Source organism: Mycobacterium sp. IDUB_39 (assembly GCF_055419205.1).
Genome location: NZ_JBVAXF010000006.1, coordinates 57,672 through 115,069, shown reverse-complemented (window position 1 = coordinate 115,069; position 57,398 = coordinate 57,672). Strand labels below are relative to the sequence as shown.

Annotated in this window: 55 protein-coding genes and 1 pseudogene (2 of these 56 cut by a window edge); 25 read left to right on the top strand and 31 right to left on the bottom strand. The window is 65.6% G+C overall.

Annotation, left to right across the window (positions count from 1 at the left end; genetic code table 11):
* The 3 genes and pseudogenes from ACZY0X_RS22425 to ACZY0X_RS22415 all read right to left on the bottom strand — a co-directional run.
* Positions 1-183, bottom strand: a pseudogene (locus tag ACZY0X_RS22425) (TetR/AcrR family transcriptional regulator); its annotated part reaches 125 nt to the left of the window's first position; the annotation flags it as partial.
* Between the two features lie 192 nt (positions 184-375).
* Positions 376-1,017 (bottom strand): 3-oxoacid CoA-transferase subunit B, encoded by a 642-nt coding sequence (locus tag ACZY0X_RS22420; protein WP_463773550.1) that lies wholly within the window; start codon positions 1,015-1,017, stop codon positions 376-378.
* On the bottom strand, positions 1,014-1,790 hold the full coding sequence (locus ACZY0X_RS22415) for a CoA transferase subunit A (protein ID WP_463773548.1): 777 nt from the start codon (positions 1,788-1,790) through the stop codon (positions 1,014-1,016). Before ACZY0X_RS22415 ends, ACZY0X_RS22420 begins: the two co-directional genes overlap by 4 nt.
* A gap of 111 nt (positions 1,791-1,901) precedes the next feature.
* Between ACZY0X_RS22415 and ACZY0X_RS22410 the strand changes: the two genes are divergently transcribed.
* From ACZY0X_RS22410 to ACZY0X_RS22350, 13 genes are all read left to right on the top strand, one after another.
* Positions 1,902-2,804: a LysR substrate-binding domain-containing protein gene (locus ACZY0X_RS22410; protein ID WP_463773547.1), complete on the top strand. Its 903-nt coding sequence runs from the start codon at positions 1,902-1,904 to the stop codon at positions 2,802-2,804.
* A 271-nt stretch (positions 2,805-3,075) separates the two neighbouring features.
* Positions 3,076-3,846, top strand: a complete 771-nt coding sequence (locus tag ACZY0X_RS22405; protein ID WP_463773545.1) for an MlaE family ABC transporter permease — start codon at positions 3,076-3,078, stop codon at positions 3,844-3,846.
* The gene (locus ACZY0X_RS22400) at positions 3,843-4,688 is read left to right on the top strand and encodes an ABC transporter permease (RefSeq protein ID WP_463773544.1); all 846 of its coding nucleotides are present in this window, start codon (positions 3,843-3,845) and stop codon (positions 4,686-4,688) included. The genes ACZY0X_RS22405 and ACZY0X_RS22400 overlap by 4 nt, the downstream gene beginning before the upstream one ends.
* 30 nt (positions 4,689-4,718) lie before the next feature.
* The gene (locus ACZY0X_RS22395) at positions 4,719-6,104 is read left to right on the top strand and encodes an MCE family protein (RefSeq protein WP_463773542.1); all 1,386 of its coding nucleotides are present in this window, start codon (positions 4,719-4,721) and stop codon (positions 6,102-6,104) included.
* A 28-nt stretch (positions 6,105-6,132) separates the two neighbouring features.
* Positions 6,133-7,161 carry an MCE family protein gene (locus tag ACZY0X_RS22390; RefSeq protein WP_463773541.1) on the top strand — a complete coding sequence of 343 codons (1,029 nt, stop codon included), beginning with the start codon at positions 6,133-6,135 and terminating at the stop codon, positions 7,159-7,161.
* Positions 7,158-8,462: an MCE family protein gene (locus tag ACZY0X_RS22385; RefSeq protein WP_463773539.1), complete on the top strand. Its 1,305-nt coding sequence runs from the start codon at positions 7,158-7,160 to the stop codon at positions 8,460-8,462. Before ACZY0X_RS22390 ends, ACZY0X_RS22385 begins: the two co-directional genes overlap by 4 nt.
* Complete coding sequence (locus ACZY0X_RS22380) at positions 8,459-9,787, top strand: MCE family protein (protein WP_463773538.1); 1,329 nt, start codon at positions 8,459-8,461, stop codon at positions 9,785-9,787. The genes ACZY0X_RS22385 and ACZY0X_RS22380 overlap by 4 nt, the downstream gene beginning before the upstream one ends.
* Positions 9,788-9,813: 26 nt before the next feature.
* Complete coding sequence (locus tag ACZY0X_RS22375; protein WP_463773537.1) at positions 9,814-10,914, top strand: MCE family protein; 1,101 nt, start codon at positions 9,814-9,816, stop codon at positions 10,912-10,914.
* Positions 10,915-12,360, top strand: a complete 1,446-nt coding sequence (locus ACZY0X_RS22370) for an MCE family protein (RefSeq protein WP_463773535.1) — start codon at positions 10,915-10,917, stop codon at positions 12,358-12,360.
* Positions 12,327-13,013, top strand: a complete 687-nt coding sequence (locus tag ACZY0X_RS22365) for a hypothetical protein (RefSeq protein WP_463773533.1) — start codon at positions 12,327-12,329, stop codon at positions 13,011-13,013. Before ACZY0X_RS22370 ends, ACZY0X_RS22365 begins: the two co-directional genes overlap by 34 nt.
* On the top strand, positions 13,010-13,600 hold the full coding sequence (locus ACZY0X_RS22360) for a hypothetical protein (RefSeq protein WP_463773532.1): 591 nt from the start codon (positions 13,010-13,012) through the stop codon (positions 13,598-13,600). The genes ACZY0X_RS22365 and ACZY0X_RS22360 overlap by 4 nt, the downstream gene beginning before the upstream one ends.
* A 597-nt stretch (positions 13,601-14,197) precedes the next feature.
* The gene (locus ACZY0X_RS22355) at positions 14,198-15,490 is read left to right on the top strand and encodes a cryptochrome/photolyase family protein (protein ID WP_463773530.1); all 1,293 of its coding nucleotides are present in this window, start codon (positions 14,198-14,200) and stop codon (positions 15,488-15,490) included.
* 85 nt (positions 15,491-15,575) lie between these two features.
* Positions 15,576-15,830, top strand: a complete 255-nt coding sequence (locus tag ACZY0X_RS22350; RefSeq protein ID WP_463773528.1) for a DUF2631 domain-containing protein — start codon at positions 15,576-15,578, stop codon at positions 15,828-15,830.
* Positions 15,831-15,842: 12 nt separating this feature from the next.
* Here ACZY0X_RS22350 and ACZY0X_RS22345 read toward each other — a convergent pair whose 3' ends face one another.
* The 3 genes from ACZY0X_RS22345 to ACZY0X_RS22335 form a co-directional block, all read right to left on the bottom strand.
* Complete coding sequence (locus ACZY0X_RS22345; protein WP_463773527.1) at positions 15,843-16,763, bottom strand: LLM class F420-dependent oxidoreductase; 921 nt, start codon at positions 16,761-16,763, stop codon at positions 15,843-15,845.
* Positions 16,764-16,818: 55 nt separating this feature from the next.
* The gene (locus ACZY0X_RS22340) at positions 16,819-18,015 is read right to left on the bottom strand and encodes an acyl-CoA dehydrogenase family protein (protein ID WP_463773525.1); all 1,197 of its coding nucleotides are present in this window, start codon (positions 18,013-18,015) and stop codon (positions 16,819-16,821) included.
* A 156-nt stretch (positions 18,016-18,171) separates the two neighbouring features.
* Positions 18,172-19,299, bottom strand: coding sequence for a phosphotransferase family protein (locus ACZY0X_RS22335; protein WP_463773524.1), 1,128 nt, complete (start codon positions 19,297-19,299; stop codon positions 18,172-18,174).
* Positions 19,300-19,400: 101 nt separating this feature from the next.
* On the opposite strand from ACZY0X_RS22335, the gene ACZY0X_RS22330 reads away from it, so the two are divergent.
* Positions 19,401-19,883 (top strand): SRPBCC family protein, encoded by a 483-nt coding sequence (locus ACZY0X_RS22330; protein ID WP_463773522.1) that lies wholly within the window; start codon positions 19,401-19,403, stop codon positions 19,881-19,883.
* Here ACZY0X_RS22330 and ACZY0X_RS22325 read toward each other — a convergent pair.
* From ACZY0X_RS22325 to ACZY0X_RS22295, 7 genes are read right to left on the bottom strand one after another with little or no spacing between them, the layout of a single operon-like run.
* Positions 19,880-20,836 carry an alpha/beta hydrolase gene (locus ACZY0X_RS22325; protein WP_463773521.1) on the bottom strand — a complete coding sequence of 319 codons (957 nt, stop codon included), beginning with the start codon at positions 20,834-20,836 and terminating at the stop codon, positions 19,880-19,882. The genes ACZY0X_RS22330 and ACZY0X_RS22325 overlap by 4 nt on opposite strands.
* Positions 20,833-22,350 (bottom strand): flavin-containing monooxygenase, encoded by a 1,518-nt coding sequence (locus ACZY0X_RS22320; protein WP_463773520.1) that lies wholly within the window; start codon positions 22,348-22,350, stop codon positions 20,833-20,835. The genes ACZY0X_RS22325 and ACZY0X_RS22320 overlap by 4 nt, the downstream gene beginning before the upstream one ends.
* A 5-nt stretch (positions 22,351-22,355) precedes the next feature.
* Positions 22,356-23,066: an SDR family NAD(P)-dependent oxidoreductase gene (locus ACZY0X_RS22315; protein WP_463773519.1), complete on the bottom strand. Its 711-nt coding sequence runs from the start codon at positions 23,064-23,066 to the stop codon at positions 22,356-22,358.
* Positions 23,067-23,110: 44 nt separating this feature from the next.
* A complete protein-coding gene (locus ACZY0X_RS22310; protein ID WP_463773517.1) occupies positions 23,111-23,899 on the bottom strand; it encodes an HpcH/HpaI aldolase family protein in 789 nt (262 codons plus the stop codon).
* Positions 23,896-24,864, bottom strand: coding sequence for a zinc-binding dehydrogenase (locus ACZY0X_RS22305; RefSeq protein ID WP_463773516.1), 969 nt, complete (start codon positions 24,862-24,864; stop codon positions 23,896-23,898). Before ACZY0X_RS22305 ends, ACZY0X_RS22310 begins: the two co-directional genes overlap by 4 nt.
* A 3-nt stretch (positions 24,865-24,867) precedes the next feature.
* Positions 24,868-26,112, bottom strand: coding sequence for a cytochrome P450 (locus ACZY0X_RS22300; RefSeq protein WP_463773514.1), 1,245 nt, complete (start codon positions 26,110-26,112; stop codon positions 24,868-24,870).
* Positions 26,113-26,120: 8 nt separating this feature from the next.
* Complete coding sequence (locus tag ACZY0X_RS22295; RefSeq protein WP_463773513.1) at positions 26,121-26,825, bottom strand: NIPSNAP family protein; 705 nt, start codon at positions 26,823-26,825, stop codon at positions 26,121-26,123.
* A gap of 128 nt (positions 26,826-26,953) precedes the next feature.
* Between ACZY0X_RS22295 and ACZY0X_RS22290 the strand changes: the two genes are divergently transcribed.
* The 3 genes from ACZY0X_RS22290 (at position 26,954) to ACZY0X_RS22280 (ending at position 29,140) form a co-directional block, all read left to right on the top strand.
* Positions 26,954-27,778: an SMP-30/gluconolactonase/LRE family protein gene (locus ACZY0X_RS22290; RefSeq protein ID WP_463773511.1), complete on the top strand. Its 825-nt coding sequence runs from the start codon at positions 26,954-26,956 to the stop codon at positions 27,776-27,778.
* A 12-nt stretch (positions 27,779-27,790) separates the two neighbouring features.
* The gene (locus ACZY0X_RS22285; protein WP_463773509.1) at positions 27,791-28,603 is read left to right on the top strand and encodes a thioesterase family protein; all 813 of its coding nucleotides are present in this window, start codon (positions 27,791-27,793) and stop codon (positions 28,601-28,603) included.
* Between the two features lie 303 nt (positions 28,604-28,906).
* Positions 28,907-29,140 carry a hypothetical protein gene (locus ACZY0X_RS22280; protein WP_463773507.1) on the top strand — a complete coding sequence of 78 codons (234 nt, stop codon included), beginning with the start codon at positions 28,907-28,909 and terminating at the stop codon, positions 29,138-29,140.
* Between the two features lie 499 nt (positions 29,141-29,639).
* Here ACZY0X_RS22280 and ACZY0X_RS22275 read toward each other — a convergent pair whose 3' ends face one another.
* The 6 genes from ACZY0X_RS22275 to ACZY0X_RS22250 all read right to left on the bottom strand — a co-directional run bounded on the left by ACZY0X_RS22275 (position 29,640) and on the right by ACZY0X_RS22250 (position 34,140).
* Positions 29,640-30,287, bottom strand: a complete 648-nt coding sequence (locus ACZY0X_RS22275; protein WP_463773505.1) for an anti-sigma factor family protein — start codon at positions 30,285-30,287, stop codon at positions 29,640-29,642.
* Positions 30,284-30,757 (bottom strand): sigma-70 family RNA polymerase sigma factor, encoded by a 474-nt coding sequence (locus ACZY0X_RS22270; RefSeq protein WP_463773504.1) that lies wholly within the window; start codon positions 30,755-30,757, stop codon positions 30,284-30,286. The genes ACZY0X_RS22275 and ACZY0X_RS22270 overlap by 4 nt, the downstream gene beginning before the upstream one ends.
* Positions 30,758-30,887: 130 nt before the next feature.
* Entirely contained in the window at positions 30,888-31,451 is a 564-nt protein-coding gene (locus tag ACZY0X_RS22265) for a cytochrome b (protein WP_463773503.1), read from the bottom strand.
* Positions 31,448-32,551, bottom strand: coding sequence for a catalase family peroxidase (locus tag ACZY0X_RS22260; protein ID WP_463773501.1), 1,104 nt, complete (start codon positions 32,549-32,551; stop codon positions 31,448-31,450). Before ACZY0X_RS22260 ends, ACZY0X_RS22265 begins: the two co-directional genes overlap by 4 nt.
* 118 nt (positions 32,552-32,669) lie before the next feature.
* The gene (locus ACZY0X_RS22255; RefSeq protein ID WP_463773500.1) at positions 32,670-32,861 is read right to left on the bottom strand and encodes a ferredoxin; all 192 of its coding nucleotides are present in this window, start codon (positions 32,859-32,861) and stop codon (positions 32,670-32,672) included.
* Positions 32,862-32,874: 13 nt separating this feature from the next.
* Complete coding sequence (locus tag ACZY0X_RS22250; protein ID WP_463773498.1) at positions 32,875-34,140, bottom strand: cytochrome P450; 1,266 nt, start codon at positions 34,138-34,140, stop codon at positions 32,875-32,877.
* Between the two features lie 88 nt (positions 34,141-34,228).
* Between ACZY0X_RS22250 and ACZY0X_RS22245 the strand changes: the two genes are divergently transcribed.
* Positions 34,229-34,786, top strand: coding sequence for a TetR/AcrR family transcriptional regulator (locus ACZY0X_RS22245; protein ID WP_463773496.1), 558 nt, complete (start codon positions 34,229-34,231; stop codon positions 34,784-34,786).
* A gap of 31 nt (positions 34,787-34,817) precedes the next feature.
* On the opposite strand, the gene ACZY0X_RS22240 is transcribed toward ACZY0X_RS22245, so the two are convergent.
* Positions 34,818-35,990 (bottom strand): CaiB/BaiF CoA transferase family protein, encoded by a 1,173-nt coding sequence (locus tag ACZY0X_RS22240; RefSeq protein ID WP_463773495.1) that lies wholly within the window; start codon positions 35,988-35,990, stop codon positions 34,818-34,820.
* A gap of 116 nt (positions 35,991-36,106) precedes the next feature.
* Here ACZY0X_RS22240 and ACZY0X_RS22235 point away from each other — a divergent pair, with 116 nt between their 5' ends.
* Genes ACZY0X_RS22235 through ACZY0X_RS22225 form a run of 3 tightly spaced genes read left to right on the top strand, consistent with a single transcriptional unit; the run spans position 36,107 to position 38,665 of the window.
* Positions 36,107-36,670, top strand: a complete 564-nt coding sequence (locus tag ACZY0X_RS22235; RefSeq protein WP_463773493.1) for a TetR/AcrR family transcriptional regulator — start codon at positions 36,107-36,109, stop codon at positions 36,668-36,670.
* Between the two features lie 52 nt (positions 36,671-36,722).
* Positions 36,723-38,219: an aldehyde dehydrogenase family protein gene (locus ACZY0X_RS22230; RefSeq protein ID WP_463773492.1), complete on the top strand. Its 1,497-nt coding sequence runs from the start codon at positions 36,723-36,725 to the stop codon at positions 38,217-38,219.
* A complete protein-coding gene (locus tag ACZY0X_RS22225) occupies positions 38,216-38,665 on the top strand; it encodes a nuclear transport factor 2 family protein (protein WP_463773490.1) in 450 nt (149 codons plus the stop codon). The genes ACZY0X_RS22230 and ACZY0X_RS22225 overlap by 4 nt, the downstream gene beginning before the upstream one ends.
* 55 nt (positions 38,666-38,720) lie before the next feature.
* Here the strand turns inward: ACZY0X_RS22225 and rlmN are convergent, their stop codons facing one another.
* The 5 genes from rlmN to ACZY0X_RS22200 form a co-directional block, all read right to left on the bottom strand.
* Positions 38,721-39,812 (bottom strand): dual-specificity RNA methyltransferase RlmN, encoded by a 1,092-nt coding sequence (gene rlmN, locus ACZY0X_RS22220; protein WP_463773488.1) that lies wholly within the window; start codon positions 39,810-39,812, stop codon positions 38,721-38,723.
* A 117-nt stretch (positions 39,813-39,929) separates the two neighbouring features.
* The gene (locus tag ACZY0X_RS22215; protein WP_463773486.1) at positions 39,930-40,790 is read right to left on the bottom strand and encodes a phosphatidate cytidylyltransferase; all 861 of its coding nucleotides are present in this window, start codon (positions 40,788-40,790) and stop codon (positions 39,930-39,932) included.
* Between the two features lie 33 nt (positions 40,791-40,823).
* On the bottom strand, positions 40,824-41,381 hold the full coding sequence (gene frr, locus ACZY0X_RS22210; protein ID WP_241399726.1) for a ribosome recycling factor: 558 nt from the start codon (positions 41,379-41,381) through the stop codon (positions 40,824-40,826).
* Positions 41,382-41,423: 42 nt separating this feature from the next.
* The gene (gene pyrH / locus ACZY0X_RS22205; protein WP_463773484.1) at positions 41,424-42,152 is read right to left on the bottom strand and encodes a UMP kinase; all 729 of its coding nucleotides are present in this window, start codon (positions 42,150-42,152) and stop codon (positions 41,424-41,426) included.
* A gap of 104 nt (positions 42,153-42,256) precedes the next feature.
* Positions 42,257-42,943, bottom strand: coding sequence for a class I SAM-dependent methyltransferase (locus ACZY0X_RS22200; protein WP_463773482.1), 687 nt, complete (start codon positions 42,941-42,943; stop codon positions 42,257-42,259).
* Positions 42,944-42,988: 45 nt separating this feature from the next.
* Here ACZY0X_RS22200 and ACZY0X_RS22195 point away from each other — a divergent pair, with 45 nt between their 5' ends.
* Together ACZY0X_RS22195 and ACZY0X_RS22190 are read left to right on the top strand one after the other, a co-directional pair.
* On the top strand, positions 42,989-43,405 hold the full coding sequence (locus tag ACZY0X_RS22195; protein ID WP_463773481.1) for a MarR family winged helix-turn-helix transcriptional regulator: 417 nt from the start codon (positions 42,989-42,991) through the stop codon (positions 43,403-43,405).
* Between the two features lie 200 nt (positions 43,406-43,605).
* The gene (locus ACZY0X_RS22190) at positions 43,606-44,046 is read left to right on the top strand and encodes a carboxymuconolactone decarboxylase family protein (protein WP_463773480.1); all 441 of its coding nucleotides are present in this window, start codon (positions 43,606-43,608) and stop codon (positions 44,044-44,046) included.
* A gap of 10 nt (positions 44,047-44,056) precedes the next feature.
* On the opposite strand, the gene ACZY0X_RS22185 is transcribed toward ACZY0X_RS22190, so the two are convergent.
* The 5 genes from ACZY0X_RS22185 to ACZY0X_RS22165 are packed head-to-tail and all read right to left on the bottom strand — an operon-like array spanning position 44,057 to position 50,102.
* Complete coding sequence (locus ACZY0X_RS22185; protein ID WP_463773478.1) at positions 44,057-46,030, bottom strand: primary-amine oxidase; 1,974 nt, start codon at positions 46,028-46,030, stop codon at positions 44,057-44,059.
* A gap of 4 nt (positions 46,031-46,034) precedes the next feature.
* Complete coding sequence (locus tag ACZY0X_RS22180) at positions 46,035-47,552, bottom strand: APC family permease (protein WP_463773476.1); 1,518 nt, start codon at positions 47,550-47,552, stop codon at positions 46,035-46,037.
* A gap of 29 nt (positions 47,553-47,581) precedes the next feature.
* The gene (locus ACZY0X_RS22175) at positions 47,582-48,304 is read right to left on the bottom strand and encodes an ABC transporter ATP-binding protein (RefSeq protein ID WP_463773475.1); all 723 of its coding nucleotides are present in this window, start codon (positions 48,302-48,304) and stop codon (positions 47,582-47,584) included.
* 1 nt (position 48,305) lies between these two features.
* Positions 48,306-48,872, bottom strand: coding sequence for an ABC transporter permease (locus ACZY0X_RS22170; RefSeq protein WP_463773473.1), 567 nt, complete (start codon positions 48,870-48,872; stop codon positions 48,306-48,308).
* Between the two features lie 60 nt (positions 48,873-48,932).
* Positions 48,933-50,102 carry an FtsX-like permease family protein gene (locus ACZY0X_RS22165; RefSeq protein ID WP_463773471.1) on the bottom strand — a complete coding sequence of 390 codons (1,170 nt, stop codon included), beginning with the start codon at positions 50,100-50,102 and terminating at the stop codon, positions 48,933-48,935.
* Between the two features lie 248 nt (positions 50,103-50,350).
* On the opposite strand from ACZY0X_RS22165, the gene ACZY0X_RS22160 reads away from it, so the two are divergent.
* Entirely contained in the window at positions 50,351-51,892 is a 1,542-nt protein-coding gene (locus ACZY0X_RS22160; RefSeq protein ID WP_463773469.1) for an alpha/beta fold hydrolase, read from the top strand.
* On the opposite strand, the gene ACZY0X_RS22155 is transcribed toward ACZY0X_RS22160, so the two are convergent.
* Positions 51,889-53,307: an amidase gene (locus tag ACZY0X_RS22155; RefSeq protein ID WP_463773468.1), complete on the bottom strand. Its 1,419-nt coding sequence runs from the start codon at positions 53,305-53,307 to the stop codon at positions 51,889-51,891. The genes ACZY0X_RS22160 and ACZY0X_RS22155 overlap by 4 nt on opposite strands.
* Positions 53,308-53,463: 156 nt before the next feature.
* Between ACZY0X_RS22155 and ACZY0X_RS22150 the strand changes: the two genes are divergently transcribed.
* A protein-coding gene (locus ACZY0X_RS22150) for an amino acid adenylation domain-containing protein (RefSeq protein ID WP_463773467.1) crosses the window boundary here: on the top strand, positions 53,464-57,398 show its 5' portion. 3,289 nt of this gene lie beyond the right edge of the window; only the first 3,935 of its 7,224 coding nucleotides appear in the window; the start codon lies at positions 53,464-53,466; the stop codon falls past the right edge of the window.

The following is a 57,398-nucleotide window of genomic DNA, read 5'->3' as shown; positions in this document are numbered from 1 at the left end:
ACCATCAGCGGCAGAGACCTCACGAATGAGTGTCTCCCTGTCGCCGAAGTGCGCGTAGGGGCGCTCCTTGCTGGCGTGGGCAACCCGGGCTATGCGGTCGATCCGCGCACCCGCCAATCCGTACTGCGCGAATTCGAGTGCGGCTTTCAGGATTTCGCCGCGAAGCTCAGATGAGCTTCTCACATCACTAGCATGTGTAGGCGAACTAGTTCCTGTTATACAGTCTCCGCAACGTCCTGGTGCGCTGGCAGGGCCGCGCCGGATTCGCCCGCGTATCGGTGGAGAGCGACTACCCGATTGTGCCCGTGGCACTGGCCGGCGGCGGCGACGACGACGACGCCAACATGTATCGGAGGCCGATCACCCGCGAGCAGATCAGTTCAACGCGGAATCGGATACCGGCGCGGCCGTCCTGGCGACCACGTCGCCATAGTCCACGCCGGGCGCCAATTCCACGATCTGGAATGCTGCGCCATCAGCGTCGAACACGCCCAGCTCGGTGATCACGCGACTGACCACACCGCGGCCGGTCAGCGGCAAGTCACACGTGGTGACCAGCTTTGCCGCACCGGACTTGGTGGTGTGGTCTGTCAGCACAATCACCCGGTTGGCGCCGTTGACCAAATCCATGGCCCCGCCCATGCCTTTGACCAAAGCTCCGGGGACCATCCAGTTGGCCAAGTCACCACTCACAGCGACCTGCATCGCGCCCAGCACCGCGACGTCGACATGGCCGCCGCGGATCATGGCGAAGCTGGTGGCCGAGTCGAAATAGGAGGCGCCGGGATTCACCGAGACCGTCTGCTTCCCAGCATTGATCAGATCGGGGTCGACGTCCTCCTCGTCCGGGAACGGTCCCACCCCGAGGATGCCGTTTTCGGCGTGCAGAACGACATCGGAGCCCTCGGGCACGTAGTCGGGGATCAAGGTGGGCAGACCGATGCCGAGATTGACATAGTCGCCGGCGTTGAGCTCTCGGGCGGCCCGTGCAGCCATCTCACCACGTGTCCAGCTCATTGCGCGCCCTCTCGCTGTCGCGTGATGCGCCGCTCGATGCGCTTGCGCGCGGCTTGTTCTGGGGTCAGTTCGACGATGCGCTGAACGAATATCCCCGGAAGGTGAACCTCGTCGGGATGCAACGCGCCGACTTCCACCACACGCTCGGCCTCAACGATGGTGACCCGTCCGGACATCGCAGCGAGCGGATTGAAATTGCGTGCCGCGGCATGGAATCGACAGTTGCCGGCCTTGTCCGCAACGGCGGCGCGAATGAGCGCATAGTCGGTGACGATCGCTTCTTCGAGCACCATTTCCTTGCCGCCGAAGCTGCGAACTTCCTTCGCAGGCGAGGCCGTCGCCACCTCACCGCCGGGCAGGTAGCGCCACGGCAGTCCGCCCTCCGCGACAAGGGTGCCCACGCCGGTTGGCGTGAAGAAGGCCCCAATCCCACTGCCGCCGGCGCGCATCCGCTCTGCGAGGGTCCCCTGTGGAGTGAGCTCCACGGTCAACTCGCCGGCGAGGTACTGCCGCGCGAACTCCTTGTTGTCGCCCAGGTAGGAGGCGATGACTCGGGTGATCCGGTGCGCTTCGAGCAGCAGGCCCAGTCCGGCGCCGTCGACGCCGCAGTTGTTGGACACGACAGTGAGGTCTGCGGCGCCTTGCTCGAGCAACGCCTCGATAAGGAACCATGGGATTCCCGCGAGGCCGAACCCACCGACGGCGAGGCTGGCGCCATCGGGCATGTCAGCGACTGCCGCGGCAGCCGACGCCACCACCTTGTTCAGGGTCACGACTTCTCCCGGTATCCGATCGCTATGTGGTCCGCAGACCAACGTAAGCCGATTGACTGATATCGGGAAGTATCCATTTGATAGCGACTGAGACTCTGCAAGTATGAATCCATGGAGCTCCGTCATCTTCGCTACTTTCGGGCGGTCGCTGAGGAACTGCACTTCGGACACGCCGCCGACCGATTGCACATCGCGCAACCTCCGCTGTCGCACCAGATTCGCCAGCTCGAGCGCGAACTCGGAGTGAAGCTTCTTGTCCGCAGCACCCGGCGGGTCGAGCTGACCTCCGCCGGCCGCGCATATCTGAGCCGGGTGATCTCTATCCTCGACGCCGTGGATGACGCGGCCGCGCAGGCGCAGCGCATCGCCGGCGGCACGGAAGGCCGCATAGCGATCGGTTGTGTCGGGTCGGCGACGTATTCGCTTCTCCCAAAGCTGGTGCGCGCGCTGCGCGAAGGCCTGCCAGCGGTCGACGTGCGCATTCGCGGTGAGATGCTCGCACCGGCCCAGGTGGAAGCCGTGCTCGCCGGCGAGATCGATCTCGCCCTGCTGCGGCCGCCTGTCGAACAGCCCGGCCTCGTCGTGGAGAAGGTCCGCCGAGATCGATTCTTGGTAGCACTGCCCGAAGGCCACCCGGTGGCGGCGAACTCCGAACTGCGCGTGACGGATTTGAGGCATGAGCTGTTCGTAGCGCACGCCGGCCATGGCCGTTCTGCGATGAGTGGGGTGTTGAGTTCATTGTGTACCGATGCGGGCTTCGTGCCGCGAGTGCGTGACGAGGTCGAGGAGACCTCAACACTCGTCACGCTTGTCGCTGCGGGACTCGGGGTTGCGATCGTCCCGGCGCCGACGGCTGCGCTAGACGTCGCCGGGGTCTGCTATCGACCACTCGTTCCAGACCGGCTCGGGATCGATCTGGTGGCCGCCTATGCACCGCGGGCAAAGTCCCCGCTCATAGCCCACGTGCTCGCCATTCTGCGAGACGTAGCCCGAGACGATTCCACAGCCGGGTAACAGCTTCGCCGTCAGACCGATCGGCGAACTCGTCGGGTCAGGCCGGCAAAGGCGTTGACACTCGCTGAAAAGAGCCGTGCCACTGTGCGGCACAGGTGCGCGACAAAGCATGGCGCAAAGGAGTTCCCTCTGTTGGTGATCGCGTTCACCGCACCCCCGCCCGGTGGTCGCGATCACAACAGTCGATCGCAGTCAACCGCAGAGCGGGTTACCCAAGGAGAGCGATGAGCCGCCGAGCCAGACAGCGGGCGATCGGAACAGCGAGGTTCCCATGGCAGCGCTGACCCCGATCCTGGCTCGGCCGTTGCGAGGAGTAGGCGGGTTCTTCGCAATGTCGATCGACACACTGATGCTACTACCCCACAGGCCGTTTGCCTGGCAGGAGTTCCTGCGGCAGTCGTGGTTTGTCGCGCGGGTGTCGTTGCTGCCGACATTGCTTCTCGCCATACCCTTTTCGGTGCTTCTGGTGTTCACGTTCAATATCCTGCTCACCGAGTTCGGCGCTGCGGACTTCTCCGGCACAGGTGCGGCATACGGTGCGGTCACCCAGATCGGCCCAACGGTGACCGTACTCGTGGTCGCCGGTGCCGGCGCGACGGCAATGTGTGCGGATCTCGGAGCGCGGACGATACGCGACGAGATCGACGCGATGCGGGTGATGGGAATCAACCCGTTGCAAGCACTGGTCCTTCCGCGGGTGCTAGCTGCGTCCTTTGTCGCGGTGATGCTGTCGTCGGCGGTGATCCTGGTCAGCTTGGTCGGCAGTTTCATCTTCGGTGTTTTCATCCAGAATGTGACTCCGGGCGCCTTCACCGCGGGCATGACCCTGTTGACCGGCGTTGGCGATGTCGCCGTTGCCTTGATCAAGGCCGCGTTGTTCGGCCTGTGCGCCGGTCTCATCGCCTGTTACAAGGGTCTGTCGGTGGGTGGCGGCCCCGCCGGAGTGGGGCTGGCGGTCAACGAAACGGTCGTCTTCACGTTCATGGCCCTGTTCGGCATCAACATCATCGCTTCTGCTGTCGGGATCGAGGTACTGAGTTGAGGACGGCGACTCCCCCGTTCCGCCTGCAGCGCCGCCTATCCCGATGGGCGGCAGGTCTGGACCGTCTGGGTTTGCAGACGCTGTTTTACGGAAACACGCTGCGTTCAACGGGCATCGCCGTACTGCACTACCCCACAGAGATCTTGCGGCTCATCGCCCAGATGGGATTCGGGATCGGGGCACTCGCCGTGATCGGCGGGACGGTGGTCATCGTCAGCTTTCTCACCGTCTCAGTGGGCGCCCTTGTCGCGGTGATCGGATACAACCAGCTGTCCCAAGTGGGGGTCGAGGCACTGACGGGGTTCATCTCGGCCTTCTTCAACGTGCGTTTGATCGGGCCGCTGATCGCCGGGATAGCCCTGGCCGCCACTATCGGTGCCGGCGCGACCGCCCAACTCGGCGCGATGCGAATCAATGAAGAGATTGATGCCTTGGAGGTGATGGGCGTGCGTTCGGTTTCCTATTTGGCCTCCACGCGGCTGATTGCGGGGGTCATCGTGGTGGTCCCGCTGTACTGCATCGCGCTGATGAGTGCGTTCGTCGCGGCCAAGGTGGGCACAACGGTGTTCTATGGCCAATCTGTCGGCGTCTACGACCACTACTTTTATACGTTTCTCAATCCCAACAGCGTGATCTGGTCGTTTCTGTTGGCCGTCACCATGGCAATCGTCATCATGCTCGTGCACACCTACTACGGGTTCAACGCTGCCGGCGGCCCGGCCGGTGTCGGTGAAGCGGTGGGTCGGTCGGTGCGCGCTTCGCTGATCGCGGCGACCGTGATGACAATGTTCGTTTCACTGGCGATCTACGGCCAGTCCGGCGACTTCAACTTCTCGGGCTAGCCGGTGAATCAGTCGCAGAGTCGGCGCCAAGTGCGCCCAGCGTGGTGGTCAATCGCTTTGTGCGCGGTGCTCGCGCTGATCGTGTTCGTCTGTTGGTCCTTCTTCGCAGGCACATTCCGCAAGTTCGTGCCGGTGGCCCTGACCTCCGAGCGGTCCGGTTTGGTCATGGAGCCGGGCGCCAAGGTCAAGTTGCGCGGCGTAGAGGTGGGCCGCGTCGCCGACATCAAGGGCGACGGACAGCCAGTTAGCCTCCAGCTCCAGCTTTTCCCGGATCAGATCGGCCACATCCCGGCCAACGTCGAAGCACAGATCCGCTCCACCACGGTCTTCGGCGCAAAATACGTCGACTTGGTCTACCCCGACAATCCCAGCAGCAAGCGATTGGCCGCCGGCGCGGTGCTGATCTCACGCAACGTCAGCACCGAAGTCAACACCGTGTTCGACAACCTGGTCGACCTGCTCGATCACATCGACCCGGCGAAACTGAACGCAGTGCTCACCGCATGGTCCGAGGCATTTCGAGGTCGCGGTGAACGCATCGGCGAAGCCATCACGGCATCCAATGAGGTGCTGCAGGCGGTCAACCCGCTCATGCCGGCCGCACAGCGGGATTGGCAGTCGCTGAAGGCTTTCGCTGACACCTATGCCGAAGCAGCACCGAATATCCTGGCGGCGCTCGAGGCGTCAAGCATCACAAGCACGACGGTCGCCGACCACGCTGATGGCCTGGACAGTCTGCTGCTCAGCACGATGGGCTTCGCGCACGCCGGCATCGACGTGCTAGGCGCCACCCGGGAGAGCTTCCCGGACGCGGTCAACATCCTCGAACCCACCACCGCTCTGCTCTTGAAGTACAGCCCGGAGTACACCTGCCTGTTGCAGGGCGCCAAGGTGGCGCTGGACCGCGGCATGTACGACGCGGCGGGCGGCAATGGCAAGTCGATAGTGCTCGACATCGGTATGACATGGGCCGCCGATCCGTACCGCTATCCGAACCACTTGCCGAAGGTAGCGGCTACCGGCGGCGGCGGCGGCAAGCCCAGCTGTGGGTCATTGCCCGACGTCTCGAAGAACTGGCCGGTGCGCCATCTCGTCACGGACATCGGCTACGGCACTGGTTTGGATATCCGCCCCAATCCTGGCATTGCGCACCCATGGTGGGTGAACTTCTTGCCGGTCACCCGCGCCGTGCCCGAACCGCCGAGTATCCGCGGTATGGGGCCGCCTGCGATCGGTCCGGTGCCCTATCCAGGCGCCCCGCCTTACGGCGGCCCGCTATTCGGACCCGACGGAGCCCCGTTGTGGGCGCCGCCTCCACCGGGGATACCACCGCCGCCGGTGCCCGGAGTGCCGAATCCGCCACCACCCTACGGAACTGGCACCCCCGGGCCAGCCATGCCACCACCCCACCCGTGATCGACACCGCAACGCAAAGGACCTGACGATGAGAAGTGACCTGCCGGGCGTGGCAGCGCGCCTAGGGCTGTTCACTGCCGCGTGCGCGGCGGGAACGTTCGCCCTCGTCATGGTGTTCGCCCAGCTGAGATTCACGTCCTCGAACACCTACGAGGCTGAGTTCGTGAACGTGAGTGGACTGAAAGCGGGTGAGTTCGTCCGGGTTGCCGGTGTCGAAGTGGGCAAGGTGGACCGCATCTCGGTCACCGACGGCGGCACCGCGACCGTCGCGTTCACAGCCGACGATTCGGTGCTGATAACCGACGGCACAAGGGCTCTCATCCGCTACGACAACCTGATCGGCGACCGGTATCTGGAACTGCAAGAGGGCCCAGGCGGTCTACGCCCGCTCGGCCCGGGGGGGACCATCCCGCTGCAGCGCACCCAGCCCGCGCTCGACCTCGATGCGCTCATCGGCGGGTTCAGGCCATTGTTCAAGGCGTTGAATCCCGATCAGGTAAACGCATTGAGCAGTCAGCTGGTTCAGGTCTTCCAGGATCAGGGCGCCACGATCAACTCCTTCCTGGCGCAGACCGGGCAGCTGACGTCTTCACTGGCCGACCGCGATCAGCTTGTCGGAGAGGTCATTACGAACCTGAACACGGTGCTCGGATCGCTGGCCGGTCAGAGTGAACACTTCGACGAGGCAGTTACTTCGCTGTCACAACTCGTGGATGGCTTGGCCATCCGCAAGACCGATATCAGCAACTCCGTTGCCCACTCCAATGCCGCAGCCGCATCGGTCACCGAACTCCTGCAACGAATCCGCCAGCCGTTCGTGAATACGGTCGCACAGTCCGACCGGGCGAACAGCATCGTGTTGGCAGACCATGAGTACGTCGACAACCTGTTGGCCACCTTGCCAGACGCGTACCGGGTCCTTGGGCGTCAGGGGCTCTACGGTGACTTCTTCGCCTTCTACCTCTGCGAGCTCGTCCTCAAGGTCAACGGCAAAGGCGGCCAGCCGGTCTATGTGAAACTGGCCGGTCAAGATTCGGGACGGTGCACACCTCAATGAAACCTCTCCTCGAACGCAACCTGGTCGTCATCGGCGCGGTCGGCATCGGCGTCACCGCTGGAGTTGCACTGGCGGCGTTGCAATACGACAAATTGCCGTCCTTCTCAGGCGGAGAACAGTACTCGGCCTATTTCACCGACGCCGGCGGTCTGCAGGACGGCGCCGACGTACAGGTGGCCGGCTCGACTGTGGGAAAAGTAACTGGTATCGACCTCGACGGCGACCGGGTGCTGGTCACCTTCGATCTCGGCGAGAATCTCAATCTCGGTGACCGGACAGAAGCGGCGGTCAAGACCAACAGTCTGCTTGGGCTGAAGGTCCTCGAGGTGAGCCCGCTGGGCGAAAAGCCGCTCACCATGACGATCCCCGTCGAACGGACCAGGCCCGCGTACCAGCTGCCGGACGCACTGGGTGACCTGTCGACGACCATCACCAACCTCAACACCAATGAGTTGAACGCGTCACTGTCAACGTTGGCCAACGAGTTCGCCAACACCCCACCCGACTTGCAGGCAGCAGTAGACGGCGTGGCACGCTTCTCGAAGACGCTCGGCGACCGCGACCAACAATTGCGAGACCTACTCGCCAACGCCCGGACCGCCACCCACGTGTTGGCCAACCGCACCGATCATGTCGTCAGTCTCATTGAGGACTCCAGCGCGCTGCTGGCCGAGCTACACAGCGAGAGTGCGGCATTGGACGCCATCTCGGGGACTGTGTCTGCAGTGGCTGAACAACTGACCGGCTTCATCACCGACAACCGCGCTACGCTGAAGCCGTCACTGGACAGACTCAACGCCGTCCTGACGCTGCTGGACAACCGCAAGGACAAGCTGCAGGAGTCCATCAAGATACTCAACCCCTTCATGCTGTCGCTCGGTGAAAGTGTCTCTGCGGGACCATTCTTCAAGCCGTACATCGCCAACCTCCTGCCGGGACAGTTCACCCAGCCGTTCGTCGACGCGGCGTTCTCCGATTTGGGCCTGGACCCCAACGTGTTGCTGCCCTCGCAACTGCACGATCCTCAAACCGGCCAAGCCGCCACACCGGCGCTCCCGGTGCCCTACCCGCGCACCGGTCAAGGTGGTGAACCCCACCTGAACCTGCCCGACGCGATCACCGGCAACCCAGGGGACCCCCGGTACCCATACCGCGAACCACTTCCGGCGCCGCCCCCGGGCGGTCCACCGCCGGGTCCACCGGCCAACGTCGAACCACCTCCCGGACCGACTCCGGTGTTCGTGCCTGCCCCCGGTGAAGCACCGCCGGTCAGCCCGGCACCGACAGGAGGAGCGCAGTGAGGCGGTCTCGTAAGCTCACCATCGCAATGGCGGTTGTGCTGACAGTCGTACTCGCAGCCGGCATCGGGGTAGCGTCCCGATCACTGTGGAGGTCAACGCTCCGTACCCAAGTGGTGGCGTACTTCGACAGCACCACAGGGATCTATCCCGGGGACGACGTGTTGATCCTCGGCGTGACGGTCGGCAAGGTCGAAACGATCGAGCCGCAACCGCAGCACGCACGGGTCACCTTCACCGTGGACCGAAAGTACAACATCCCCGCCGATGTTCACGCCGTGATCATCTCCCCCCAGCTGGTGACGTCGCGATCTATTCAACTCACGCCGGCGTACACCGGCGGTCCGACGCTCGGCGACAACGCCGTCATCCCTCGCGAGCGCACCGCTGTTCCGGTCGAGTACGACGATCTACGCGAGCAACTGCAGAAGCTCAGTGACAGCCTCGAACCGACCGAACCGGGCCAGACCAGCCCGCTGGGCGCATTCATCAACACTGCGGCGGACAATCTGCGCGGACAGGGCGATCAGATCCGCACGGCAATCATCGAACTGTCGCAAGCGGTTTCCGCGTTCGGTGACCACAGCGATGACATCTTCACCACGGTGAAGGATCTCTCGGTGCTGGTCTCCGCACTGCAATCGAGCACTGTCCTGATGCGAGAACTCAATACGAATTTCGCAGCCGTGACACGGGTGCTGGCCAACGACCCCGGCGAAGTCGGGCAGGCCATTGCCGATATCGACGCGGTCGCCGCCGATATCCAAGACTTCGTCGCCGAACACAAAGAGCCGATCGGCATTGCGACCGACAAGTTCAGTTCGATCTCCACCGCCCTGGTCGAGAGCCTCGACGACATCAAGCAGACCCTGCACCTGGCACCCAATGTGTTGGGCAACCTCAACAGCATTTACTACCCGGCGCTGGGCGGGACGGCCGCAGTTCTGGCAGTCAACAACTTCGCCAACCCGATCAACTTCATCTGCGGTGGTGTGCAGGCGGCATCCCGACTCGGCGCCGAACAGGCGGCAAAGCTGTGCGTGCAATACCTGGCGCCCATCCTCAAGAACCGCCAGTACAACTTTCCGCCGATCGGTACCACCATCGGCCTCACTGCACCTATCCCAGTCACCGGCGCGAAGGCCCGGCCCAACGAGATCACCTACAGCGAGGACTGGATGCGGCCCGACTACCAGCCTGAAGCGCTGCCGCCGGCGCCGGCCGACCAGCCCTCGGCCGGTGCCCCGCTGGCCGCAGAAGCTGCGGTGAGCACCGACCCGGCCGCGGGCCTACCCGGTCTTATGGTTCCGCCGGGTGGTGGACAGTGAGAGGCTTTCGGCGGCTGACCGCTACCGTGACAGCGGTCGTGCTGGCCGCCGGCATGTCCGGCTGCGAGTGGCGTGGCCTGAATTCTCTGCCCCTGCCCGGTACCGCAGGCGGCGGTCCCGGGGCGTACACCGTGACCGCCCAGTTGCCGGACGTGTCCAATATCCAGCCCAACTCGCGGGTCCGCGTCGGTGACGTGACCGTCGGCAACGTCGTCAAAATCGAGCGGCAAGGTTGGCATGCCTTGGTGACTATCAGGCTCGACGGCGATGTGACGCTGCCTGCCAACACCACTGCCACGGTCGGTCAAACAAGCCTGTTCGGCACACTGCACATCGAACTCGCCCCGCCAACCACGACCGCGCCGGCGGGCAGGCTGCACGAGGGCTCACTGATCCCGCTGTCCAACACCCGCGCCTACCCCACAACCGAGCAGACGCTGGCCTCCATGTCGCTTCTGTTCAACGGTGGCGGGATCGGCCAGATCCAGGACATCACCGCCACGTTCAGCACGGCGCTGCGCGGCCGCGAACAGGACCTGCGCGGGTTCAACGAGCAGATCGACCTGTTCACCAACCAGCTCAATGTGCAACGTGACGACATCATCGACGCCAGCGACAGCATGAACCGCCTCGCCAGCCAGTTCGCCGAGCAGAAGCCCACTTTCGACGAGGCCCTGCGCACCATCCCGCGCGCACTGACAGTGCTCAAGGACCAGCGCGCGAACATGGCGAATGCCCTCGACGAGTTCGGTCAGCTCAGCGCCCTCACCACCGACACTCTCAACAAGAGCAAGGACAATCTGGTCAAGGAGTTCAACGACCTCGGCCCGGTGTTCGAAGCTTTGGCCAATGCGGGTCCCTCACTCACCCGTTCGGCGAGTTTGTTCAGCACCATCTGGCCGAAGGAGAACCTCGCCAAGTGGTTCCGCGGTGACTACGGAAATCTGACGATGGTGATCGACCTGACGTTGAGCCGCCTCGATTCCGGACTGCTCACCGGCACTCGGTGGGAAGGCGATCTGACCGAGCTGGAGCTCCAGTGGGGTCGGACCATCGGACAATTGCCAAGCCCGTACACCGCCGCCAATCCGCTGCTCGCTCCCTACCAGCACAATCAAGGTCCCTAAATGCATCTGACGACGCGGATCCGGATCCAGCTGGCACTCTTCGCCGTTGTGGCGCTCGGGGCCTTCGGAATCTTGGGCTTCGGATATCTGAACGCTCCTGCAACGTGGTTCGGCGTTGGCCGCTACACCGTGATTGTCGAGCTGCCGGAAGCTGCGGGGCTGTACAAGAGCGGAAACGTCTTGTACCGCGGCACCGAAATCGGTCGGGTAACCGACCTGCGACTCAACGGTGCGGGCGTCGAGGCGGTCCTGTCGCTGCGCTCGGACATTGAAGTCCCCGCCGACCTCGACGCCGCCGTGCACAGCGTCACCGCCATCGGCGAGCAGTACGTGGCCCTGACACCACGCAGTGATTCACCGCCTCTTCGCGACGGAGACGTCATACCCCGGGACCGCACATCGGTACCTCCCGACGTAAACACTCTGCTGGACAGCACAAATCGCGGACTTGAGGCTATTCCGCATCAGAACCTCTCCACCGTCGTGGACGAAAGTTACCGCGCCTTCGGCGGTATGGGGCCGGAGATGTCCCGAATCGTCGATGGGTCCACTCGCCTGGCCATCGACTCCCGCAAGAACCTCGAATCACTGGTCACCCTCATCAACGGGTCGGCTCCGGTCCTGGACACCCAGGTCGACACGTCCGATGACATCCAGGCCTGGTCGGCACATGTGGCCGACATCGCCGATCAGTTCCGGGACCGCGACGCCGAGCTGGCCGGTGTGCTGCAGAAGGCCGGCCCCGCCGCCGAGGAGGGGCGGGCGCTGTTCGACCGGATTCGGCCGACTCTACCCGTGCTACTGGCCAACCTCGTCTCGGTGGGACAAGTTGCCGTCACATATCAACCGTCCCTTGAGCAATTGCTTGTTCTGCTGCCGCCCTTCGTCGAGGGGTCGCAGGGAGCGATGATGGCCGACGCAGACATCAAGAGCGGCTATCGCGGCCTATATCAGAGTCTGGCGCTGAACCTTAACCTACCGCCGACGTGCGGCACCGGGTTCCTGCCCCCTCAACAGCGGCGCACCCCGGTTTCGGTCGACTACCCGGACCGGCCAGAGGGCGACCTGTATTGCAGGACACCGCAAGACTCGCCGTTCAACATCCGAGGCGCGAAAAACTACCCCTGTGTCGCGGTGCCGGGCAAGCGCGCTCCCACCGTCAAGATGTGCGAAAGCGACGAACAGTACGTACCACTCAACGACGGCTACAACTGGAAGGGCGACCCCAACGCCACGCTCTCCGGACAGGCCGTGCCCCAACTCCCGCCCGAGCAGAATGCACCACCACCCCCACCACCGGTGCCGGCGCTGGCCACCGCCGAGTACGACCCTGCCACCGGCACCTACGTCGCCCCGGACGGGCAGATGTACACCCAATCAGACCTGGCGCAGGACCCTCTGGAGGAGAAGACGTGGCAGTCCATGCTGATACCACCGGGAAGCTGACCGGTTGGATTCGCCGTCGCCGCCAAGGCCGAGCCGCCGCGAGCGAGTCAGCGTCGGTCGACGAGTTGAGCGAGACGGTCGACTACCCCCCACCGCAGGAAGTACCCACCCAGACCCCGGCAAGCGACAACATCGAAGCATCAGATGATGAAGTGACCGCTGCCCCGCACGGGTCCGGGGTACGGCTCGCGACCGTCCTCGGCCTAAGCACGGTGGCGGTATTGGGCGCGTTGAGCGGCTGGCTGGGATATCAGGCGTACCAAGGCCATCACGATGAGCGGTTGCGCTCCATATTCCTGGAAGTGGCGCGTCAGGGTGCGGTGAACCTGACCACGATCCACCACGCCGAGGCGGATGCGGACGTACAACGCATCCTCGACTCCACGACGGGGACATTTCACGAGGACTTCAAACAGCGTGCGACGGCCTTCGTCGAGGTCGTTCGCCAGGCCCAGGCCGTTTCTCAGGGCACCATCACCGAGGCTGGCGTGGAATCCGACGACGGTGGTCGGGCCCAGGTGCTCGTCGGTGTCGCCGTGAAAACGTCCACCGCCGGCTCCCCAGACCAGCAGCCGCGTCAATGGCGGATGCGGATCACCGTGCAAAAGGTCAGTGACGGCGCAAAGATCTCCAACGTCGGATTTGTACCATGACGGCATTACACGACATCGCAGCAGAGGCCGACGATCCCTGCGCGGAAGCCGATCGCGAAACACACGGTGATCCGAAGACCCAGGGTAGCCAACTGCGGCTGCGCCGATTCGTCTCGGGTCGATGGGTTACCTATTGCGTTCCGGCCCTGGCACTACTGCTGGCAATCGGTGCCAGCTACTTGAAGTGGATCGATTCGTCGGCGCACGAATTGGCCGTCGCCCGTGACGAATCCGTCCAAGCGGCCACGGAAGGAACGATCGCGGTATTGTCCTATCAACCCGACACCGCCGAGAGGGACCTCAACGCCGCACGCGACCGGTTGACCGGCGACTTCAGGGACTCATATACCTCGCTCACCCGCGATGTGGTGATACCTGGGGCAAAGCAGAAGCAGATCTCGGCAATGGCCAACGTATCTGCGGCGGCTTCAGTGTCGGTCAATGACAATCATGCGGTCGTTCTGGCGTTCGTAAACCAGACGATCACCATCGGTGATGATCCGCCCACCAACACCGCGTCAAGCGTCAGGATCAATCTTGACCGGATCTACGGTCGGTGGCTGATCTCCGCGTTCGATCCGATCTAGTGCACGGATGACAGGGGAGCTGTGCGGATGCCTATCCGGTCAGAGTCACTGTTCGGCCGGGCAATGCCAACGCCAACACCGCGCTGGCCCGCGGCCGCGGAATCCGCGACTCGGTCACGCAGGGACGCACCTATGCGCAAGCCACCGACGACCTTCTTGTCCCGTTTCCCAAGGCGATGCCGGCGTCACCGATCAGATTCGTGTCGAGCTGTGAAACGAGTCGGGTGAGCACAGCGTCGGGGAAAGTCGGGCGTGCGGCAAGGACGCACCTAGCGCAGAGATCAGGTCGTTCTTGTTGAAGTCGAGAAGGTCAAACACCAAGTTAACGTCATAGCCGTGTGAGTTCAGCGCAGCCCCCGGCAGCGGCAGCCGGACCACAGCCGGGATGGACGAGAGGAGGTGCAGTCCGGCAGATTCTTCACGGCTTGTACTGATTCCCGCTTGCCCGCCCAGTGCAGGCGCCACCACACCCTTCGACCGACACCAGCCAGGTCCAGCTCCGGTGGTGGCACTCGTCGTCCCCGACCAGAATTGCATTCCCTCACCCTGCCTCACCCCCCGGGTTTTCAGACGGCAAATTCGGGGCAAGATCAATCCATGCCCACGCTGATGTGGTTTCGGCGGGACCTTCGCCTTCACGATCTGCCGCCGCTCCTGGACGCGGCCGCAGCCGATGAACCGGTGCTGGCCTGCTACGTGCTCGACCCGCGGTTGCAGGCGTCGTCGGGCGGACGGCGGCTGGCCTACCTCTACGACGCGCTACGCGAACTGCGCGACGGCCTGAACGGTCGGCTGCTGGTGACCCGTGGCCGCCCCGAGACCCGAATACCAGCCCTGGCCAAGCAGATCGGCGCGCGCTCGGTGCACGTGACGGGTGACTACTCGCCGTTCGGCATACGTCGCGACGCGGCGGTGCGTGCCGCCCTCGGTGACGTGCCGCTGGAGGTGTCTGGCTCGCCGTACCTGGTGACACCGGGGCGCGTCACCAAGGGTGACGGCACGCCCTACAAGGTGTTCACGCCGTTCTACGCCGCCTGGCGCGACCATGGCTGGCGCGCCCCGGCGGTGACCGGCCCTTCGTCGGCGGAGTGGATCGACCCGGCCGATGTGGACGGCGGAGTCGACATCCCCACCGGCGACATCGAACTCGACCTACCGGCCGGCGAGAGCGCGGCACGCGCCCAGTGGCGCCACTTCATCTCGGACGGCCTCGCGAGATACGCCGACGACCGCAACCGGCCCGACGCCGACGGCATCAGCCGAATGTCGGCGCACCTCAAGTTCGGCACGATTCATCCGCGCACGATGGCCGCGGACCTGGGTAGCGGCGCGGGCGCTCAGGCGTACCTGCGGGAACTAGCGTTCCGCGACTTCTATGCGGGCGTGCTCCACGAATGGCCGGAAAGCGCCTGGCAGAACTGGAACAGGTCCTTCGACGGTATCGAGACCGATGACGACGATGACGCCCAAGCCCGGTTCGAGACGTGGAAGGCGGGCCGAACCGGCTTCCCGATCGTCGACGCGGGTATGCGCCAACTCGCCGAAACCGGGTTCATGCACAATCGCGTGCGGATGATCGTGGCGTCATTCCTGGTCAAGGACCTGCACCTGCCGTGGCAGTGGGGCGCGCGCTGGTTCCTCGAGCAGCTCACCGACGGCGATATGGCCAGTAACCAGCACGGCTGGCAGTGGGCTGCGGGGTGTGGCACGGACGCGGCGCCCTACTTCCGGGTGTTCAACCCGAGCACCCAGGGCGACAAGTTCGACCCCGACGAGGTCTATGTGCGGCGCTGGGTCCCGGAGTACGGCAGCGAGCACTACCCCGAGCCGATGGTCGACCACAAGGCCGAGCGTTCCGAGGCGCTGCGTCGCTACGGGGAGATCCGCTGAGACGCGCGCCGGCGGTGACACCGACCGAATACGACGCCGCGTCGTATGCCAGAATGGCGCAGGACCCAGACCGTAAGGAGCAACCGTGGCGAACACCGAGGTGGAACGACACACCGGCGTCGACGTCGAGGAAGTGCCCTCGGCGAACTGGGGTTGGTCCAAGGAGAACCCCCGGCTGATCCGCATCGGCGGCATCCTGTCCGCGCTCTTCATGCTCGCGATGATGCACGGCAACCACGTTGGCCACGTGGAGGACGTCTTCCTCGTCTTCTTCGCCGTGGTGATCCTCGGTATCGTCGCCCGCGACTGGTGGATGCGTCGCCGCGGCTTTACCCGCTAACCCCGATCGAATTCAGGCCGCGTCGATGACGAGGCGGCCGAACCTCTCGATCGACTCCAGCGTGTGCGCGAGGCTATCGCCCGGCACCGCCACCTGTATCCATGTGACGCCCAGCGCGGCGAGCTTCGCGACGCCCTCGAGGTAGACCTCCGGGTTGAAGTCGTCATCACCGGGATTGCCGCCCACGCTGTTGGAGTACATGATGTCCAGCACCGACGGGTCACGGCCCAGCGTCACGCACTTGGTGTGAAGGTCATCGATGCCGGCCTTGAGATCATCGAGTGAGTCCATCGCCGCGGTGCGGGCGGTCTGAGCCAGGATCGCCGGCGCCGGGAACGGGCACCAGCCCTCGCCGAACTCTGCGGCGCGGCGGCGGGCTGCACCGGTGTTACCGCCGATCCAGATCGGTGGGTGCGGGTGGGTGACCGGCCGGGGGTGCGCGGTGATCCCGTTGGCGCTGAAATGACGACCCTCATACGACATGTCGTCGGTGGTCCAGACGGCGCGGATCACTTCCAGCGCCTCCTCGACGAGTTGGCCGCGCTCGTCGAAGTCGACACCGAGAGCGGCGAACTCACGCTTGAGGTAGCCGACGCCGATGGCGAGGGTGAACCGGCCGCCGGACAACACGTCGAGCGTCGCACCGGCCTTCGCCACGACGAACGGGTTGCGATACGGCAGCACCACCACATGCGGGATCAACCGCAGCGTCGTGGTGTGTGCGGCAGCGAATCCCATCGCCACGAACGGATCCAGCGTGTCGTGGCCCCCGTGCTCAAGCCACTTCTGGGTCGGCGCGGGATGATCGGTGAACCCGAAACCGCTGAATCCGGCCGTCTCGGCCGCGACCGCCACCGCGGCCACTCCCCTGCCGTCCACGAGTTCCGGGTTGTACGGATGGCTGTGCATCGGGTGGGTGAAGGTGTACCGCATCTTCGCAGGCTTGGTTCTTGCAGGCTTTGTTGTCGCAGGCACTGACACAGTCCTCTCAGGACGCCAGGGTGGGCGTGTAGTTGGGTCGCCCCAGGCCGAGTTCGTGTTGGGCGATCATGTTGCGGAACACCTCGAGGGTGCCGCCGTAGATGCCCATCGGGGATGCCAGCCGGAACAGGTACTCGATACCGCCATCGTCGGCCGCGTCGGCGGCCCCGTCGGTACCCACGGGCAGCACGGCCGCCGCGCCGAGGATGTCCATGAGGTCAGGTGCCAACTCTCGCAGCGCCTGCGCGATCGCCACGCGGCCGAACTTCTCCGGTGTGCTGCGCGCGGCCTCGGTACGCGCGGCGGCCCGGCCCAGCCGGTAGGCGACCGACTCGTCATCGACGGGCCGTCTGCCGGTCGAGTCGGGTCGACCGACGATACCGGCGACGCGGTCGAGACCGTCGGCGAGCAGGAGCAGGTGCTCGGTCATGGTCGCGATCTTCTGCAGGCCCTCGCCATCGCGTTCGACGGTGCCGTGCTCGGCGTTGAGCGCCTCGCGCAGGACCGACCAACCCCCGTTGACGTCGCCAACCCGATAGTGGTCGGGAATGCGCACGTCGCTGTAAAAGGTGATGTTGGTCCGGTCGCCGTCGACGGTGCGGATCGCCTGGATCTCCACGCCGGGGCTGGCCAGCGGCACCAGAAACATGGTCAGGCTCTTGTGCTTGGGCGCTGCCGGATCGGTGTTCGTGATGAGGAAGACGTACTGCGCGTTGTGGGCGTTCGAGGTGAACATCTTGGAGCCGTTGATGATCCAGCCGTCACCGTCACGCACGGCGCGGGTCTTGCAGGTCGCCACGTCCGATCCGCCGTCGGGCTCGGTGTAGCCCAGGCAGAGCCGTAGACGGCCGGCCAGCACACCCGGCATGACCTCCGCGACGAGGTCGCGCGACCCGAACTGCTCCACGGACTTCGCGACCATTGCCGTCGTACCCCAGTGGAACCACGGCGTGTGTGCGCGCCCGATCTCCAGTTCCCAGATCCGTCTGCGCACCGCGGTGAAACCGCCGTCCTCCGCGGGGCGGTAGTCCCGCTCCAGATAGCCACGTTCGGCCAGCGCGAGATGCACTCCCTCGTCGAAGTTCTCACCCGTCGCGCGATCACGCGCGATCACCTCGTCGGTGACGATCGACGCCAAGAACTCCCGAAGTTCGGTCTGGAACGCGCTGTCCTCGTCGGACAGCTCGACATGTGCGAAGTCCATCGTCGACCCCTGTCTGGAAAGTGCGGGCGCGTGCGCCTATACCTAACACTTACCATGAAGTTTGTAACGCAATCCGGCGGGCCACCCCGGCCACTGTGGCGATTTCGGCGCGTTAACCGTCGGTGAGCGAACGAAAGCGCGCCCGAATCGCAGGGGTTAGGCGGCCTGCCGCAGCGCCGCGACGGTTTCCAGGTCCTCGACGGCGGCCACCGCACGGGCCAGCCCCTCCAACGCGATGCCCTCGGTCTGCATACCGCCGAGGCCCGCGGTGGTCAGCGGCGACACGTATGCGTACGTCACCGCCTGCCGGTAGCGGGTCCACAACTCGTCGCGGCCTAACTCGGGGCCACCGGCCGCTGCCAGCGCGCCTCGGTAGACGTCGAGCAGATCCCGCTCGGCGGCGCGACGTTGGTCCACCGGAAGGCCTAGCACCAGCGTGTACGTGAGATCGCGCGATGGGTGTCCACGCCGCACCACCTGCCAGTCCAGCAGGCCCGCGCGGCCGTCGCGGAAGTAGGTGTTGCCGGGATGGGAGTCGCCGTGCAACACAGTGTGTGTGCCCGCGTCGACGATCTCGGTGGCGCGCTGGTAGTTCTCCCACAGATACCGGCCTGCCTCGATCGGCACGTCCGTCCGGTCCGCGAGCTTGCGGGCCGACATCTTCATCAACGCCGGGGTGAGCAGGTTGGCGGGATCCTGCGACGGTGCCGCAAGCCAGCCGAATGCGCCACCGCCACCGGGCTTCTCGGGCAATCGTCCCCAGAAACTGCCGTGCAGACCGGCCAGTACCTCCATCAGGCTGGCCATCTGGTCGGCGTCGAGCGGATTGAGCGTGTCGGGAAACTGACACGGCGCCGTGGTCATGTCCTCAAGGACCACCACGTAGCGTCCGGTGAGCGGGTCGAACGCCGCCCCGTGCGAGCGTGGGATGCCCGCGCCGAGTTGCGGTGCCAGCGCCGCGTAGAACCGGGCCTCGGTCTCACCGAGACGGGCGAGTTCGCCCAGCATCCGGGTGGCAGCGGTCGCGGCCGAGAGCTTGACGAACACCGACTCGGGAACGTCGCGACCCGACAGCGCCAGCCGAGCCCGCGACGAGGTCCCCGCCTCCCCCTCCAGAACGGTCACCGACTCGACGGTGCATCCCATCACCTTCGACAACACCTCGGTCCCGAGGTCGGCGACGCGGCGCGGAAAGGACCGCGCCCGCCCGAGCGCGGCGTCCATGGCCAGTCGCCCGACCCCGTGCCCCATGTGTGCGCCCAGCCGTACCGCTCGGATCACCATCGTTCGCCGCCTCCTGCTCGTTTCGCACCAAGCGTGACAATTCGGCGACGATTTGTAAAGCTACTCCGTGACCGTCATCGACCATCGAGAGGCCAGCGCACGTGGGAATCGTCACGACCACTTCGGAGACCGCATTCACCCAGTCACCGGAGACGATCTACGACTTCGTCACCAACCCGGTGAACTGGACCAAGACCTACCCGGGCAGTTCCCACGTCGGCAGCGTCACCAACGACCTGCCGCTGAAGGTCGGTGACACCTGGACCGAGGCGGGACCGGACGGCGACCGCATCTTCACCTGGCATCTCGCGATCGCCATGCGCCCGAAGATGTGGGTGTTCAACTCGGTCGGGCGGCTCGGCCACGACCGCGAGGGCAACGGCGGGATGCCGGGCCGGATCACCGTGCAGTATCAGTTCACCCAGCCGGGGCCGGGCGTAACGCTGTTCGCACGGACCATGACCATCGAGGGGTACCGGGACGCTCCTCTGCCGGACGGCTTCTTCAAGATCGTCAACCCCGCCAACATCGACAAGTATCACGCCGCCATCGCGCGCGAACTCGACTCGGCCGCAACCGCTTAGGGACCGGGGTGCAGGGCCCGACGCAGCGCCTCACCCTGCATCGCGAAAAGCGCCTGGCTGACGTCCCACTCGGGTAGCAGCGAGTCGAACCCGTGGCACGTGCCGGCAAAGACGTGCAGTTCGGTGCCGACTCCGGCCCACATCAGCCGCAGCGCGTAGTCGACGGCCTCGTCGCGCAGCGGGTCGAGTTCGGAACACGTGATGAGTGCGTCCGCGACCCCGGTGAGCTCGTCACGGCGCGCGGGCACGGCGGACGGGGGCACGGCCTCGCCGGCCGCGACGTGGTCCCACATCTGCGATGTGGCTGGCCCGTCGAAACCCGGCGTGGTGACGAACTCGAACTTCGACGGCGTCGGCCGGTCGTCGAGGACCGGCTGGTGCAACAGTTGGAACACCACGTGTGGTGCGTCACCGTCCGCCGCCAACTGAGCCAATAGTGCGGCGAGTGCGCCGCCGGCACTGCTGCCCGCGATGGCGAGTCGGCGCGGATCGATGTCGAGATCAACCGATTCGGCCACAATCCATTTCAGGACCGCCAACACGTCATCCAACCCCGCCGGATGCGGATGCTCGGGAGCCAGCCGGTAGTCCACCGACACCACCGTGACGGCTGCCCGCCGGGCCAGCTCGACGCATTGACGGTGGTCGATGTCGAGGTTGCCGAGCACGAAGGCACCGGAGTGGCAGAACAGCACCGCGGGGGCTCGCGTCGTCGCACCCCGATAGATGCGGACCCCGATTCCTCGCCCGTGCTCATCGCGAGCGATGGCGTCGGTGACATCCACACCCGACGTGTCCAGGGCCGCTGCGCTCGCTTGCCGTCGTTCGTTGATCGAATCCCGCACGGCGGGCAGCAGGTCCGCGGCCAGATCCACCCGCGCGGCGGCCAGATGGCGCAGCGCGGACGCCAGCCGGTGCGTCGTGTCGGCGTCCGCCCCGGCGCCCGCCGTCACAGTGCGTCACCGCCCGCCACTGCATGGGCATCGACGTGGATGTCGGGCCTCTCGGTCGGTGGTTCGAAGATGTAGTCGCCAGCCCGGAATCGACGCGTCATCGCCCAGAAGTCACGCGCACTGCGCGGCCACTGGGTGACGACACGGCCGTTGGCGGCCCGAAAGTAACTGCTGCACCGCGTCGTCCACACAGTGCCGTCCATCCACTCGTCGATCCGAGCGATGAAGTCGGCCATGGTCTGCGCCCGCACCGCGACGTAGGATCTCCTGCGCCGCCGCATGTGCTGCAGGGCCTTGACGACGTAGCGCGCCTGCGCCTCGAGCATGAAGATGACGCTGTTGGAACCGACGTTGGTGTTCGGCCCATACAGCATGAACAGGTTCGGGAAACCTGGGACCGCCATGCCCAGATAGGCGTACGCGCCGTCGCGCCAGGCCTCGTGCAGCGTCTGGCCGTGCTCCCCCGTCACCTCGATCTGGCCCAGGTAGTCCGCTGCGGCATACCCGGTCGCACACACCACGACGTCGACGTCGAGTTCGCGACCGTCCTCGGTAACCAGCGAGCGGGCGCGCAGTGCCCGCGCCGGGCTGGACACCACCTCGACATGCGACTGCGTGAGCGCGGGCACGAAATCCGACGAGAACACCAATCGCTTGCAGCCGATGGGAGTCTCGGGCGTGAGGCGCTTGCGCAGGTCGGTGTCGACGACGGTTCGCTCGAGCATGGCCGCAGCCGCCGACCGGAACTCATGGGTCTTGTCGCTGCCATGCTCGATCACCGAGATGTTGGACTCACTGCGCAGCCACAACCGGGTGCGGTAGAGACGCTTGGCGAACGGCACGTGGGCGAACAGCCACTTCTCGCGGTCGGTGTACTCGCGGTCGGGTTTGGGCAGGACCCACGTCGGCGACCGCTGTATGGAGTACACACTCCTGGCCACCTTGACGACCTCGGGTACCAGTTGTGCTGCGGTGGAGCCCGTTCCGAGCACAGCGACGTCCTTGCCTGTCAGGTCGACATCGTGGTCCCAGCGGGCAGTGTGCATCACGGTGCCGGTGAACGGCTCCTCCTCGTGCAGTGTCGGCATCGTCGGCTGGGTGAACAGTCCGATCGCGGACACCACGACGTCGAACACGTGCTCCTCGCCGGTCGCGGTCATCAACCGCCAGGTCCTTGACGACTCCTGCCAGCGTGCCGAGGTCACCTCGGTGTTCAGCGTCAGGTGGGGCCCCAACCGGTGCCGCCGCGCACAACGTTCGAAGTACTCCAGAATCTCGGCCTGTCCCGACCACAGCCTCGACCAGCCCGCGTTCAGGTCGAAGGAGAACGAGTACAGGTGTGACTTCACATCGCAGGCCAGACCCGGATAGGTGTTGATGCGCCATGTCCCGCCGACGCCATCCTCACGGTCGAAGATGGTGAAGGTCTCGAAGCCCGCCCTCTTGAGGAAAATGCCCAACGCCAACCCGCCGGGTCCTGCACCGATGATGCCCACCGAGGGCCCCTTGGCCATACCCGTCATCCGATCCGCAGCGATTGGCCACCGTCGACCACGAGTTCGGAGCCGGTGATGAACGATGCGGCATCCGACACCAGGAATGCCACGGCGTCGGCCACCTCGAAGGGCTTTCCGAGCCGCCCACCAGTCGACATCTCGCTGAGCCGCCGCTGGGTGTTCTCGTCGAGCATCGGGGTCTCGATCGGGCCGGGAAGCACGGCGTTGACTCGGATTCCGGACGATGCCAGCTCGGCCGCGGTGATCTGGGTGAGCCCGCGCAGCGCCCATTTCGACGAACCGTAGGCGGCGTGGTTGGGGAACGGTCGGACCGCCCCGGTGCTGCAGGTGTTGACGATCGCGGCACCATGGGCCTGCCTCAGGTGCGCCAGCGTCGCACGGATACCGAGGAAGGGGCCGAGGCAGTTGACCCGCCAGCTGCCCTCGAAACCGGCAGGGGTCTCCTCGGACAGTGATGCGCGGTGTAGGACGCCAGCGTTGTTCACCAGTGTGCTCAGGCCACCGAAGCGAGCCACCACAGTGCGCACGGCCACATCCCACTGCTCCTCGGAGGTGACGTCGAGCGGCACGGCGATGACATCGTCGCCGGACCCGGTGGTCTCGCGCAGTTCGTCGGCGTTGCGGTCGCACGCGGCCACCCGGAATCCATCGGCGCGCAGCCTGGCCACGATCGCCGCACCCTGCCCGCGGGCCGCGCCGGTGACCAGAGCCACCCGCGCGTCGGTGGTGGTCTCGCTGGTGTTCTTCCTGCTTGTGGTCAGGAGTATCCCCCATCGTTGGAAGGCGATTCGTCGGTCTGTTCGTTGGCGGTCGCGAGATGTCGTGCGGCGCCCAGGCGCAGGGACTGCGACTCCGAGGCCAGGGTTATGACGCGGAAGCCCATGGCCGCAGCGGTGCGGCCGATCGCACCGTCGCCTGCGTGCACGCCGGCGATCAAGCCTGCGGCGGTGACGCGGGAGACGATGTGCCCCATCGCGTCGAGTACCGCAGGGTGCCGCCAAGCGTCGGCCAGGGTGTGGCCCATCGAGATGGCCAGGTCGGCCGGTCCGACATAGACGCCGCTAAGCCCTGGGACCGCGCAGATCTCGTCGACTGCGGCCACACCGCGGGCGGTCTCGATCATCACGTGCACGCTCACCCGATCCTGCAGAAGGGCGATGTCGTGGCCGAGGCTGGCCCGCAGCGGTCCGAAGCTGCGCACGCCGGCCGGAGCGAAACGCGTCGCGGCGACCGCCTCCGCGGCCTGCTCCGGCGTCTCGATCATCGCGATGATGATCGCGTCGGCGCCCGCATCGAGCACCCGGCCTATCGGCGCGGGGGCGGTGGACGGGAGCCGCACTGCGGTGGCGATCGGCAGGTGTTCGGTGCCCTTGAGTAACAGCGCGACGTCGGCGTCATCGAGATAGCCGTGCTGGCAGTCGAATCCGACGTAGTCATAGCCCGTCTGTGCGAAGGCCTCGGGTCCCGTCATGGTGGGGCCCACCACCCAACCGCCCCACACCTGGGCGCGCTGAGCGAGCGAGTCGATGAGCCTTCCGCCGGTCATCGCACGATCGCGATCTTCACGCGGCCGGGTGTGGGCCGGCATGCGGTCTCGAACGCCGCCTGTACGTCGTCGACCCTGAACGTGTGGGTGAGGTATTCCGCCAACAGGTCGGGGTGCGCGGCGGCGAAGGCCGACGCCGCGGTGAGCATGCGCCGACGCTCCAGTGTCACACCCGATTTCAGGGTCAGGTTATTGCGCAGCATGGTGCGCATGCTGATCGGATAGGTGTCATCGTCGGTCACGCCGAAGTAGAACACGGTGCCGCCGAACGCGGCCGCCTCAACGGCGTGGCCAAGTGTGGCGACCTGGTGCCCCACGGCCTCGATGACCACGTCAGGGCGATCGGCCGGATCGAGGTGGCGGATCCAGCGGTCACTTGTCGCGCGCACAACGCGGTCGACGCCGAAACGCGGCCCGAGGGTCTCCCGGTCGACGGGGTCCACACCGGTGACCAGAGCAGCACCCGCAGCTTTCGCCACGTACGAGAACAGCAGCCCGATCGAGCCCTGTCCGATGACGGCGACGTGCCTGCCCGCGAGATCGCCCAGCTGCTCGACCGCGTAGAGCACGCAGGCCAGCGGCTGTAGACCGATCGCGAGTTCCGGTGTGAGCGAGGGCTCGTAGCGGACCAATCCCTCGCCGTCGGCGACGACCTGGTCCATCAGGCCGTCGAAACCCGATGCCCAGCCCACGACGCGGTCGCCGCGGGTGTGCTCGGGATGTCGGCTGGCGAGGACCTCGCCAGCGATCTCGTGGATCGGGAATCCGTGCATCCCGGCGGCACACGCGCCGGTGTCACCCGGCAGTCGGCCCTGTGTGCCGCGAAATCCCGGCAGGTCGCTACCGCACACGCCAGCGGCCAGGAACTGCAGCAGCACCTGCCCGTCGGCCAACGACTCCGGTGAGGGCACGGGCTGCTCGGTGCGTTCGAATGTGTACGGCGCGATGAGTCGGTACGACCACACGGCTCAGTGACCTCCGGTCTGGACCGTCACGGGGATGTTGTTCCAGCCCCACTGGAAACTCGACGGCGGACGCCACGCGGCCTCGGTGTCGACGCTGAACTCGGGCACCCGCTTGAGCCACTCGGTGACGAGGATGCCGATCTCGAGGCGCGCCAGATGCACACCAAGGCAGAAGTGCTGACCCCGTCCGAACGCCAGGAGTCGCTCGATGGGCCGGTTCCAGATGAACTCGTCGGGATCGGCGTATTCGCGCTCATCGCGCGAGGCCGAGGCGAGCAGCGTGATGATGCGTTGGCCCGGTTCGATCGTGGTGCCATGCAATGTGAATGGGGTGCGCACGGTGCGTGCGAACCACTGGGCGGGCGCGCAGAAGCGAATCATCTCCTCGCGCGCGACAGCCACGTTGGACTCCAGATCGGCACGCACGGCGGCGAGTTGGTCTGGACGCTGCGACAGCTCCCACAGACCGTGCGCGACGATCTTGGGCACGGTCTCGGTGCCACCGATGAACACGCCGAGCATCTGCGTGGCGACCTCGGTGTCGGAGAACGCCGACCCGTCCGGCAGCCGGTAGTTGATCAGGCCGTCGACGATCGGCTGGCTACCGTCGGCGCCCTCGGCGCGTCGGCGAACGACGATCGGGGTCAGGTACTCGAGATAGCCGGGCCGGGCATTCGCGGTGTTGACACCGTCACCCGGTTTGGCGAGGCTGCCCGCGTTCACCGTGGCCAGCACATCGGGCGCCAGCTCGTCAGACAGACCGACCAGGTGACACACCATTGAGGCCGCTACGACGCCGCCATAGTCCTGGGTCAGGTCGAAGTTCCCCTGCGGCAGCAGGATATCCAGGCGCTCGTTGGCCATTTCACGGATGCGGTCAGCCAGTCCCGCGACGTTGCGCGGCCGCAGCGGCCTTGAGTGCGCGCCCCGGACACCACCGTAGATCGGGTTGTCGAAGTTGGCGTGAAACGGCATCGGATGCACCGGCGGATCGGGCACCGGCCCGTCGTTGTGGTGCGCCAGAACCGTCGCGGCGGGTAGCGTGCCCTCCGATGCCACGAAGGTTCCGTCGTTGATCTCCAACACATCCCACACGTCGGCGAAACGCGACACCGCGTAGGTGTCCCATTTCTCGACGTAATACAGCGGGTGGTGGTCGCGCAGCACCCGGTAGTGCGGAAACGGGTCGGCCATCACCGCCGGATCGAATGGGTCGTACGAGAAGTCCTGCATCGCCTCTGTTCTCATCTGGGCGTTCACTGCAGCGGCGACGGTGGGAGGGCCTGGAGAATGGAGTCCTCCCAACCGTCGCGTAGAGCGGGCGCGAGCCGCATCCACGTGACGATCTCGGCGGGCGGCTGGTCCTTCCACGACGGGTAGTGATTCTCGAAGCACTCCCAGTCCCCGTCGAGCGCCCAGTAGTGGATCACCTCGTTGAACCGGAACGTGGTGGTGAAGGACCCCAACCATCGCTTGCCCGTGCTCTCCGACCACGGCACGTACAACCGTTCGAGTTCCTTGATGTAGTCGTCCTGGCGCCCGGGTTTGGTCTGCATGATCTCCTGGATCACCAGGCCCGCCTTGAAACTGGCCGCCTTGAGTTCGGCGAGGTTCTTGTTCTGCGGGGCGGCGTACATGATCCGCCCCTCTCCCGTAGCACCGGTGTCGGCGAGATAGGTCGCCCACGTGGTGGCGGCCTCGGCGTGACTTCCGCCGCGTGCCTGGGCCTTACCGATGCGCGCGTAGTCAGCGAACGCGTCGATCTCCCAGATGATGGTGACCTGTGGCCAGTGCCCGTTGTAGGGCGTGGACTCCCAGATCGTGAAGAGTCGCGCGCCGAGATCGGACATCATCGGGTGATAGATCTCGTCGAACGCCTTGGTGAACTGATCGCTGCGTCCGGAACCCAGGGCGATGGTCTCGTGCAGGTACAGAAGCGTGTGGCTGTGATACTTCCGCATGGCCGGTTCAACAACCTCCGTTTAGCGTCATGCGCACACTGCCGATAGTTGACAGTGGCACCCAGCGAGCGTGACACTTGGGGCGTGTTTTGTAAAGCATCGCGGTCGATCAGCCGGTTCGACGTCGGATGAACCCGACGCCATTGGCCAATGGATTCTGTTTTGGTGAGGGACCGCGGTGGTTCGAGGGCCTGCTCTGGTTCTCAGACATGCTCGGCGAGGCCGTGCACACCGTGGACCTCAACGGTGCGACCAGCACCCTGCACCTACCCGGTAGAGCGCCGTCCGGGCTGGGTTTCCGGCCCGACGGAACGCTGCTGATCGTCTCCACCGAGGATCGCCAGGTGCTCCGCTACGACGGTGACCACGTGACCGTGCTGGCCGACCTGGGCGACCTGGCACCCGCCAATCTCGGCGATATGGTGATCGACACCCATGGCGCCGCCTTCGTGGGATCGCAGGCCCGTGAGGGGGGTGTCATCGTCCGCATCGACCCTGATGACACCGCCTCCATCGTGGCAGGTGACCTCGACTTCCCCAACGGCATGGTCATCACCCCGGACGGCGACATGCTTGTCGTTGCCGAGTCGACGGGACGCCGACTCACCGCGTTCACCGTCACCGCCGACGGTGCGCTGGTCGATCGACGGGTGTTCGCCGACGGCCTCGACGGGCCGCCCGACGGCCTGGCGATCGACCGCGAGGGCGGGGTGTGGACGGCAATGACGCTGGCCCACCAGTTCGTGCGAATCACCGACGGCGGCGAGGTGACCGATCGCATCGACATGGCGGGCCGTACCGCGATCGCCTGCGCCCTGGGCGGTCCCGACGGACGCACGTTGTTCCTGCTGTCCAGCACCGACGCGTATCCCGAACGTCTGATCGGCACCAAGGCGTCACGGGTCGACGCGCTGATGGTCGACGTGGCCGCCCCGGGTCGATTCGACCACTGACGGAAGTTGAAGATGTCTGACTCCTATTACGAACTGGTCGACACCGATGACGCCGGCGAGCGTTTCCGCGCGACCGATCTGGTGCGCGGTACGTGGAATGCCTCGATCCAGCACGGTGCGCCCGTGTCGGCGCTGCTGGTCCGTGCGCTGGAACGCTGCGCGCCGCGCGATGACACCAGGCTCAGCCGCGTGATGGTGGACCTGATCGGCGGCGTGCCCGCGGAGGGCGACCTGTGGCTGCGCGCCCAGGTCGACCGGCCGGGCAGGCAGATCGAACTGGTCAGTGCGGAATTACTGGCCCCTGACCGCGACGGTGCACCGCGGACCGTCGCGAAAGCCAGCGGCTGGCGGCTGTCAACACTCGACACCACAGCGGTCGTACATGCGGCCGCGCCCGCACTCGCGCCGCTGGCGCAGGCGAAGAGCCGCGATATGGCCAAGAACTGGGATCGCAACTACGTGCACAGCATCGACTGGCGCTGGCTCACCACGCCGATGGCCGACGGGCCCGGGGAATCCTGGCTGCGGCCGACCGTGGACCTCGTGAAGGGCGAGACGATGACGCCGCTGCAGCGACTGTTCACCGTCGCCGACGATGCGAACGGCATCGGCACCAAGCTCGACATCCGGCGTTGGACGTTCATGAACACCGACCTGGTGGTGCACGTGCACCGCGTGCCCGAGGGTGAGTGGATCGGCATCCGGGCCGAGACGAGCTACGGACCCGATGGCATCGGGACCACGTTCGGCACGCTGTTCGACACGCACGGTGCGATAGGCGGCATCCAGCAGTCGGTCCTGGTGCGTCCGATGCCGTCGCGTTAGGCCCTTACCACCCGACGGGGCAGGGACAGCAATCAAGATCGGCGTTGTGGCGCCCGCGGCCGACATTCCCGACAGACCACTCGGGACCTGTGCAAACCCCGTGCAACGGCCGTCAGGGCGACGCCGCGGACTTCGGCGCAGAGCAACGGAAGTGATCTAGCATGTGAGATGAAACACTCAGTGCCGCTGAGCAATTCGCGCGGCGCGCGCTTGCGCACCAGATTGTTCGTATAGCTAGGCAACGTATTACAGTGGTCTCGGGTCGGGGTTTTCGCGCAGCAGACAACGAACCGGAGGTTGGGTGTGATCCGTTCAAAACTAGCCAACAAGGCTGTCGTGGCGGCCGTCGCGGCGGCGGTGCCGCTGGGATTGGGCTTCGTCGGCGCAGCTCCAGCCGCGGCAGGTCCCGAGGCGTGTCTGACCGGCCCATACGGCTACGCCAGCGCGTGTGTCGAGGTGCCCGGTTGGGTGGACTGGCGTGATGGCCCACGGGGCCGCGGTCACTGGAACAAGCACTGGGACCACGACGACGACTGATCGGCCACACGTGACGATGACGCGCAGTGGCGCGGCATCGTCGTCAGCACGGATCGACCGTCGCCCGGCCCGGCCCCTCGCCACACCGATCGCGCTGCATTAGCAGGTCACATCGACGTACGCCGTCATGTCCGTGACGGTGGTGACGAGGTCGTTGCCGGCCCCCGGGACGCCGGAGTCTGTACGGGCGAAGGTATGACCGGGACGGACAGCACTGACAGAGCAACGATCGAGTGGCGCGGTGCCGACTCTGCTCAGAATGACGTGATACCCCTGGGAGCGAAGTTGTCCGACGACCTGATCGACCGTTTGGGGTCCGGATGGCACCGCGTTGGCAGTATCCACTGAACCGAACATAACGGCCGCAAGTGCGCCTGCGACAGCTGCGCGGGCTACGAGCTTCCTCATCGACATTCCTCTCGCTGCGTCTAGTGAGATATACGATGGAACAAGGTGTTTGGTTCAGGTCCCAGCGCAGATCTCGGCCGTGATGCGGCGGTCAGCGGTCCATCGTGGCCAACACGGTGTTGTTGGCGTCGACAACGTTGAGATTGCGTAGTTGCGACATCGGAATCGACGTGGATCCCTGCACCACCCCGCGCCCGCTGGGCATTGCCGCCCAGTTCGCGGCCTGCTCCATTCGGCCGTGTTCGTCCATGGTGCGTAGCGTGAAAACACCTTCACGGGGCAGTTTCGTGACGTCCAGTGAGACGGCCGTCCCCCAGGGCTTGGGCGTCAACGTCACCAGCCCGCTCACCTGTCCGGCGATCTCCTCGACGGCGTAGGTGCCAGTGGTTGGCGTCGGTGAGCCACCGGGGATCGTCACCACGGCGATACCGACGGCAACCGCAGCGGCACCTGCCAGCGCAGCCCCCGCCGCCCACCACCGGCGGGAGTTTCCGCTGACGCCATCGGGTGCGTCGCCATCGGGTGCATCGCCATCGGGTGCATCGGCGGCCAGGTCGGCGGGATCAACCTTCGCCAATAACGCAGGCAATGGAGCACAGTCAGCGACATCACGTCGGCAGCGTAAGCACCCGCGCAGATGGTCCTCGAACTGCCGCCTCTCATTGGCGTCAAGCCCTCCCAGGACGTAGGCCCCGAGCAGGTCGTGCGGTTTCTCGTCGTTCATATTCTCGTCGTTCATAGCAGCCCCATCTCGTCGAACACTGCCCGGAGCGCCCGGACAGCGTGGTAGCTACGCGATTTGATGGTTCCCACGGCGACGCCCAGTCGATCGGCGGCCGCGGCAATCGTCATGTCATCGAAGTACAGCGCCTTGATCACCTCGCGGTGTTCGGCGCTGAGGCGGCGCATCGACTCCGAGAGCAGGATCCGTTCCAACGACGCGTCGACACCGTCCTCGGTCGCGACGGTGGCATCGTCGTCGGTCAGCACCTCAGGGCGCCGTGATCTGGCCCGCCACTGGTCGACCAGAGCGTTGTGAGCGATCGAGAACAGAAATGATCGCGGGTTGCCGCGCTCGATATCGATCCGGTCGATGTTCTTCCACGCCCTGACGAAGGTCTCCTGCACGATGTCCTCGCGATGTTGTGAGTCGGTGACATAGCCGGCGACGAATCGGCGCACCGCATCAGCGTGCGCTGAATACAGCATGGTCAGCCGCTGACCGTCAGAGCCGCGGTCCGGGCCTACGGCGCGGCCCCGACGCAAACGACCGATCGACACTCTCACTGCCGCGGACTTCCCCTGCCGCGACCATCTTCGCCGCGCAGCGCCGAGCCGTTCATTGCTCTTGCCAGACCTCGGGATTGCGCTTGCCAAACGCCATCCGCCTCAGCATCCCGTCCCGCAGTGTCAGGGTGTGCAGCAGGACCGCCGAGACATGCGCCGCAACGAGGACGACCAACGCGTAGGCAAGCAGCGAATGTCCGTTCCGCAGAAGCGCATACAGGCCCGCGTCGACGGGAACGATGGCCGGCAACCGGAGAGGACCGATAACAACGGGTACACCGGCGGCCGCCAGCATGGCCCAACCCATCAACGGTTGAGCCAGCAGCGCGGCATACATCGCGACTTCCGATCCAACGACCGCCCGGCGTTCCCACCGCCCCACCGTTGCGGGAAGCGCGGGCGCGTGGTGGCGCAGCCGGTTGACGACTCGGGCGATGATCACGATGAATACCAGCGCTCCGATGATCTTGTGCAGCATCAGCAGCGCCGAGTAATCCGCCAGCGCATTGGCCAGCGCGAAGCCGACGATGAGCGCGGCGAAAACCAGGACTGCGGTCAGCCAGTGCATCACACGGATGGACAAACTGTAGCGGCCGCTGTTCGGTGGACGGGTCATTGCGACACCGCGTTGACCTGGACAGCCGAGGGCCCGCCCGTTTCGCCCGCTCTGCGCCGGAACGACGCCGCATAGACCGACGACCGCGCAGACAGCAGCGGATCCTCGGACGGCTCGATACCGTCTGGCAGCACCATCGGGTCGAAGTTGATATCCCTGGCGTTCCCACGGCGCTCGGTGTCGATCGAATCGATCACCACGGTGCCGGCATCAACGGTGCGACGCTCGGGCGGCCACGCGACCGTCGCGTCCCTCAGATCATCTTCGGGCTCCCCCACAGTCAGCAGCAGGCGCCAGCGCAACGGACCAGACCGGATGTCTCGGATCAGGTTGTCGAACAACCAATTCGGTCCATGCACAGGTTTGGCCGGAGTGCCGGTCGAATCCATCGGCGCGAGAGACCAACGCACGGGCGTGGCCCTATTGGCGGCGCTGATGAATAGGAACGCATTCAGCCCGTGATACGCGCTGTCCCCAAACCCTGATGTCGGCGGCTGCCGGCTGATAGTCGCCATCGCCCGAGCGGTTTCGGGGTGTGCCGCCAGAAACTGCGACATCACGTCAGGGTCGGGTTTGCCGGTATCCGCTACAGGCTTCGACGCCAACAATCGGTCATAGAACCCCTGCGGTGAACTGTCCGGGAAGACAGAGCTGTTCAACATTGCGGTCCGCCATTGCTCGGCGCCTGGATACCCGAAGGCCAGGCCCAACCCCCGGCTGGCATTCGCACTGTCGGGCACCGCCGGATTCCCGCCAGGCAGTGAGAAGCGCCCGACCACTGGTGTGCGGCCACTGCGAAAGACGGCCGCCCGACTCAACTCCGTCCCGTTGCCGTTGGCATCGAAGTACCCGGACACCGCCACCCCTTTGGCGTGATTGCGCCGAAAGCCCGGATGCGACCCGTAAACGTGCAGAAATGCGTCGATGAATGCCTGGGGGGACAACCGCCCGCGTGATCCGATCGGCCCGCGCGCGTACAGCGTCGCACCGAGGTCAACGGCGAGGAAACCGCCGATCGCGGCGATGCCAAGCAGGACCCCACGACGATCGATCGAGGCGGTGGCCCAAGACGGCGGGATCAGTCCCGGTCGCTTCTTCAATGTGCGCTCCTACCATCGCGAGGTGTCCTGCGAGGGTGTACGCCCATGCGGCCGAGCCGGTTCATCGTCGGCGGGATATGTGATCCACGACACAATCAGTGCGTGTGAACGGCGTCGCTCAGTTCGACAGGCGGAGCGCGGCGGCAGGGCACTGAGTGACGGCCTGCTTCATACGGTCGAGGTCGTCGTCTGGACGGTCACCGTCGTGGATCACGACGCTGCCGTCATCGGTCACCTCGAACACGTCCTCGGCGATTGACTCGCAGATGCCGTGTCCGGTGCACTTTCCGAGATCGACGTCTACCCGCATATCGACTCCGGCCCTACTTGACCACGGCCGGCAGCCGCTTGATGCCGTGCACGAAGTTGCTGTGCAGCAGTTCGGGCTCACCGAACTCGACATGCTCGAGCCGGGTGAGCAACTCGCGGAACAGGTTTCGCAGCTCAGTACGTGCCAGCTGGTTGCCGAGGCAGAAGTGGGGACCACCGCCGCCGTACCCGACGTGCGGATTGGGCGAGCGGCTAAGGTCGAACGTCCCCGGCGCGTCGAAAACCGCCTCATCACGATTGGCCGAACAGTAGAACAGCCCGACCTTCTCTCCCGCGGCGATCGGCTGCCCGGCAATCTCGGTGTCCTGGGTGGCGAACCGGGCAAACTGCAGCACCGGCGAGGACCATCGGACGAACTCCTCCACGGCAAGCCCGATGCGCCCGTCGAAGTCCGCCATGAGCCAATCCCGCTGTTCGGGGTTGGCGGATAGCGCCAGCATGGCATGCGAGGTGGCCTGCTTGGTGGTGTCGTTGCCCGCAGAGGCGAGCAGGATCAGGAACGCGCCCATCTCCTCGTCGGTGAGCCTCTGGCCATCGACCTCCGCGTTGACCATCGCGGTCATCAGATCGTCGCCGGGGTTGGCGCGCCGAAACTTGGCCAACTCGGCACCCGTGCTGGCCAACAGCATGATCTCGCCGATGGTGTCGGCGGCGCGCTCCTCGAGCGAGCTGTACTCGTCATCGCTCATGCTGAACAGCTTCTCAGCGGCCGCGGCCACGGCGGGCTGGTCAGACTCGGGAACTCCGAGCATCTTCATGATGGTCAGCATCGGCAGACGAGCCGAACATGCTGAGACAAAGTCGATCTCGCCCGCGCCGACGAGATCGTCGACGACGGCGACCGCCGTGTCGTGGATCTGTTCATCGATCCGGCGGACGTTCTTCGGCGTGAACGCCGAGCTGACCAACTTCCGGTAGACGGTGTGCTGCGGGGGGTCCATGGCCAGGAAGAACGACGCCATCCGCTGCACTTCGGCGGGCATCGGATCCAGCGCCACGCCCTGGGCCGAGGTGAACAACTCGGGGTGCTGACTGACGTAGGTGACGTCGGCACGGCGGGTCAGCGCCCAGAACCCGGGCTCGACGAGGTCAAACAACGAGGGCAGCGGCTTGTGCCAGGACAGCCCGTCGGCACTCCGCAACTGCGCGAAGGTCCGATCCCGCTCGTCGAACGGCTGCGCCCAGAAGTGGTGCGAGGTGATGTCGAATGGGCTGTACTCACGCTGCTTCGGCGAGCTGGCGACGGTCAATTGACGCATCCTCTGCAATGGCCGGCGGGCTGCACCAGCGAATCGGAACGACTCAGCTAGCGTGACACTTGGCATAATATTTGTAAAGCTATTGCTCGTGTCGCACACGCCGCGTACCGAATCGCAACCGCTCGAGGACCAGGACGATAACTCGACGAGAGAGCGAATCCTGGCTGCCACCGCCGAGGTGCTCGGCCGCAGCGGCGCCACCAAGCTGAGCCTGTCCGAGGTGGCGATCGAGGCAGGCCTGTCGCGTCCCACGCTGTACCGCTGGTTCGATTCCAAGCGCGGTCTGCTGGACGCATTCGTGGTGTGGGAGCGCGAGTCCTACGAACGCGCCATCGCCAAGGCCACCGCGGGGCTGCCGATCGAGGATCGTCTCGACGCCGCGCTGCGCACCATCGTGGCCTACCAGCGATCCTATCCGGGGCTCCGGGTGGTCGAGATCGAACCGGAGTACGTCATCAGGCGTCTGGCTGCGGCTATCCCGCTGCTGCGATCACGGTTGGAACGCCTCATACCGGGACCGAGTGGAGCCGACGCGGCGGCGACGGTGGTACGCGTCGCCATGTCGCACTACCTAGTGCGCAGCGATGACGATGAGGACTTCCTGGCCCAACTTCGGCACGCCGCCGGAATCAAGCCGACGAGCTGACGGGTCGTGCCGGCCCCGGCAATCCGAACCGTCAGCGCCGCGACCGGCGGTCGGCGATCTCATCGAGGATCTCGTCGGTGTGCTCACCCAGTTTCGGCGCCGCCGACCGAGGCTTCCATGGTGTGCCACCGAAGTCGGCGGGTGTGGCGACCATCGGCATGGTGCCGTCACCATCGGGCACCTGCACCAACCCGCCGGCGGCGTGGAACTGATCGTCGGCCAGGACGTCGATGATGGAGTTGATCGGCGACCAGAAGAAGTCGGGTTCGGCGTCGAACACCTCCGCCCACTCGTCCAGCGAGCGCGTGACAAACACGGCGTCCAGTTCGGCGATGAGATCGATTGCGTTGCAAGATCGTCCGTAGGCGGTCGCGTAACGGTCATCCGTAAGCCAGTCAGTGCGCCCCACTGCGCGACACAGCGCGGGCCAGTGTCGATCCCCTTGCAGTCCAACGATCCAGAACCGCCTCCCGTCGGCCGCCGCGTAGTTGTTCACGCATGGGTTGCCCATGGTCTCGCGCTGCCCGACTGCGATCTGCTGGCCCGTCAGCAGAAGCGTGTTCAGGTCGAAGCTGATGGTGTAAGCACCCTGGCGGTACAGCGACGTGGTCACCAACTGCCCCTGCCCGCTACTGTGCCGCGCGACGAGGGCGGCACAGATCGCCCCGGCCAGCGTCATACCCGCGGTGTGGTCGCCCATCCCGCCCCGCTGGAACGGCGGCACGTCACCGGGGCGAGTCAGCAGATCGGCCAGGCCCGAGCGGGCCCAGAACGCTGCAATGTCATAGGCGGCCCGGTCGGCATCCGGGCCGTCGGTGCCGTATCCGGTGATCAGGCCGTACACCAGCCGCGGATTGCGAGCGGCGAGCGTGGCGAAATCCAAACCGAGGCGCGCCAAAGCACCAGGACGGATGTTCGTCACGAATACGTCGGCGTCGGCGAGTAATTCGAGCGCCACCGCCATACCGTCGTCGGTCGTGAGGTCGAGGACGATGCTGCGTTTGGACCGGTTGTCCATCTCGAACGGCGGGTTCTCGCCGGTATCGATCTGCAGCATCCTGCCGAACATGCGCGCCGGGTCCCCCTGGGGCGGTTCGATCTTGATCACGTCGGCACCCCAGTCGGCGAGAATGCCACCCGCCGCGGGTCCGGCGACCCACACGCCGAGTTCGACGACCTTGATGCCTGCCAGCGGTCCGGCCATCGCCGACCTCCTCGGGTGCGTCGGCGATCGCGCCGTTGGCCGCCCTCGCGTCCTCCGGGTACCTTACGATCGACCTCACGTTCGTATTGCTCGAGGCGCGCCGAGGAGGTGCTCAGATGAATGAACCGGCATCAGCCGACCGGGACGCTCCGGACTTCGGCGACGACACCTCGACTCGGCAACGAATTCTGGCCGCCACCGCCGAAGCGCTTGCACGCAGCGGTCAGACCAAGCTGAGCCTGTCGGAGGTCGCGATTCAGGCTGGCGTGTCCCGCCCGACGCTCTACCGCTGGTTCGCGTCGAAGTCCGATCTCCTCGACGCCTTCGGGACCTACGAGCGTGACATGTTCGACTCGGGGATCACCAAGGCAACCGCCGGACTACGCGGCAACGAGAAACTCGACGGCGCGTTGAAGTTCATCGTCGACTACCAGTACTCCTACTCGGGTGTGCGCCTTGTCGATATCGAACCCGAGGTGGTCATCGCACAATTGACAACGGTGATCCCGCGGGTGCGGAACCACCTGGAACGCATGCTGCAGGGACCCAATAAGTCCGTGAAGGCCGCGACCGCCGTCCGGGTCGCGGTGTCGCACTACATCGTTCGCAGTGACGACAAAGACCAGTTCCTCGCCCAGCTGCGACACGCCGTGGGTATCAAGTCGCCCGCGAACGACTAGGCCAAACGCCCAAACGCATGACACTTGACGGATAGTTTGTAAAGCTATCGATATGACGACACTCGAGAGCGATTCCGGGGTACTGGCCGGCGACGAGCGGATGCTGATCGACGGCGAACTCCAGCACACCGGCAGCGGAGCGAAGTTCGACGTCATACATCCGGCCAGCGAACAAGTGGCCGGGCAGGCCACTGACGGAACCGTCGCGGACATGGACCGCGCTGTGGGTGCCGCACGGCGGGCCTTCGACGAGACCGACTGGTCGCGCGACCTCGACTTCCGTTACCACTGCCTGACCCAGCTGCACGACGCCTTCGAGCGCAACAAGGAGCGCCTGCGACGGATCCTGATCACCGAGGTGGGCTGCCCCGTGACGGTGTCGGGCTCCCAGATCGAGAGTCCGATCGAGGAGGTCAAGCACTGGGCCGAGCACGGCAGGAACTTCAACTACCTCGAGGACACGGGTGTGCACCCGACGCAGTTGGGGCCCGCGCGACGCAAGATCCACTACGAGCCGATCGGTGTGGTCGGCGCGATCACACCGTGGAACGTGCCGTTCTACCTCAACGTCGCCGAGACGGTGCCGGCGCTGATGGCCGGAAACACCGTGGTACTCAAGCCCGCCCAGCTCACCCCGTGGTCGGGCAGCGAGTACGGCCGCATCGTTGCCGAGGAGACCGACATCCCCGCCGGCGTGTTCAACGTCGTGGTGTCCAACTCCAACGACGTCGGCGCGGCGCTGTCGGCCGACCCGCGTGTCGACATGATCACCTTTACAGGCTCCACCGCCACCGGGCGGGCGATCCTGGCCGCAGGCGCGGCGACGGTGAAGAAGACGCTGCTGGAGCTGGGCGGCAAGTCCGCCCACATTGTGCTCGACGACGCCGACTTCAACTCCGCCCTGCCGATGGCGGCCATGATGGCCTGTGTGATGTCAGGCCAGTCCTGCATCCTGCCCAGCCGGATCCTGTTGCCGCGCAGCCGCTATGACGAGGGTATCGAGATCCTCAAGACCATGATGGAGGGCTTCCCCGTCGGCGACCCATGGACCCCGGGCAACATGCAGGGCCCGCAGATCAGCCAGACCCAGCGCGATAAGGTGCTCGGCCTGATCAAGAGCGGTACCGACTCGGGTGCCCGCCTAATCACCGGCGGTGGCGTGCCCGAGAACCTGCCCGTCGGCTATTACACGCAGCCCACGCTGCTGGCCGATGTCGATCCCAACTCCCAGATCGCTCAAGAGGAGATCTTCGGCCCCGTACTCACCGTCACCCCGTACGACACCGACGACGAGGCCGTGGCGATCGCCAACAACTCGATCTACGGCCTGTCCGGCGAGGTGTCGGGCACAGACGTCGACCGCGCGTTCGCGATCGCCACCCGCATGCGCACTGGCAACGTCACCATCAACGGCAAGTCCCACTTCGGCATCACCAGCCCGTTCGGGGGCACCAAGCAGAGCGGCCTGGGCCGGCGCAATGGCGACGAGGGCTACCGCGAGTACCTCGAGGCGAAGACCATCGGCATGCCGGACACGGCGGCGCCGTGAATCATGCCCGAGTAACCGACTCGGCGCGCGTCGCCGACCAACTCGAGATCGCGGCACTGCTCGCGCGGTACGCGCGCGCAGTCGACACCAAGGACTGGGACTTGTACCGCTCGGTGTTCACCGAGGACGCCGTCATCGACTACTCCTCGAACGGAATCCCCGCGGGCACACGCGATGACATGGCCGAATTCCTCGGGCAGGCGTTCACCGCGATTCCGATGTCCATGCACTACATCACCAACATCGAGGTGGATTTCGACGGGGTGGGTGACACCGCGACGGTGCGAGCGATGTTCTACAACCCCATGCAACTGCCCGGCAAGACGGACCTGAGCTGCTGCGGTGGTTACTACCACCACGAGGTGGTCCGCACGGCGGACGGTTGGCGCAGCCGGCATCTGCGTGAGGACAACGTCTGGTTCGTCAACGGCCCGGACGTGAACTAGATGGCGACGATTCGCACATCTCTCGCCATCTTCTTCACGTTCGGCCCCTAGGAAGTTAGCCCTCGGCCGCCAATTGTCCACAGGCTGCGGCAATTTCGCGGCCACGGGTGTCACGGACCGTGCATGAGACGCCGCGGTCGCTGACCCGCTTGACGAACTCGCGTTCGGCGGGCTTGGGGCTGGCGTCCCATTCGCTGCCAGGGGTGGGGTTGAGTGGAATCACGTTCACGTGCGCCAGCGGCCCGAGTGTCGCGCGCAGCTTCTTACCGAGCAGATCGCCGCGCCACGGCTGGTCGTTGACGTCGCGAATCAGTGCGTACTCGATGGAGACCCGGCGACCGGTGACGTCGGCGTAATACCGCGCGGCGTCCAGGGCTTCGCCGACGTTCCAGCGATTGTTGACCGGCACCAGGGTGTCACGCAGCTCGTCGTCGGGGGCGTGCAGCGACAGTGCCAGCGTGACGCCGAGCCGTTCGTCGGCCAACTTGCGGATCGCGGGCGCCAGTCCGACTGTCGACACCGTGACCGAGCGGGCCGAGATGCCGAACCCGTTCGGTGGCGGTGCGATGATCCGGCGCACCGCTGCGAGCACCCTGTTGTAGTTGGCCAGTGGTTCGCCCATCCCCATGAAGACGATGTTGGAGAGCCGACCGTCATGCTCCGCGCGCATCGTGGACGACGCGGCGCGGACCTGCTCGAGGATCTCGGCGGTGGAGAGGTTGCGGGTGAGACCGCCCTGGCCGGTCGCGCAGAACGGGCAGGCCATGCCACAACCAGCCTGCGACGAGATGCACACCGTGTTGCGCTGCGGGTAGCGCATCAGCACCGACTCGAATGTGGTGCCATCGTGTCCGCGCCACAACGTCTTTCGCGTCTCCCCCGCGTCACACTGGACGGTCCGCACGACCTTGAGCAGATCCGGGAACAGCGCTTCGGCGACCTTGTCTCGCACCGAGGCCGGCAGATCGGTCATCTCGCGAGGATCGGCGATGAGACGTCCGTAGTACTGGTTGGCGAGCTGTTTCGCGCGGAACGCGGGCAGCCCGAGGCCCGTCACCGCTTCGGCCCGCGCCGCCTCGTCGAGGTCGGCGAAGTGCGGGGGCGGCATCGCGCGACGGGGCGCATCGAAGACCAGTTCTTGTTTCATGTCATGTCCAGTATCAACGCTGTCGGCTCACGTAGCGAACCGCCTGCTCATCGGCGGGCAGGAGCGGAGCGACCCGGCGTCAGATAGATCGGCGGGCAATCTCGCGTGAAACGGGTGTCAGACAAGCAGCGTGAGGACAATCCAGGTCGCGACGGCCGAGGGCAGAACGGAGTCGAGACGGTCCATCAGACCACCGTGGCCCGGCAGCAGGGTTCCCATGTCCTTGATGCCCAAATCGCGCTTGACCTGGGACTCGATCAGATCGCCCAGGGTCCCCGTGATGACCAGCATGATGCCGAGCGGGATGCCGACCCAGGCCGGCTTGTCGAGCAGGAACGCCACGGCGAGCACCGACGCCGCGGTACCGAATATCAGCGAGCCCGCGAACCCCTCCCACGACTTCTTCGGGCTGATCGCCGGCACCATCGGATGCTTGCCGAACAACACGCCTGCGGTGTACCCGCCGATATCGGAGAAGACGACACCCAGCATCAGGCAGAGCACCCGCCAACGGCCGTCGTCCGGGTACACCAGGAGTGCGCCGAACGCACCGAACAGCGGTATCCAGGCGGCCAGGAAGACCGTTGTGGCGACGTCGCGGAGGTAGTTCTGCGGCGCGTTCTTGAGGCCGCCGGAGAGCAGTCGCCAGATCATGCACACCACAACGGTGCCGCCAAAAGCGCCCAGTGCCCCCGTCACGCCGAACGGCCAGGTCAGCCAGACAATCGCCTGCCCGCCCACCAGCAGCGGGACGATGGGTATCGAGTATCCCGCGGTGCGCAGGCGACGGACCACCTCATGGGTCGCGACGGCCATCGCGACCGCCACTACCGGAATCCAGCCGAGAGGGGCGAAGACCAGGATCGCGATGACGCCGAATCCCAGGAATGCGCCGACCGCTATCGCGGCGGGCAGGTTACGTCCGGCCCGCGACGTCTTCTTGGGCTCCCCGGTTGGAGCGATCTCGGTATCTGCCACGGAATACGTCGCTAAAGGTCGGTCGGCGATGACCTAGACCTCCAGCAGCTCGCCTTCTTTGTGCTTGACCAACTCGTCGATCTGGCCGGTGTAGGTCTGGGTGGCCTTGTCGAGTTCCTTCTCGGCGCGGCTCACATCGTCCTCGCCTGCGTCGCCGTCCTTCTTGATACGGGCCAGCTCCTCCATCGCCTTGCGCCGGATGTTGCGTACCGACACCTTGGCGTCCTCACCCTTGCCCTTTGCCTGCTTGACCAGGTCACGGCGCCGCTCCTCGGTGAGCTGCGGGATGGAGATGCGGATGATGTTGCCGTCGTTGCTCGGGTTCACGCCGAGGTCGGAGTTGCGGATGGCGTCCTCGATGACGCGCAGCTGGGTGGCCTCATACGGCTTGATGATCACCATCCGTGCCTCGGGCACATTGATCGACGACAGCTGCGTGATGGGCGTCATCGCGCCGTAGTACTCGATGTTGATCCGCGAGAACATACCCGGATTGGCGCGGCCGGTCCGGATGGTCGAGAGGTCGTCCCGCGCCACCGACACCGCCTTCTCCATCTTCTCCTCGGCGTCGAAGAGGGTTTCGTCGATCACGGTGCTTCTCCTGTTTCTGCTCCTCGCGAGCGCAGCCGCCCGCTAGGTGGTGACCAGTGTTCCGATCTTCTCACCTGCGACCGCACGCGCGATATTGCCGTCCGTGAGCAGGTTGAACACCAGAATGGGCATGCCGTTGTCCATACAGAGGCTGAATGCCGTCGCATCGGCCACCTTCAGCCCACGGTCGATCACCTCGCGATGGCTGATCGCGGTGATCAACTCAGCGTCCGGGTTCTCCCGCGGATCGTCGGTGTAGATGCCGTCGACGGCCTTGGCCATGAGGACGACGTCCGCCCCGATCTCCAGCGCACGCTGTGCCGCCGTGGTGTCGGTGGAGAAGTAGGGCAGCCCCATGCCTGCGCCGAAGATGACCACGCGACCCTTCTCGAGGTGCCTGCGCGCGCGCAGCGGGATGTACGGTTCGGCGACCTGCCCCATCGTGATGGCGGTCTGCACGCGGGTGTCGATGCCCTCCTTCTGCAGGAAGTCCTGCAGCGCGAGGCTGTTCATCACCGTGCCGAGCATGCCCATGTAGTCCGAACGGGTGCGCTCCATACCGCGCTGCTGCAGCTGGGCTCCGCGGAAGAAGTTTCCGCCCCCTATGACGACGGCGACCTGCGCGCCGCTGCGCACCACGTCGGCGATCTGACGCGCCACGAGTGCCACGACATCGGGGTCAAGGCCCACCTGCCCGCCGCCGAACATCTCGCCGCCGAGCTTGAGCAATACGCGGGAGTACATCGGCCTGATGGGGGCCGCCTGTGTCATCGGGCTCCTCCGGATTGGGGCAAGTCTCAACCGTCCCGGCAATCACCAGGGACGGTGACTCAATCCTGCCTCATGGAGGGTGCCCGACGACGCAGGGGTGCCAATCAGTCGAGGTGTGCCGACAGCAGCCAGGCGGGCACTGACATGCGGCCGTTGCCCTCATCCGCTGCGCCCGCACCCGCAAACTCCTTGAAGTGGGCAGCGTTCTCGCCGACGTTGGCATGGATTCGCGCGGGCCTGATCTCATCGATCACCCAGTACTTCGACACCACGTCGCGCAGCTCCTGCTCGGTGACGGGATGGGCCGGGTTGCTCACGGGCATCGAGGTGCGGTCAAAGACCAGCACGAAGTACGAGGCACCCGGCGCCGCGGCGCGCACGATCGACTGCTGGTAGCCCTCCCGCAGCTCGACGGGCATCGAGTGGAACAGCGTCGAATCGATGATGGTGCCGAAACGCCCGTCGTAGCCGGTGAACGCGCTGATATCGGCGACGTCGAGGCTCACGTTCGTCAGACCGCGCTTCGACGCCTCCTCGCGAGCCAGCGTTATCGCCGTCGCAGACTGGTCCAGACCCACGGCCGTGTACCCGAGTTCGGCCAGCGCCAGCGCCGTCGCGGCCTCACCGCAGCCGGCGTCGAGAACCTCACCGTGAACCCTGCCCTCGGCGATCAGCGCGGCGATCTCGGGCTGCGGCTCGCCGATGCTCCATGGCGGCCGGGCGCCCATACCCATCGCTTCGGCGTCGCCACGGTAGGCGGAATCGAACATCTCGTCACTGGGATTCGTCATTCATTCGGTGTATCAACCTAGTTGATATATGTCAAGATAACTGACATGGTCGACGATGAGAACCGCCCACTCGGGTTTCTGCTGCACCGTGTCATCGCGCACCTGCGGGCCGAAGTGACCCAAAACGCCTTGGAGCCCCTCGGTCTGACCTTCACGCAGTACCTCTGCATGCGACTGCTGGTGCAGACGCCCGGCCACTCCAACGCCGATCTCGCCCGCAACCTGTTCGTGTCGCCGCAGGCGATGAACATGACGGTGCGCGGACTGCAGGAACGGGGACTGGTGACGCGGCCAGCGACGGTGGCATCCGGCCGGTCGCTGCCCGCCGAACTCACCCGTGAGGGCGTCGCACTGCTGGCACGCACCGATGCCGGCGTACGCGAGGCCGAGGAGAGGGTTCTCACGCCACTCTCGGCCCAGGATCAGAGGCACCTGCGACGCATTCTGGCCGAGTTGGGCTAGTGCCCACGCCGAACGTGCCGCCACTGCGAAAAAATCGCCGATTCTTCGCAGTGGCGTCACACTGGGCGGACCCATCGATTCGAACCTGCACCCGACGAACGACTCAGGGCACTTGCCAGCTTCGGCCGGTTCGCCGGGCGCTGTCACGAATCGCGTGTCTACTGCGTCTTAGTTGACGTACCCGACGAATTGGAGGCGACATGGCGGTTCGGACCTTGTTGAACACCGCAGTACCCACGGCCTATCAGACCCTGATCACGCTCAGTGAGCAGGCCGAGACGGCCGCGCTCGAGGCCGGCGTCGATCCGCTGTCCATCGAATTGGTGCGGATCCGGGCCTCACAGCTGAACGGCTGCGGCTTCTGCCTACGGATGCACGTTCGCGACGCACTGGCCAAGGGCGAGACCACCGACAGGATCGCTGTCCTGACGGCATGGCGTGAGACTGCCTACTTCTCCCCCGCCGAGCGGGCCGCGCTGGCGATCGCCGAGGAGATCACCAACATCTCCTCCGCCGCGGCGGGCGCCGACGACGGCGACGCACTGACCGTCGCTGAGGCCGCGGCGTTGCGTTGGGTCGCGATCGCCATCAACGGGTTCAACCGCGTCGCGATCTCGAGTCACTACGCCGTCAAACCCTGACGCACCTGCCTCAGTGCTTGGCGTGGCACGCCTTGGGCGGTGCGGGCGGGAGGTCCAGTGCCGGGTTGCCGTCGAAGAAGCCCACCGGCTTGAGGTGGAATCCCGTGTAGGCGCAGGGCATCACGGGCCAGTCCTCCGGCCGCACCACGTGATGTGCGCCGAGGGTGTACCAGAGCACCACGTCGGTGTCCTCCAGTGGCGCGTCATCGGCGACGTACTCGGGCAGGCCCTGGGGGTCGGCGGATTGGTACATGTAATCGCCGGCGGCGAACATCTCCCTCTGGTCGTACCTGGTGACCCAGAGGTTGTGCTGCACGAATCGGGCGCGGTCGTAGATGTGCGATCCCTCCTGCACCATCACCGGCACGATGTCCTTCGGCACCAACTTGTAGGCCACCGGGGCGCCGAGTTCGTTGCACTTCGACGGGTTGGCGATCTTCCAGTACCGGCCGGTCTGCCAATCCCAGTCCCGCGCACCGTCGGCCTCCGACGCCACCAGCGTGTCGCGGGTGATCCACGCGTTGTGATGCGGATTGAGTGCGGCATCAGGCTCGGGAATCGAATCCACCTCGTACACACTGTTTCCCGGCCCATCGATGCTCATGTCCAGCCGGAAGTTGAAGAAGTGCTGGTGATTGGGCCCGTAAATCCCCGGAGCCACCATCTTGCCCCAGCGCGGCACCTCACCGTCCTCTATGGCACCCGTGGTGAGCACACCGGACAGCTTGACCTCGACCTCGATGGAGGCGTCGTTGTAGAGATACCAGAAGAAGCCGTACTCATAGTTGCCGACGGTGCAGATCATCGAGATCACCAGCCGCCGCGAACGCCGCACCTCAACCTCACCGGTGCGGAAGTCGGTGTGCTTCCAGGAGATTCCGAAGTCCTCCTCGTGCATGCAGATGGCGTTGGGGATCGTCACCGCGTTGCCGTCGGAGTCGTTCACCGTGCCGTCGAAGTAGTGAATCTCACCCAGACAGTCACAGCCAAGCGTCAGCGGGTTGGCCGAGAACCCCATGCCGACCTCACCCATGTCGAAGACGTTCTTGTTCCAGTGCGTCGGCGACGTGTCGCCATACGGCACGACCATCTCCGACAGCGAACCCCGGTACATGATCGGCCGCGTCTCTCCGCGGTCGGTGTAGGAGACCTCGTGCAGCGTGACGCCCTCACGCGGGTTGAAGCCGATCCGCAGCGACCACTTCTGCCATTGCACATGCCAACCATCGACGGTGAAGCTCGGGCCGTCGGGCTGGGTTATCTCGATGGGCTTCACGTCGGAGCGGAACTCGGTGAACGCGGGCCGGTTGTTCTCCTCGAACATGAATCTCGGGTCGTAGTTGCCTGCCGTGGGCGGGAGCGGCACCACACCGTGGTCCTCGATCTCGATGACCTCCATCGTGTCGAGGTTGAAGGTGACGATCAGACCCTCGACCGGGCGCGCGTAGCCGTGTTCCGATGGCGCCGCCCGCATGAACGTCAGCGGACGGCACACCAGTGGCGCGTTGTCGTAGTGATCCTGCGCACCGTAGTAGCCCGCTGGCCACGGGTCGATCATCGCCAGGCTGAAGTCAGTCACGCCGCGCTTGCGCATCGCCTCCTGCCAGCGGGGGTCGTCGCGGACCCTCTCCTCCACCCCCGTCATATGCTCCACCAGATACGACGGGAACCGGCCGGGGATCGACTTCCACGACTCGATCACTCGCGCTCCGAGGTCGACGACCGCCTCGTAGATCATCTTCGCCGCGGCGTCGTACATGGACGCGAACGCACACCGTGGGACCTCGAGACCGACGAAGGTCAGGTCCGCATTCTTCTCCGGCTCGGCAAGTTGAATCATGACGAACTTCAGTGTCGGCGTGGAGTATTCGGATGCCATGATGGTCGAGGCCGCGGCCTGAATCTCGGCGCCGTTCAAAGGGTCCAGCGGATACCGCGTCACCGCTTCACCCATGCTGGACAGAACCGTGTCTTCCATCGTCATGCTGCTACAACGCTTCCGTGTCGGACTTCGCGTCCTTCGTGAGATCGAAGACCGCCAGATGTGCCAGCGCGTCCTCCTGACTTACCTTGTGTGCGGACCGCCTGCCGAACACGAACACGACCAGTCCCAGGGCGAACATGCCCAGGCTGATGCCGCCCACCCATGTCATCCAGGTGGCGGCGGGCACGTCAATCCACGGCGTCACGAACGAGTAGTAGACGCCGCCGATCGTGCCCAGCGTGCCAACGATGACCGTGATCCACACGCCGACCATGCCGCCGGGAATGCGCCAGAACTTCTCCGTGGCATAGCGATCGGCGTACTTCTTACGCGCGACGATCACCGGGATGAGGAAGAAGAAGCCCGACAGCAGCCACACCGTGCTCAGACCGCCTTGCAGATAGATGGTCACGTTGGCCATGCTGCTCTGCGAGTACAAGCCGACCAGAATCAGCGATGAGATGACGCCCTGAATCAGGATGGCGGACACCGGGTTGCGGGTGCGGGGGTTGAGGTGGGTGAAGATGCGCGGGAGGTGTCGCTCGAGGCCCGAGACGAAGATCAGTCGCGAGTAGGCCACCTGGTAGGTCATCAGTGCCACGATGATGATGCCGGCCAGCACGACCGCGCCGATTTCCATCAAACCGGGAAAGCCCGACACCCCGAGGTTGGCGATGACACCTGTCACCGGGTCGATTTCGTCGCTCGGGAGGACCATGATCGTGCCCAGCGTCGTCATCAGGTAGATGGCAACCAGGGCAGTCGAGCCCCAGAGGATCATCCTCGGACCGCTGCGGCGCACCGACAGGAACTCCGCTCCCATGTTGTACGGCGTCTCGACACCGAGCAGATACAGCAGCACGGTGCCGTACAGGAACCCCGCGACGGCGAAGTTGGGGATCGTCGCGTCGTGCCAGCTGAACGGGGTGGCGGAACCGTTCTCGACGGCGAACAGGAGACCGCAGATGAAGATCGTCAGCGTCAGGATGCAGTACACGACGAAGACGACGTTCATGATCCTCTGGTTGGCGGCGAGCTTCGCCAGCGCCAGCCCGATGACCGTCCATAGGATCACCAGCTGCAGGATGATGCTGGTCGTCAACCCGAGTTCAGTGTGGAATGCCAGCAGAAGGAACTGCAGGACGACCGCGGGTGACGACGCGGCGTTCAGGATCACCGGCACCCATGACAGGTAACCGCCGATGAATCCCCAGGTTTCGCCCATGGTTCTGGTGGCCCAGATGTACACACCACCTTGTCCGGGCCAGAGGTTTCCGAGTTCCACAACGGCCATGCCGGCGGGGATGAGGAAGGTGAGGATGCCAAGCACCCACATCGGGATGGCCGTCCAGCCACCCGCTGCCATGATCGACGATCCGGTGACCCAGCAGATGATGAACACGTATGCCGCAGTGAGCCCGAACGTGCTCATCACCTTCGGCAGAATCTGTTCGGGGACCAGCTCGGTGGTCATGAGCTTGTCGCGGTCGGATGGTGGGGCTGCTTCGAGTTCTTGTGTCATGACTTCTCTCCCAATCGGATTCACGCGGATCAGTTGACGATTTGTCCGTCTCTCATCCGGACGACACGGCTCGCTTCGTCGGCCACTCCTGCGTCATGAGTGCTGGCCACGACCGTGACGCCGAGCGTCAAGCACAGGTCGCGCAGCATCCGCACCACCGTCTCCCCGGTGCGGTGATCCAGGTTCGCGGTCGGCTCATCGGCAAGTACCAGGGTGGGGTTGCTGATGAGGGACCGCGCGATGGCGGTGCGCTGCTGCTCACCGCCGGACATCTTGGTGGGCTGGTGGTTCACCCGGTGGCCGAGTCCGACGAGTTCGAGCAATTCGGTGGCGCGCTTGCGCAGTGCCTTGCGGTCATAGGGCTCGAACATCAACGGAAGCTCCACGTTCTCGACGGCGGAGAGGAAGGGGATCAGGTTGTAGCTCTGGAAGATGAACCCGATGGTGTCGTGCCGGAGCGCGGCGAACTGGCTCTCGGTGAGCTGCGCGGTGTCCCTGCCCGCCACCTTCACGACCCCCTTGGTGGGACGATCAAGGCCCCCGATGATGTTCAGCAGCGTCGACTTCCCGCTACCACTGGGACCCATCAGGCAGACGAACTCGCCCGGCACGACCTGTAGTTCGGCCGCTACCAGCGCCTTGACCACCTCATCGCCGAACTTGTGCAACTTCCACACGTCGGAGATCTCGATGACGGGTGCCGTCGTCGTGGGCGTCGCGGCCTCAGCCACGCTCGCGTCGATGATGGTCATATCAGCCTCCAGATGAGAGTGAGCGGATCGGTGGCCGCGACGCTGCGTTCCAGGTGGGCACGATGCTGGTGGCCAGTGCGGCCAGGATGCTGACGGCGACGGAGATCACCACGCCGAGCAGTAGCCCGCCGACCGCGACACCGGTGGGAACCAGACCCAGCGCGTTGAGCGCGAACGCGGTGATGACGGCGACTGCCGCTCCCCCGACGGCACCGAGCACCGCGGCGATCGCGGGCTCGACCAGAAGCGCCGCCACGACAGGCCCGCGCGGAATGCCGTTGGCCCCAAGCACTCCCAGCTCACGGGTCCGGTGTGCGACGGTGCGCGTGGTGGCCACGGCCACCTCGACCACGCCCACCAGCAGAACGGTCACCGCGATCAGGACCACCGCACTCGCGATCTGATCTGCGTGGCCGAGCGCTGCCGACTGCGCACGGATACCGTCGGCCATCCCGAACACGATGACGACGAGGAACGCTCCGGTCGCCGTGGTGATCGCGGGCAGGATCATCTCACCGAGCCGTCGGCGAGCCGACAGCCAGCCGTACGCGAGTCCCCTGCTCAGCATATTTCCCCCGTCGCTTCGCTCGCCCCGGTCATATTTCCCCCGTCGCTTCGCTCGCCCCGGTCATCTATCCCCCAACAGGTCAACGGGCCGCTGTTGCAACAGCCGGTGCACGGGCACCAGCGCGCCGACGATGGCCATTGCGGGCAGGAAGGCCGCCACCATCGCCGCTGCCTGGGCCCAGGCGGTCGGTGTCGCGATGTCCGGAATAACCAGGGCGACAGCGGCTCCCGCACCGGCAACCCCGACGACGTACGCGACGATGAACACGATCGCCGACTCGACGAGGAAGAAGTACAGCACCTCGTCGGCCAGACCGATGCTCGACATGATGCCGAACTCGCGCTTGCGCTCAGCGACGGCGGCGAGGAACGACGACAGCGCGATGACGAAGCCGAGGATCAGGCCGATCGTCGAGATCAGGCCCAACGTGGAACTGGTGATCTTTCCCGAGAACAGTGCCGAGTACATCTGCTGGAAGTTCAGTGGACCGGAGCCGCCGACGGTGTCATAGATCAGGCCTGCGCCATGCGGATCGGGTGCGACCGCCGGGTCGGCGGTGGACGGCAGGTCGACGGCGGCGCCGAACACCTGGGCGAGGTCGCGCCGCTTCTCCTGGCCCTTGGGAGCGTGCACCGTCCACCACGCGTGATCGCCGACGACGGCCTGTGCGCGGGCGGTCGAGACGTAGGCGCTCTGTCCCCCACCGGGGGCGACGGCAACCGTCAGGGTGTCACCTGCCAGGACGATCTGATCGCCGGGGTCCTTGCCGAGTCGGTCGGCCAGTTGCGATCCCAATGTGACTTGTTTGCTCGGGATCTCGTCGTTGCCGCGGAGCGAAACCGTCTCACCACCGATGTCCGTGACACCGGAGGGCGTCCAGGTGGCGGTCCAGCCAGCCGGTGCTGTGAACGTTGGTGCGGCACCGCTGGCGACCAACGCCTGGGCAGCCGAGTTGTAGTACACGCCCTCGGCAGGAACAACCCACAGTTGGGCGTCGCCGAGAACGTCGGTCACGGCGTCAGCACCGGTGATCGCGAAACTCGCCGAGATGGTACGGACGATCGTCACACAGGCTATGGCCAGTGCGATACCGACGACGGACAGCACAAACCGCTCGGGGCGTCGGCGGATGTTCGCCAGCGCAAACCGGATCAGACACGTCAGCGTGTTGCCCGAGGTTGCGGTGGCGATCGCCGGTGATCGAACGGTTGTGGGCGCAGGGGTCTCCACACGGAGAAGACTGTGGCCATCCTGTTTCCTCGGTGGCGACTAGCGGTGTCACGCAGGTTAACTCGCCGATGGCACCGTTACGTCACTGTGTCACAGCGGCTACGGATCTCGTCGCGAGCCCAGCCTCGAACACACCTCACCGCACCGAGGATCGCCTCTGCGGCCATTGCGTCAACCGCCCGACCAGCACAGCAGCGCACGGACCGAAGTGACAACGGATACAACGAATCACGGCTACTATCTTCCTGGTGCAAAGATCCGGCGCCACACTCGCGGCCCTCACCCTGCTGCCCGCTCTGCTGATCGGTGGCTGTGCCCAACCGCCCGCTTCCGCACCCGTTTCCACGCCCGCGCATTCGGGGGCGACGTTCGAGTCCGCACCGTGCCCGAACCCCAACATGGTCGGCGTCCCGGCGGCCGATCTCGGCCCGGAGTTCTCCTGCGGTTTCCTGGTGGTGCCGGAGAACCGCAGCCGGCCCGACGGTCGCACCATCAAAATCGCCGTCGCCCGCGCCAAGGCCCAGTCGGCCGATCCGCGCCCCGACCCGCTGGTCTACCTCACCGGCGGACCGGGTGGCCCTGCCCTACCGCTTGGCAACGGTTTGGTCGCGACAGGCCTCAACCGGGACCGCGACCTCATCATCGTCGATCAGCGCGGCACGCTGCACTCACAACCCGCCCTCACCTGCCCCGAGGTCGACGACTTCGTCGACAGCTCACTGGGTATGTCGATCCAGGCGTCGAGTACGGCCGAGAAGGACCTGGCCGCGGTGCGGGCATGCCGCGACCGGCTGGCCGGCGAGGGCATCGACCTGGCCTCATTCGACACCACCGAGAACGCCGCGGACATCGCCGATCTCCGCACCGCGCTGGGAGTCAAGGAGTGGAACGTCTATGGCGTGTCCTATGGCAGTGATCTCGCACTGCAGCTGCTGCGCGATCACCCCGAGGGCATCCGCAGCATTGTCGTGGACTCCCTTGTGCCACCGCAGACGAATCTGATCGAGCAGTTCTGGCCCAGCGCGGCGGAGGGACTAGCGGCACTGTTCGACGCGTGTGAGGCGCAACCCGCATGCGCACGCTCCTACCCCGGTCTGGACGATGAGTTCACGGCCACGGTGAACCGGTTGGCCAGGGAACCTGTCGTCGTCGACGTGCCGGGCACCGCCGGAGCGCCGCACCGGCGAGTGGTCATCGACGGCTACGCACTGGCCAACGTGGTCGTCTCCTCGACGCTGAACACCCGCCTCATTTCAGCCCTGCCCAAGGCAATTCATGCCATCGCCACCGGCGACCCCGCCCCGGCGGCAGGTCTGTTGGCGGCAGCGATCAGTCCTCGCAACATTGTCGGCTACGGCCTGACGTACGGCGTGTTCTGTCGCGAGAGCGTGGCGTTCCTCGATACCCCGACGATTCTCGCCGCGGGACAGCGAGCGCTTCCGCAGTTGCCCGCCGAGGTGTTGTCGCTGGCGCCGCAGGCACCGCGAATCGTCGACGAGTGCCGCGAGTGGAACGTTGGGAGGGCCGACGATGCCGTGCACGCACCGGTGCGCAGCGAGGTGCCCGCGCTGTTGCTGGCAGGCACGCTGGACGCCGTCACGCCACCCAGCCAGGCCGATGTGGTCGCCGAGGGTCTACCGAACGGGCGCGTCGTCCGCATCGCCGGTTCGGGACACGACGTGCTGAGCGCCTCAACGTGCGCACAGCAGATCACGGTCGACTTCCTCGATGACCCAACCGGTTACGACGCGGGATGTGCAGCCACAACCCGCGTACCCCTGTTCGACTAGAGCGCGACCAACGGCGGTCGACGGAACGCGTTGGCGGCCTCGAGTTCGAATGCCAGCTCCAACAACGTGGCGTCCTGGCCCAGCCGTGCGCTGAGCATCACGCCGATCGGCAGGCCGTTGTCCGAGACTGCCAGCGGAAGTGAGATGGCCGGATCGCCCGTGACGTTCTGCAACGGCGTGAACGCCACCCAGTCCACCAGCCGCGAGATGATCTGGCCATAGTCGGCCATCGGGTCCAGATGTCCGATTTTCGGCGGCTCCTCGGCGAGCGTCGGCGTGAGAAGCACGTCGTAGGCCGAGACATCCTTGAGCATGCGCCGTCGCAACGACGCCAGGCGGGTGACCGCCACGGGCAGCCGGTACAGGTTGCGGCCTGCATGCCGTTCCAGGCCCAGCGTGAGGTTGTCCAACTTGCTGCGGTCGAACGAGGGGCCGAATCGCTGCTTGCCGCCACGCACCAGGGCGAATGACAGCAGCGCCCAGTAGAGCAGGAAGTCATCGATGAACGAGGCGGGCACCGGAGGCCTGTCGAGGTACTCGACGCGATGGCCCATCTGTTCAAGAAGCGCGGCTGCCTCCAGCGTTCGCTCGCGTACCTCCGGGCTGGCCTCCCGGATCACCGATTTGGTGAAGACACCGACCCGCAGACGCGAGCGGCCCGGCCCGGTGATGTCACCAATCGGCGCGAGTCTGGGGTTGCGCCAGGTCTTCTCGATTTCGCGGTAGAACGCGGCGGTATCCCGCACGGACCGGGTGACCACGCCGTTGGCGACGATGCGGATCGGCATCTGGCGCATGTCCTTGTCCAGCGGCAGCCGTCCGCGCGATGGCTTGAGTCCCACCAGACCGTTACACGACGCCGGGATGCGGATGGACCCGCCGCCGTCATTGGCGTGCGCGATGGGCACTACTCCGGATGCCACGAACGCCCCCGACCCCGAGGATGACGCCCCGGCGGTGCGCTCGGTGTCCCACGGGTTGCGTACGGCGCCGAGGCGGGGATGCTCGGCTGATGCGCTGAAGCCGAACTCCGACAACTGCGTCTTACCCAGCGGAGTCAGCCCCGTGCCGAGATAGGCGCGCACGAACTCGCCGTCGGTCGCCGCGTGCCGCGGTTCCCACGCGTCGGTGCCCTCCAGCATCGGCATGCCCGCGGCCTGGACGTTGTCCTTGACGAACGTCGGTACCCCGTCGAAGTAGCCGCCGTAGGAGTGTTGCGCCGCGGCCCGCGCGCGAGCCCTGTCAAAGGCCTCGTACGCCAGACCATTGAGCTGCGGGTTGACCTTCTGGGTCCGGGCGATCGCCGCCTCGACCGCCTCGGCGCGGGAGATCTCCCCCGACTTGATCGCGTCGACCACCCCGACGGCATCCAATTCACCCAGCGCGTCGTCGTCGAACGCGGACACAAGTGCCATCGCACCGACGTTAGCAGCTGGCCGAGTAGCTAAACAGGCAGCCAAAAAGGTAGCCCCCAATTCTTGGTGAGGGCACCCTAAGCTGCGAGCGGCCTCTGCTCGTGATCGATCCGAGCCGTGCCATCCAGGATCGGATCAAGGAGCGAAACGCACATCGTGAACATCGACCCCACTCGCGACGAGTCCCTGGGACGTCGAGCGCTGAGCGCCTATCAACGCGACCTCTGGATGATCACGGAACTCTTCCCCGACGTGGCCTGCTATGTGTCGGGCCTGCAGACGCGAATCGTCGGTGACATCGATATCGAGGCGCTCATCGGGTGCTACGAACGCGCCTGGGAGCGCCACGATGCGATGCGCGTGCGATTCGGTGTCGAGGACGGTGTGCCGTACCAGGAATGGGCGCGCCAGATGCCGCCCATCGACCAACGTGACCTGTCGATGCACACCGATCCGGCAGCCGCGGCGCAGGCCGTGATCCAGGCCGAGATGAACACCCCCATCAACCTGCGTGACGGCCAGGTGCCGCTACAGCTCATCGTCTTGCGCGAAAGCGAAACCGCGTACTCGGTACTGCTGCGCTCCCATCACGTCGCGAGCGACGCGACCGGGATGTACACCCTCGCCGCCTTCATCCTCGCCGATTACGCCAGCATCAAGGCCACCGGCCAACCGGCCCCCCTACCCAAGACATCGTTCCGCGACGCCGTGGACGGCGCCCACGCTTACCGGGAATCGCAGCAGTGGATCGATGATCGGGACTTCCTAGTGGACCAGGCCCGCGACGCCGCGGCTGCCGTGTTCGAACGGCCGGGGGTGGAGCTCGCACCGGTCAACCGGTACGTCTGCCAGCTGCCACGGGAATTCGCCAACCGCGTACGCACTCTGGGCCTGCCCTTCTTCCCCTACCTGTGCACCATGGTCGGCACCTACCTGAGCCATGTGCTGCGCAGTGACGACATCACCGTCGGCATTCCGCTGAACAACCGGAACACCCCTGCGGAGATGGGCACTGTGGGAGGACATTTCGCGAACACCCTGCCCCTGCGCATCGACCTCCGATCGCAGTCCGGCCTTGCTGATGTGGTCGCTGACGTCCAACGCCGCGTCAAGAACACCAAGGCCCGGCAGCGCTTTGCCCTCGGCGACCTCATGAGTGAGCTACGCCGCGACGGCCACACGTCGGGACCGCTGTTCGACGTCACGGTCAACTACCTCCGACTGCCCGAGACCAGAGGGCTGTCCGACATCGTGGAGAGCGTCGAGGGCCTGCCTCAGGGGTCCGATGTGCTCACCCTTGCGGTGCACATCCACGAACTCGACACTGACGGCCCGATGGAGCTGATCTTCGACTACGCCACCGATGTCTTCGATGAGGGCTATCCGATCGAATCGGTGGAGCGCCAACTCAAGGCGCTGCTCTACGCCGGTCTCGACGCGCTCGACACCGATCCCAGGACGCTGTCGATGCTGTCGGCCGAGGAGCACGATCTGCTCATCGACCGCAACCGGAGCACCGAGGTGGCATACGACGACACCTCGAGCGTCATCAGCCGGATCATGGCGCAGGCCGCCGCGACGCCCGACGCCATCGCAGCTATAGGCCCCGATTCCGCGGAGACCCTGACCTACGCCGAACTCGCCGCACGGACAACCGAACTCGCCTCCACACTGCACCAACGCGGCATCACCACCGGAGACCGTGTCGGCGTGATCGCCGACCGTGGCCCCGAATTGTTGGTCTCCGTGCTCGGCGCCCTTCACGCCGGGGCCGCGTACGTGCCGATCGACCCGCGCCATCCCGCCGAGCGCATCGGTTTCATACTGCGCGACAGCGGCGCGGCAGCCGTGCTCACCGACCGCGGCGACGTGCAGGAGTTCGCCGGGATCCCGGTGATCACCCCGTGCTCCTCCCCCACCCAGTCCCCGCCCGGCGCGCCCGCACCGTCAGGCCACGACCTCGCCTACGCCATCTACACGTCGGGTTCCACCGGCAACCCCAAGGGTGTGGCCGTCGAGCATCATTCGGTCATCAACCGCCTGGACTGGATGCAACGTCGCTATCCGATCGGACCCGGCGACGTCATCCTGCAGAAGACCTCGATCTCCTTCGACGTGTCGGTCTGGGAGCTGTTCTGGTGGGCGATGCAGGGCGCCGCGGTGGCGCTGCTAGGACCGGGCGGCGAGAAGGATCCGCGCGAGATCGTGCGCGCCATCGACACAGCCAAGGTGACGGTGCTGCACTTCGTCCCGTCGATGCTGACCCCGTTCCTCGAGATCCTCGAGACGTCACCCGACGCCGTCCGCCAAGCCGCCAGCCTGCGGCTCGCCTTCTGCAGCGGCGAGGCTCTGCGCCCACAACAGGTGCTGCGCTGGAACCGCGCGTTCGCACAGTACGGCGAGGCGGCACCCCGTCTCATCAACCTGTACGGACCCACGGAGGCCACCGTGGACGTGTCATCGTTCGACTGCCCACGCGGGCAGGACGTGCCGCCGCGGCGCGTTCCCATCGGCCGGCCGATCGACAACACCCGCCTGTATGTCCTCGGCGGGTTCGATCAACCACAGCCGGTCGGTATCGCGGGCGAACTGTGTATCGCCGGAGCGGGTGTGGCACGTGGCTATCTGAATCGGCCCGACCTGGATGCACAGCGGTTCGTCGCCGATCCATTTCACGCCGGCGAGCGGATGTACCGCACCGGCGACCTGGCGCGGCGGCTTGCGGACGGTCAGCTCGAATACCTCGGCCGGATCGACCGTCAGGTCAAGATCCGGGGCAACCGCGTCGAGCCCGGGGAGATCGAGAACGTCCTCATCGACCTTCCCGGAGTGCTCGATGCCGTGGTGATCGCCGACGAGACACCCAGCCGTGGCACGCATCTGGTGGCGTTCTATGTGGGTTCACCGGACCTGGACGCAACGGCCCTGCGCACGCAACTGGCTGGGCGAATCCCGGACTTCATGCTTCCCGCACAGCTCTTGGCAGTCGAGCACATTCCCGTCACTTCCAGCGGCAAGGTGGACCGACCGGCACTGCTGGCCACCCGAAGGACGGCGGCAGGGCCACGCCATGCCGGGGCGCGTACCGATGTGCAGGCCACCCTCGTCGCGGTCTGGCAGGAGGCGCTCGACGTCGCGTCGGTGTCGATCCATGACAACTTCTACGACCTCGGTGGCGACTCGATCCTGACCCTGCGCGTCCGGGCGCTGGTCGAGGCCCGTGGCCTGACACTGGATACCCGCGATATCGCCAACCACCCGACGATCGCCGAACTATCCGACTACGTCAGTGTTCTCGGCGACGACGGCACTGAGGTGGCACCTCCGGTCCGCCCCTTCGAACTCGTCACGTCAGTCGATCGGCCCAGACTGGGCCACGTCACCGACGCCTACCCCTTGACTCGGCTGCAGTTGGGCATGCTGTTCCACAGCCATGAGACGGAGCACTCGCCGCTCTATCACGACGTCTTCCGCTACTCCCTGCGCATGACGTGGAACGAGCGGGCGTGGCGGATGGCACTGGAGAGGCTGATCGCGCGGCATCCTGCCCTTCGCACGTCATTCGAGCTCGCAGGCTTCACCGAGCCGCTGCAACTCGTGCACCCGCTCGTCACCCCGGATGTCGATATCGTCGATCTGCGCAACAACTCTCAGATTGACTCGGAATCCATTGTGCACGCGCACATCAATCAGCGCCGTCACCTTGGGTACCGGTTGGATCGGCCGGGACTGCACCACTTCGGTGTCTTCCTGCTACCCGACCACATCGACGTGGTGTTCTCATTCCACCACGCGATCCTCGACGGCTGGAGCGTCTCCACCCTGCTGGCCGAACTGCTCCACGAGTACCACTGCATGGGCGACGAGGGGGTCGCCGGCGCGATCGCCGCGGAACTGCCGTCGTTTGCCGAATACGTTCGTGCGGAACGTCTCTCGCTGGACGACACACACGACCGCGCCTACTGGTCGGACCTGCTCGCCGATGCCACGCCGACCCGAATTCCCGGCATGGTTCATCACATCCCTCGCGGCGTGGGCGAATCCGACTCCCGGGTGCGGCGCGCCATGGTCATCCCAGCGCCACTGGCCGC

Bases quoted from the DNA above. Each gene is read 5' to 3' on its own strand.
- ACZY0X_RS22420 (WP_463773550.1), bottom strand. From the start codon at position 1,017: ATGAGCTGGACACGTGGTGAGATGGCTGCACGGGCCGCCCGAGAGCTC.
- ACZY0X_RS22410 (WP_463773547.1), top strand. From the start codon at position 1,902: ATGGAGCTCCGTCATCTTCGCTACTTTCGGGCGGTCGCTGAGGAACTG.
- ACZY0X_RS22405 (WP_463773545.1), top strand. From the start codon at position 3,076: ATGGCAGCGCTGACCCCGATCCTGGCTCGGCCGTTGCGAGGAGTAGGC.
- ACZY0X_RS22390 (WP_463773541.1), top strand. From the start codon at position 6,133: ATGAGAAGTGACCTGCCGGGCGTGGCAGCGCGCCTAGGGCTGTTCACT.
- ACZY0X_RS22385 (WP_463773539.1), top strand. From the start codon at position 7,158: ATGAAACCTCTCCTCGAACGCAACCTGGTCGTCATCGGCGCGGTCGGC.
- ACZY0X_RS22370 (WP_463773535.1), top strand. From the start codon at position 10,915: ATGCATCTGACGACGCGGATCCGGATCCAGCTGGCACTCTTCGCCGTT.
- ACZY0X_RS22360 (WP_463773532.1), top strand. From the start codon at position 13,010: ATGACGGCATTACACGACATCGCAGCAGAGGCCGACGATCCCTGCGCG.
- ACZY0X_RS22355 (WP_463773530.1), top strand. From the start codon at position 14,198: ATGCCCACGCTGATGTGGTTTCGGCGGGACCTTCGCCTTCACGATCTG.
- ACZY0X_RS22345 (WP_463773527.1), bottom strand. From the start codon at position 16,763: ATGCGGTACACCTTCACCCACCCGATGCACAGCCATCCGTACAACCCG.
- ACZY0X_RS22340 (WP_463773525.1), bottom strand. From the start codon at position 18,015: ATGGACTTCGCACATGTCGAGCTGTCCGACGAGGACAGCGCGTTCCAG.
- ACZY0X_RS22335 (WP_463773524.1), bottom strand. From the start codon at position 19,299: ATGGTGATCCGAGCGGTACGGCTGGGCGCACACATGGGGCACGGGGTC.
- ACZY0X_RS22320 (WP_463773520.1), bottom strand. From the start codon at position 22,350: ATGGCCAAGGGGCCCTCGGTGGGCATCATCGGTGCAGGACCCGGCGGG.
- ACZY0X_RS22310 (WP_463773517.1), bottom strand. From the start codon at position 23,899: ATGACCGGCGGAAGGCTCATCGACTCGCTCGCTCAGCGCGCCCAGGTG.
- ACZY0X_RS22300 (WP_463773514.1), bottom strand. From the start codon at position 26,112: ATGAGAACAGAGGCGATGCAGGACTTCTCGTACGACCCATTCGATCCG.
- ACZY0X_RS22295 (WP_463773513.1), bottom strand. From the start codon at position 26,825: ATGCGGAAGTATCACAGCCACACGCTTCTGTACCTGCACGAGACCATC.
- ACZY0X_RS22290 (WP_463773511.1), top strand. From the start codon at position 26,954: ATGAACCCGACGCCATTGGCCAATGGATTCTGTTTTGGTGAGGGACCG.
- ACZY0X_RS22285 (WP_463773509.1), top strand. From the start codon at position 27,791: ATGTCTGACTCCTATTACGAACTGGTCGACACCGATGACGCCGGCGAG.
- ACZY0X_RS22275 (WP_463773505.1), bottom strand. From the start codon at position 30,287: ATGAACGACGAGAATATGAACGACGAGAAACCGCACGACCTGCTCGGG.
- ACZY0X_RS22270 (WP_463773504.1), bottom strand. From the start codon at position 30,757: ATGCTGTATTCAGCGCACGCTGATGCGGTGCGCCGATTCGTCGCCGGC.
- ACZY0X_RS22265 (WP_463773503.1), bottom strand. From the start codon at position 31,451: ATGACCCGTCCACCGAACAGCGGCCGCTACAGTTTGTCCATCCGTGTG.
- ACZY0X_RS22255 (WP_463773500.1), bottom strand. From the start codon at position 32,861: ATGCGGGTAGACGTCGATCTCGGAAAGTGCACCGGACACGGCATCTGC.
- ACZY0X_RS22250 (WP_463773498.1), bottom strand. From the start codon at position 34,140: ATGCGTCAATTGACCGTCGCCAGCTCGCCGAAGCAGCGTGAGTACAGC.
- ACZY0X_RS22240 (WP_463773495.1), bottom strand. From the start codon at position 35,990: ATGGCCGGACCGCTGGCAGGCATCAAGGTCGTCGAACTCGGCGTGTGG.
- ACZY0X_RS22235 (WP_463773493.1), top strand. From the start codon at position 36,107: ATGAATGAACCGGCATCAGCCGACCGGGACGCTCCGGACTTCGGCGAC.
- ACZY0X_RS22230 (WP_463773492.1), top strand. From the start codon at position 36,723: ATGACGACACTCGAGAGCGATTCCGGGGTACTGGCCGGCGACGAGCGG.
- rlmN (WP_463773488.1), bottom strand. From the start codon at position 39,812: ATGAAACAAGAACTGGTCTTCGATGCGCCCCGTCGCGCGATGCCGCCC.
- pyrH (WP_463773484.1), bottom strand. From the start codon at position 42,152: ATGACACAGGCGGCCCCCATCAGGCCGATGTACTCCCGCGTATTGCTC.
- ACZY0X_RS22200 (WP_463773482.1), bottom strand. From the start codon at position 42,943: ATGACGAATCCCAGTGACGAGATGTTCGATTCCGCCTACCGTGGCGAC.
- ACZY0X_RS22195 (WP_463773481.1), top strand. From the start codon at position 42,989: ATGGTCGACGATGAGAACCGCCCACTCGGGTTTCTGCTGCACCGTGTC.
- ACZY0X_RS22190 (WP_463773480.1), top strand. From the start codon at position 43,606: ATGGCGGTTCGGACCTTGTTGAACACCGCAGTACCCACGGCCTATCAG.
- ACZY0X_RS22185 (WP_463773478.1), bottom strand. From the start codon at position 46,030: ATGACGATGGAAGACACGGTTCTGTCCAGCATGGGTGAAGCGGTGACG.
- ACZY0X_RS22180 (WP_463773476.1), bottom strand. From the start codon at position 47,552: ATGACACAAGAACTCGAAGCAGCCCCACCATCCGACCGCGACAAGCTC.
- ACZY0X_RS22175 (WP_463773475.1), bottom strand. From the start codon at position 48,304: ATGACCATCATCGACGCGAGCGTGGCTGAGGCCGCGACGCCCACGACG.
- ACZY0X_RS22170 (WP_463773473.1), bottom strand. From the start codon at position 48,872: ATGCTGAGCAGGGGACTCGCGTACGGCTGGCTGTCGGCTCGCCGACGG.
- ACZY0X_RS22155 (WP_463773468.1), bottom strand. From the start codon at position 53,307: ATGGCACTTGTGTCCGCGTTCGACGACGACGCGCTGGGTGAATTGGAT.